A 57,671-nucleotide genomic window follows, 5' to 3' on the forward strand; every position below is an offset into this window, starting at 1 on the left:
TTGCAAGCAATTTTAGAACTTTAAGGGAATATATAGCAGACATAAAGGAGTTATTAATTGCCTATCAGGGTTTAAGGGAGCGTTTGGAGAGGGGGGAGGGGGTTAATGGTGAGATAGGGCATATAAAGGCAATTGAAGAGAAGGTGGATATTGAATTTATTTTAGAAGATATAGAGTCTCTTTTTAAGGATACAATGGATGGTATTGATAGACTTACTGGCATTATTAAAAGTTTAAGGGATTTTTCAAGGATTGATCAATTAGAAGATTATACAGAATATGATATAAATGAAGGGATAAAAAGTACATTAGTTATTACCAAGAATGAATACAAATACTATGCTGAAGTAAAGACAGAATTAGGTGATATTCCTCCTATTTATTGTCATCCAAATAAAATTAATGAAGTTTTTTTAAATCTTATTGTGAATGCTGCTCAGGCGATTGCTGGACAGAATAGGGAGGAAAAAGGGACAATTTTCATAAAGACTTTTAAAGAGGGTGAATTTGTTTATATTCAGATTAGTGATGATGGTCCTGGTATTCCTGATGAAATAAAGGATAAAATATTTGATCCATTTTTTACTACTAAGCCACCAGGGAAAGGGACGGGATTAGGATTAAGTATTTGCTATGATATTGTTGTTAATAAACATAAAGGGCAGATTTGGGTGGAAAGTGAAGTTGGTAAGGGAACTACTTTTACTGTGAAATTACCAATAAAACCTGATTTAGATAAAGAAAATGAGAAAAGAGTAAATAATCATTAATAAAAAATCACTATTTGTACCGAACTTTTTCTCAAAAATGCCGAAAGATAAACAAAGGAAATGGTTATGACAAATGATGAGCAATTGAAATACAAAGTTTTATTTATTGAAGATGATAATATCTGTCAAATATGTTTTAAGCAATTTGTTAAAACTAAAAAATTGCCATATGACTATATCATAGCAGGATCTGTTTCAGAAGCTAAGAAAATTTTAAATTCTGAGAGATTTGATGTTGTGATTATGGATTACTTACTTAATGATGGTACAGCATTTGATATTTTTGATTTAATAACGGATACACCAATCATTTTTGTTACTGGAGCTGGTGATGAAGAAGTTGCAGTTAAAGCTATGAAAAAAGGTGCATATGATTACCTAATAAAAGATCCAGACAGAAATTATCTTAAAATGCTTCCTACAGTTGTGGAAAATGCAATTAAACACAAAAAAGCAGAGCAACGTTCCAGAATTTTATCCCATGCTATTATGTGTATCAATGATAGTGTTTATATCACTGATATGGATGATAAAATTATTTTTGTTAATAAAGCATTTTGTAAAACTTATGGATATAAAGAAAAGGAAATTCTTTCACAACATAGTCGTATTCTTTGGAAGGAGGAATCCGCAAGTAATAATTTAAAAAATATTTCAGCCAAGGAGTTTTGGCATAAAATGAAGGATGGTACTGAATTTCTTGTTTCCCTTTCCCGATCAGTAATTAAAGATGAAAATGGAAATGAAGTTGCTATTGTTGGAGTAACTCGTGATATCACTAAACTTAAAAAAACAGAAGAGGAATTGAGGGCAACAGTAGAGGAGCTAAAAAATACTCAATCATTTTTAGTGCAACAAGGTAAGCTTATGGCTATTGGTCAATTAGCTGCAGGTATTGCTCATGAGATGAATAATCCTTTGGGATTTGTTGCAAGCAATTTTAGAACTTTAAGGGAATATATAGCAGACATAAAGGAGTTATTAATTGCCTATCAGGGTTTAAGGGAGCGTTTGGAGAGGGGGGAGGGGGTTAATGGTGAGATAGGGCATATAAAGGCAATTGAAGAGAAGGTGGATATTGAATTTATTTTAGAAGATATAGAGTCTCTTTTTAAGGATACAATGGATGGTATTGATAGACTTACTGGCATTATTAAAAGTTTAAGGGATTTTTCAAGGATTGATCAATTAGAAGATTATACAGAATATGATATAAATGAAGGGATAAAAAGTACATTAGTTATTACCAAGAATGAATACAAATACTATGCTGAAGTAAAGACAGAATTAGGTGATATTCCTCCTATTTATTGTCATCCAAATAAAATTAATGAAGTTTTTTTAAATCTTATTGTGAATGCTGCTCAGGCGATTGCTGGACAGAATAGGGAGGAAAAAGGGACAATTTTCATAAAGACTTTTAAAGAGGGTGAATTTGTTTATATTCAGATTAGTGATGATGGTCCTGGTATTCCTGATGAAATAAAGGATAAAATATTTGATCCATTTTTTACTACTAAGCCACCAGGGAAAGGGACGGGATTAGGATTAAGTATTTGCTATGATATTGTTGTTAATAAACATAAAGGGCAGATTTGGGTGGAAAGTGAAGTTGGTAAGGGAACTACTTTTACTGTGAAATTACCAATAAAACCTGATTTAGATAAAGAAAATGGAAAGAAAAAAAATTCTTTTCGTAGATGATGAACCCCAAGTTATTCATGCCTTAAAAAGGGATTTTCGAAAATCCCCTTATCAGACTTTTTTTGCCTTAAGTGGCAAAGAAGGGTTAGAAATCTTAGAAAAAGAGGAAATAGACTTGGTAGTAGCTGATATGAAGATGCCTGAAATGGATGGCTATGAATTTCTGCGTCAAGTAAAAATAAAATACCCAGAAATAATTTGTATTATCTTAAGTGGTTATACAGAGAGTGAAGCTGTTTATCAAGCTTTAGTTAATGGGACTGCTCGGGCTTACCTCTGTAAACCCTGGGAGAGAGAAACTCTACAGAATTACATTGACCAGCTTTTTTCCATAAAGAAATCTTTGGAAGACAAACAACTTTTACAGGTTGTTAATTCTGTTTCTTACTTACCTACATTAGGCAAACATTATCAAAGAATACTAAACCTTATTGCTGCTGGCGAGGATTTAGGAAAGATTGCTGAGGTAATAGAAGAGGATCCTGCTTTGACTATTGATGTATTAAAAGTAGCAAATTCTGCTTTTTATGGTCAGAGGATGCCTATTGCTTCTGTAAAAAGGGCAGTGGTATTACTTGGATTAAATGTTATAAAAGATATTGTCCTTTCCCTTGGTATTCTTAATAGTTTTAAAAAATTTGGGAAAGTCCGTATAGAAATTGAAAAATTTTGGGAACATGCAAACTTATGTAATAAAATGATTGGTTTTCTTTATGATACTTTTTTTAATCAAAAATTGCCTGAAGAATTTTCTGCTGTAGGATTATTACATGATATTGGTAAATTATTTATTTTAGCATATTTTCCAGAAAAGTTTTTTCAGATAATAAAAGAGATAAAAAAATATCCTGAAATGAGTCTCAAAATAGAAAAAGAAATTATTGGTGTCCCTCATACATTACTAGGTGGTTATTTGCTTAACTGGTGGAATTTACCATATCCTATTATAGAAGTAGCTATTTTTCATCATGAACCAAATGCTCCAGGTATTACTAATAAAGAAATCAATGCCCTTGTTCATATTGCTGATTTTTATTCTTATAAAATCCTTAATGTCGAACCTTATTGCTATTTAATCCCAGAAGCATTTGATATTCTTGAAATAAAAAAAGAAGAAATTGAAGAAAAAATAGAAGAATTCTCAAATGAAGGGAAGATAAATGCAGCGGCTCCATAATATCCTTGTGGTAGATGATGAAGTGTCTATTCTTACTGCCATAAAAAGGTTATTTAAATCATTTCCTTTAATTAATTGTTTTACTACCACAAGTCCAAAAGAAGCCCTTAAAATAATGGCAAATAAAGAAATAGATCTTATTGTTACTGATCAACGTATGCCTGAAATGACAGGTATAGAACTATTGCGGGAAGTTACGGCAAAATATCCTGATGTAATAAAGATTATACTTACAGCTTATTCAGATATTGATGTAATCCTTAAAGCTATTAACGAAATTGGTATTTATAAATTTATTTTAAAACCCTGGGATAATCAAGACTTACGTTTAACTATAATAAGAGCATTAGAGTGGAAAGAAACATTAGAAGAAAATAAGTCATTGCAACAAGAATTAAAAAAAAGACAAGCTATCCTTTCCTATTGGGAACATAAATATCCTGGTATTAGCAAAGTACAGATTGATGAGGATGGTGAAGTTTATGTGGAGCTGGAGATGGAAGAATGAGTGCTACAGTTTTGTTTGTTGATGATGAAGTAAGAATTTTAGCAGCTATTAAGAGAATGTTGAGGCAAGAAAATTACAAAAAGATATTTGTTTCTAGAGCTATAGAAGCCTTAGAGATTATAGAAAAAGAACCAGTGCAGGTTCTAGTTACAGATTTAAGAATGCCAGAAATGGATGGTTTGGCTCTTATTAGGAAAGTAAAAGAAAAAAAGCCTGAAATTGTATGTATTATTTTAACAGCTTATTCTCAAGTGCCTACTTTATTAGCTGCTATAAACCAGGGAGATGTTTTTCGCTATCTTACAAAGCCTTGGAATTCTGAAGAAGATTTCAAAAAAGTAATTCAAGAGGCTATTGCATGTTATGAACAACAAGAAGAGCAAAAAAATTTAATTAAAAGGCTTACATTACAAACAAGGGCTATGCGTAATACTTTGGAAAGATATGAAAAAAGATTAAAAAATTATCATCAGCAACATAAAATTATCTTGCATCACTTTACTACTTATATTGAACCAGCTTTTAAAAAATTGATTTCTGAAAAAAATCTTAAAGAATATACAGAGATCAAACAACAATTTGAGGAATTTAAACGTCTTTTAACATCGCAGGAATTTTCTCAATAAATAAATTTAAAGCCATTTCTATTTCTTCTTCAGTAGTAAAATAACCTAAACTAAAACGTATTGCTCCTTTCCCTATCTCTGGTGGAACTCCCATTGCCTTTAAAACATGAGACATCTTAATCTCTTGACTATGACATGCAGCTCCTGGTGAAGCACATATTTCAGGTATAAAATTCAATAAATCTTGAGCAGTCAATCCTTTAAAAGAAATATAAAGAGTATTTGGTAAACAATATTTAGGATTACCATGACGTATTACATCAAAATGAGCTTTAAGCCCTTCCCAAAGTTTATCTCTCAATTTAGCTATTTTTAAAATTTCTTTATTCTTCAATTTCTCTTTCAATAAACTACAGGCCTTACCTAAACCAACGCAAAAAGCGACATTTTCTGTACCTGCTCGACGTCCATTTTCTTGACCTGCTCCATGTATAAGTGGAGAAAAGGGGATGCCTTTTCTCACATACAATGCCCCAATGCCCTTTGGGGCATAAAGCTTATGTCCAGCAATAGTAAGTAAATCAACATTTAGAATATTGACATCTACCTCAATTTTTCCCAAACTTTGAGCCGCATCTGTATGAAATAAAATGTCATATTCTTTAGCTATCTTCCCAATTTCTTCTATAGGTTGAATAATTCCAGTTTCATTGTTAGCATGCATAACAGAAATCAAAACAGTATCCTTTCTAATTGCTTTTTTTAAAGTTTCTGGCTCGATTATTCCTTCAGGTGTAGGTAGGATAAATGTTATTTCAAATCCTAATTCTTGCATAAATTGAGCAGGTTTTAAAACAGAAGGATGTTCTATAGCAGTTGTAATAACATGATTTCCTTTTTCTTTTAATGCCCATAAAATTCCCTTAAACACAGTATTATTGGCTTCTGTCCCTCCGCTCATAAAAACAATTTCTTCTGGTTTTGCATTAATAAGATTTGCTACTTCTTCTCGTGCATGTTCTAAGGCTATTTTTGCTTCCTTGCCTAAAGGGTAAAGACAAGATGGATTACCAAAATTTTCTTTCAAAAAAGGCTCTATTTCCTCTTTTACTTCAGGGGCAATAGGGGTAGTAGCGTTATAATCAAGGTAAATCATATTTAAGTTTATACTCTTCTAAGCTATCTTGACAAGAAAAAATTTCACAGTTTATAAGTATCAAAAAGGAGGTTAAGATGCCAGAACTTTCTAAGATTTTTGATAATAAAAAGTATATGTGGGATGGTGAGATTTATGATACAGAAGAGGCTGCCAAAAGTACTGCTCAAAAATATGAACAAGATGGATTTGAGATAAAAATTGTTGAAGAGAATGGAAAATATTTAATTTATAATCGTCGTGAGATAAAAACTTAATTGTCTTTTCCTACTTTTTAAGATTGATTTTTAAAGCTAAGTGCTTATAATGAGTTTTTAGCAAGGAGTTTAAATGTCTTCTTCTGTTTTTGTTGTTTCTTTTAAAACTGATATTTTAAAAACAGTAGGAAAACATCTTTTAGAAAATTGGACATCTTTAGAAAATATTGCTCTTATTTTTCCAACAAAACGTAATAAATTTTATTTTCAACAATATTTACAAGAATTAACAGGAAAAGAGGCTTTTCATTTACCTTATCTTTATGAAGTAAGTGAATTTATAAATGAAGCTACTTTAGTCCCCTATGAAGGAATTTTGCTTAATCGCTGGCAGAGAAATTTACTTTTAAAAGAGGCAATCTTAAAAACAAAACAAGATTTATCTCCACTTTTTGGAAAACAACTTGAAAATTTAAAAGAAGATTTTTTTGGTTTTTTAAGTGTAGGAGATAGACTTTTACGGTTTTATGAAGAGATATTTAGAGAAAAAGTAAGTTTTTCTGATTTAAAAAAAGAAGCACTTTATACGGATTATGAAACACACATAAACATTCTTGAAAATATTTGGTTAACTTATGAAAAACTTTTGAAAGATAATAGACTTATTGATCCACTTTTAAAAGAAATTGCTCTTTTACTTGATGAGGAGTTTTTAAAAAGCTTTAAAGCTATTTATTTGGTTGGGCCTGTTATTATGACTCGTATTGAAACAGAATTTTTTAAACACTTATCAAAAATTGTTCCCTTAATTATATTTTTTCAAACAGAAGATAGACTTTTTTCTCATCAAGAAACAATTTTAAAACGTCTAGAGGTACAAAATGATGACATTTGTTGGTTAAAAGGAAATGATTTTTTATTTCCTACACCACCTGTAATTAAAGCATTTCCAAATGCTACTTCTCAAATCGGTTTTATTTTAAAATCAATAGAGGAATCTTTTTCTTTTACTAAACCACACAAAATTGCAATTGTGTTGCCAGATGATGCCTTTAAATATGTACTTTTAAGCTATATCCATGAAAAAAACCTTAATCTTACAATGGGGCTTGATGTAAAACATACTTTAACTTATAGGTTTTTACATCAATTTTATGAGCTTTTTAAAAGTGAGACTGAATATGGTTATTATTATCGCCCTTTTTTACAACTTTTGACTCATCCATTTTTAAAACAATTTCTAAGAAAAGAATGTAATAAGTGGCAAGAAAAGGTTTTTAGCGAAAATTTAATCTATATCAAAGATAATAAAAAGGATGCTCTTTTTGCTTTTTTGGAAGAGATAAAGTATTCTTTAAGAGCTGAAGATTTAATAAAATTTTCTAAAAAACTAATTGATCTTTTAGAAAAATGGCAGAAAGAAGAATCATTAAAATCATTTTTTTCTCATCATTACGAAATTATTGGTGTTAATAAAATTTTAGAAGCTCTTTTAGAAATCACCACTTTAGAAAACCTTTCTCTCAATTTAGGTAAGGCAGAATTTTTAAAGTGTTTTCAATTTTTGCTTGAACATCTTTCTTCTCTCACTTATCCCTTACCAGGAGGAATAATGGGAAAGGTTCAAGTAATGGAAATGTTAGAAACAAGAAATTTAAGATTTGATGTAGTGATTATGCCAGATATGAATGAAGGAATTTTCCCTGTAAGTAGTGAAAAAGATATGTTTTTAAATACTGCAATAAGGCAAAAAGTTGGATTGCCTACTTATAAGGAAAGAGAAAAACTTTATCGTTATTATTTTATGCGTTTATTAAAAGGTGCAAAACGATGTTACTTTAGCTATGTAGATTCACCCCAAAGAGGAATAAGAAGCAGATTTTTGGAAGAATTGCTTTTTCAACAATGGCAAAAAGACAAAGAAATTGAAAAGAGTGTTAAAAATTATGCTTATTATATTGTTTCTTCTCCAAAAACTTCTATTTTACAAAGTTCTTTTTTAAAAAAAGATATATCAAATAAATTAAATAAATTTAAATTTAGCCCTTCTGCCTTACTTTGTTATCAGGTTTGCCCTTACAAATTTTATCTACGTTATATTTTGGAAATCGAACCTTTACCAAAAGTAATGGAAAGAATCACTGCTAAGGATAAAGGATTAGTGTTTCATAAAGCCTTAAAGGAACTTTATAAGGAGAAAATTTGGGAAAAAGGAGAAGAAATATTTTTACAAAAATTAAAAGAAAAACTCCTTTATCACTTTAATAATCTACCTCAAGTCAAACATCAACTTGCAGCAAGACTTGAAGTAGAGGCTATTTTAGAAAGACTTTGGGGATTTGTAAAAGAAGAATTTGAGACATTTAAAAATGGTTGGCGTCCAGATACAAAACTAATAGAAAAAGAAATAGAGATTACATTAGAGTTTTGCGATTTAAAAGTATGTTTGAAAGGCATTCCAGATAGAGTAGATAGAAGAGAAAATGAGTTTAGAATTATTGATTATAAAACAGGTAATATGTTTTCAAAAAAAGAATGTGAAATATCAGAAAATTTTAGAGGAATACAACTTCCTTTTTATCTTTTTATTTTGCACAAAAAATATGGACTTTCTTATGAAGATTGTGAGAATTTATGTTTTTATGATCTAAAAAATTTTAGGCTTGAGCAAAAGGTCTATCAAAAATTTCTTTTTAACCGCAATGCTTATATGAAACAATTTGAGGAATGGTTAAAAGAAAGAATAAGAGAAATCTTTAATCCAGAAAATCCTTGGTCAAAACAGATAGGAAAAGATTGCAATTATTGTGATTACAAAGATATTTGTGAATGGGAATAAGTATGCTTAGTCTTTATGATCCCAAATATCATATTGCTTTAGAAGCAAGCGCAGGCACAGGCAAAACTTATAATCTTACTTTGCGCCTTTTAAATATTCTTTTAAAGCAGATTTTACCTGATATGCCTCTTTTACCAGAGAGAATACAAGAAGTTGTTGCTCTCACTTTTACAAATAAAGCAGCAGATGAAATGAAAGAAAGGCTGTTTGAATGGCTTAAAGTAGCAATGGAAGCAGAAAAACATCTCAATGATGAAAAATATGCGCTTCTTTTTGCACTTGAGCCAGACTTAAAACTACTTAAAGAAAAAGCAAAAAAACTTTATTTCTTGCTTTTAGAACACTTTTCTTTACTTGAAATCTCAACAATTGATAGCTTTATGCATAGTATTATCAAACTTTTTCCTTTTGAACTTGGTTTAAGGCTTGATGTAGAAATTATAGAAGAAGCAAAAGAAAGGCTGATTTTTGATGAAGCTTTAGATAGAGTTTTGATAGAAATTTTAAATAAGCCTGATTTAAAAGAAGGTCTTTTAGAACTCTATAGACAAGAAGTTATTTCTTATGGTCTAAGAAGATGGCTTGCTAAAACATTTAGAAGTTTTATGGCTTGTCAAAGTCAATTAGAAGATTTTAAAGGTTTTGAAGAAAATATTAATGCTTTTAATTTAAAAGAATTAGAAGTCAAAGCAAAAGAAGCAGTCAAAGAATTTATTAATACTATTAAACCTTATGTAAAGCATAAGACAGGTAAAAAAACAATGGAAGAAATGGAAAATTTTAGGTCTTTAAAAGAAATTATATCAAATTCTCTTTTTACTAAAACTTTATTAAATGAACATAATCATTTTAAAAATCTCCCTTCTTTTTGTGAAGATGCCTTTATCCGAGCTAAATCATGTCTTAAAGAATATGTTTTAAAAACTAATTATTATCAAGCAAAATTGCTTTTTGAGCTTTATAAGAAATTTTATAAACATTATACGGAAATCAAAAATCAAGAAAATGTTATTACTTTTTTTGACCTTTCACTTCTTTGTTATAAGCTTTTGGTAAAAGAGAATTTTTTTGAAGATAAAAGAGATTTTTTTTATTATCGTTTGGATAGAAAAATAAAACATTTGCTTTTAGATGAGTTTCAGGATACAAGTGTCATTCAGTGGCAGGTGTTTGAACCAATAGCAAATGAACTTGTTGCTGGTATTGGAACAAAACAATTACCTGGTAGTTTCTTTTATGTGGGTGATAAAAAACAAGCAATTTATAGATTTAGGGGTGGAGAAGCAAAACTTTTTGATTATGTAAAAGAGAGATTTAAAGGTTATATCAAAGAAGAAACCTTACCCATAAATTATCGCAGTGCAGGTGGCTTAGTAAAATTTGTGAATAAAATAGGAGAATATTTGCAAAAAGAATATGATTTTCCTTTTTCTTTTCAGAAAGCAAAAAGAAATGATGCACCATATTACATTTACTTTTCCCTCATTCCACCAGATGAAGAGGAATTAATACTTGGTAAAGAGGTTTTAGAAAAGATTAAAATGCTACATAAAGCAGGATTCTCCTATAAAGACATTGCTATTTTAGTACGTAGAAGGGAACAGGCAGAGAAAATTTTGCCTGTATTAAAAGAAGCAGATATTCCTATACAAGAGGAAACAGAAGTATTGCTTCTTAAAGCAAAGTCTGTAAAGGCAGTGGTTTCTCTTTTATATTATCTAAATAATCCAAAAGATAAATTAAATCTTATGCATTTTTTAAAAAGCATTAAAAAAGATCTAAAAGATAAAAAAATAGAAAAAATCAAAAAAGAAGTTGATCTTATTCCTTTACCTACACTTTTGGAAAAAATTTACAATGAATTTAATCTTTTCTCAATTTATAATGATAAACTTAATCTTTTACAGCTTATGGAAGTAGCCTATCAGTTTGAGAAAAACTATCCAAGATCTTTAAAAGCTTTTTTGGATTATTTAGAGGAAAATAAAGAAAGTCTTTTACAAGCAAAGGAATCTTTAGATGAAGCTGTACAGATTATGACTGTCCATAAAGCAAAAGGGCTTGAATTTGAGGCAGTAATTCTTTCTGAAACCACATATGATTGTAAAAAAATAGAAGAAGTACTTATATTTTTGCAGGATGAGAATTTTTCTCTAAAAAACATTTATATACGTCCTAAAAGTAGTGAAGCAGAAATTTGTGATGAATTAAAAAAGGCGCTAGAATATGCTAAAAAAAGGCAGCTTCAGGATGAATTAAATCTCCTTTATGTTGCTTTAACGAGAGCAAAAACAGCCTTATATATTCTTGCTCAGCCACAAAAAAGAAATAATGTATTATCTATACCATCTCATTGTTGGGCAAATTTTATTGGTTATGCTTTAGGAATAGATGTAAAAAACATTTTAAAGGAAAATCATTTACCTTTTTGTCTTTATGAAGAAGGAAAAATTCCCTTTTATGAAAAAAGAAAGACTCCCTCAGTTTCAAAATTTTCATTTTCTTATGAATTTTTAAAAAAACCTTTAAATACAGAAAAAGAAAAAATTCCTGAAATAATTTCTCCTAAAAAAGAACAAAAATTTGGAGAGGCATTTCATTATGTAATGTCTTGTTTAAAAACAAAAAGAGATGATTTAAAGAAGGCTATTTTAAAGGCAAAGGCAAATTTTGGACTTTATCTTACTCAAAAAGAATGGGAAGATATAAAAGAAAGGGCAAAAAGAGTTTTAAATCATCCTTTTTTAAAACCTTTCTTTGAATCAAACATAAAAATTCTTAATGAAGCCCCTTTTTTATGGCAGAAAGAAACCCTTAAAGCCTATCGTGCTGATAGAATTGTGTTTTTGGAAGAAAAAATTGTAATTATAGACTATAAAACCAGTTTTTTAGAAGAAGCTGTTTATAAAGAACAAATGAATGAATACAAAGCTCTTTTGAAAAAGATTTATGCTGAAAAAGAAATAGAAGGTTATTTGGTATATGTGCTAAAGGAGAAGGTTGAGGTAAAACAAATATAAGACTTGACGTAAAAAAATAATTCAGATAAAAAATAAATAGGCCGAAGTGGTGGAATTGGCAGACACGCTGTCTTGAGGGGGCAGTGGGCGGTAAGCCCGTGCGGGTTCGAGTCCCGCCTTCGGCACCATTTAATTTAGATAAAAACAAATAGGTATTCTTAAAGTAATAATTTTTTTATTTAATTCTGGTGGAAATGCAGGAAAAGGAGCAGCTCTTTTGATTGTTTTTATAGCTGCTTTGTCTAAAAGAGAATAACCTGATGATTCTTCTATATTGATCTCTTTAAGCTGACCATCTCTTTTTAAAGAAAATACTACAATTACCTTTCCTTCAATCCCATGCCGTCTTGCCCAAAAAGGGTATTCTTTGTGTTTTTCAATCTTCAGGTAAACACTGTTTAAATAGGCTATAAGAAGTTTTTTTTCTAAAGTGTTTGCTTTGGCATTCTTAACTAAAGTTTTAGATGATGCTTTTGATGTTTTGAGCGATTGAGGTTTTGCCTTTTGAGGAGACATTTCCAATTTTATCTTTTTCAAGGGTTTAGATTCAGGTTTAGGCTTTGACTTAAATTTAATTTTAGGTTTTGATACCTTCCTTACCTCAGCTTGAGATTTTTTTTGGGAAGATGATGGTAAAAATTTTAAATCTACTTCAATAGGTATATCTAATTTATACTGAGGTAAAGCAAAGGGAATACTTTTTAATAACAATAAGTGCAAAGCAATTGAAAAGATTAGACATAAACCTAATAGTCTATTCATCTATTTCCTTTTCTGTAGCAATAAAGACCTTTCTTATTCCTGCCAATTTTGCTCGATCCATAACCTTGATTACCCATTCTACTGGTGTTGCTTTATCAGCCTTAATGACAACTGTAGTTTTTTGTTCCTGTTTAACCTTTTCGCAAAAAAAATGATAAATACTTGCCAAGTCCATAGGAATCTGATTTATAAATATCTTTCCATTTGCATTAATAACTAGTGTAATTTCACTAACTTCATTTTGCAAAACAGCGCTTTTAGCTGCTGGTAGATTAATAGGTATACCCTCATTACGTAAAAAATTAGCAGTGAGGAGAAAGAAGATAAGTAAAAGAAGAACCATGTCAATAAGGGGAGTGAGATTAAGACTTGGTTTAATAGTTTTTCTTTTAAAAGAAATCATTTTAAAAATCCATGTTTTTCAAGTAAATTTAAAATTTCATTCAAACAATCTTCAAGTTGAGAGGCATAATCATTTGCCTGACTTATAAAATAATCATAACATATAAGAGTAGGAATAGCGACGCTTAAGCCAAAGGCTGTGGTAAGCATAGCTTCCCAAATACCTCCAGCCAACATAGCTGCACTTACTTTATTACCCATAGACTGTACAACCATAAAAGCCTTAATCATGCCAATAACCGTGCCTAATAGACCTAAAAGAGGAGAAATATTGGCAATGGTTGCCAGTATTGAAAGTCTTGCTTCTGCTTTTCTAACTTCCTTTTGACCAAGATGGGCTAATACCTTTTCTATCACATTGCGGCGAGGATTATTAGCTAAAGAATTGCCTAATTCTTTTATTAGAGGATGTGATGCTAAAGAGGCTTCTTTTTGAGCTGCTTCTAATTTCTGTTGGGCAATTAATGTTTTTATAGAAATCAGTTTTTCAATTGGCCCATGTTTTTTTAAATAAAAAAGGTAAAAAGCCCTTTCCATAATTATCGCTAGAGCTACAATAGAACATAAAAGAATGGGATACATTAAAAGACCACCTTTAACAAAAAGCGTAAACATAAACACTCCTTAATACTTTTTTCCTTTTCTTATCATAAATGAAAATCTTTTGTAAGAATCAGAGCCTTTAATTACCTCTTGACGCCTTTAAAATTACTTTATATTTTTGAAATAGTTATGCGTAAATATCGGCGTAAATATTATGATATTTTTTCTCATTTTTATGACTTTGTCATTCGACTTCATTCTCAAGATAAAAGTTTAATGTTACGCCATTATTTTGCTAAAAGGATCAAGCCAAAGCCAGCAAATAAAGTACTTGATCTCTGTACTGGTACAGGTGCTTTAGCAATTGTTTTATCAGAATATGTTTCAGATGGTATGGTGGTAGGTTTGGATTTTTCTTTTGGTATGCTTAAGAAGGCAAAAGAAAAAATAGAAAAATTAAAAAAGAAAAATATCTATCTTGTAGTAGCAGATGCTGGAGCGCTTCCTTTCAAATCAGATATATTTGATATAATTACTTGTTCTCATGCTATGTATGAGCTTACTGGTAGCACTAGACGTTCAGCTCTTCAGGAAATAAAAAGATGTTTAAAACAAGGTGGTCGTTTTGGCATGATGGAACATGAAGAGCCTAAAAATCCATTTATTAAATTTCTTTATCATCTGCGTTTGCTTTCTATGGGTAAAGAAGGAAGGGAGATAGTTCGTAAGGAGTTAGATGAGTTAAGAGGTATTTTTGTGAATGTAATAAAAGAAGTTACTCCCACGGGTAGGACAAAGTTTATTTGTGGTGAAAAATAATGGCTTCTTTAGCGCAAATTCCTTTTGTAATATTTGATACAGAAACAACAGGGCTTTCTCTTACTGCGCGCATTATTGAAATTGGGGCGGTTAAAGTTTATCGGGGTAAAATAATAAAAGAATTTTGCTCTCTAGCCAATCCTGGATGTCCTATTCCACCAAGAGCTACAGAAATACATGGTATTACTGATGAGATGGTTGCTGATGCCCCTTCTATTCCTTTTGTCTTAAAAAATTTTTCAAATTTTGTAGAAGAATCTATTCTTGTTGCTCACAATGCAGTATTTGACTTACGTATGTTAGCTATTCATTTGGAAAGAGAGAAACTTCCTTTATTACCTAATCCTACTATTGATACCCATCAACTTCTGCGTAAATATTTTCCCAATTTAGGAAAATATAATTTACCCTATCTTATCAATTATTGGCAAAGTCCTTATCAAGGCTATCATCGTGCTTTGCCTGATGCTCGACATACAGCCTTTATTTTCTTTAGGATGTTAGAAAAACAAGGATTAACTCTTCGAAATTCTTTAGAAGAATTTTGGCATTGGGCTGGAGAACCTCTTTATGTAAAAAAATTTCTTCCTTCTTTTGACAAATGCGATTTAACAGATCCCAGAATAAGATTAATTTTTGATGCTATTAGCAAAGAAAAAGATTTAGAAATTATTTATACTAATGGTCGTCTTGCCTTTAAGTCACGGTTAGTTCGTCCTATTTTATGTTTTCGTTCAGGAAAACACCATTATATGGAAGCATTTTGCTATAATGACTTAGTGATAAAAACTTTCCGCGTAGATAGGATTTTAAAAATTTGGATTTCTAGATGATTGATTTTTAATGGCTTTTTATAGATAAAAATTGCCAATCCAAAGAACACTTCAGGGTTTGGTATTCACTTTCTTTAAATATCTCCCATAGTCAGCAAATACATCTATGGTAACCTGCTTTCTAATATATCCCTATGTGGGATAGCTATGGTAGAAAAGGGTTTCATGTTTTCATTTCCCCTTAATTAATTTTCTCAAAGTTTTTACCATTTTGCTTTTTTCTTTTAAATCTTCTATTAGTCTTTCAAATTTATCAATCCTTATGTTTATAATTTTATGTAATTTCTCTGCGTCATTTGGTAAGCCATATTTTTTAATATCAATTTTTGCTTCCTTTGTTGCCCTTAATATCCATTCTTCCAACCTCGGGCATAAAACAAAGAGATAATTATTATTAGAATTATCATACAATACCTTAATTCCATGTGCTGAGAAATTTTCTTCTACTTTCATTTTTTCTACATACTTGGGTTGAGAACTTATAGGGTCTTCATCCACTAATCCCTTGCTATTTTGATTCTTTTTTAATTTTTTACAAACATTACCCTTACCTCCTTCATGAATAATTTCTCTTTTTGAAATATTTGTAATAGATTTCACGAGAACAAAATCTGGATCACACTCAACGTAAATCATTTTTACAGAAATCTTCCAATATTGAAGAAAATATCTATTTCCATATCCATAATTTCTTTTATATCCTCTTCACTTAAATTTTTAACCTTTGTTTGATAATCTTCAAAATAGGTGATGAAAATTCTTACATCATCCTTTGGCGCCTTTTCTAAAATAGAAAGTAATAGATAAGGATTATGGGTTGAAATAAAATATTGATTGCTCTTATCTAAGGCGATTCTTTCAGCAAGAAATTTTGTATAGTAAGGAAACGCATGAGCTTCTGGTTCTTCAAACACAATTATTGAGTTTTTATTTGTTTCAATGGCAAGCAAATGAAAGACAACTCTTTGTAAAGTATCAGAAACTAATGAATATGGGTAAGATATTATTATATCTTCAATTTCTTTTTGTACTTCTATTTTATTTTCTTGTGGTTTAAGTACAATTCTCAAGCCATATTCTTCAAATATATCTTTTACAAATTTTCTTAGTTCTTTACGTGCTATAAGAAGAGCTAAAAGATTATCACCAGATGGAGGAAGTAGAAAATCAAATTCCCTTCTTAGGAACCTTTCCTTTATAGCAAATCTATAAAATTTAAAATGTAATTTTTTAAAATTAGTAGTATAATGTAAAATGTTTATTTTTTTACCTTCGTAATCACATTCTAAAGAGGAAAAAGGAGTCTTACAGTAAAATATTTCTCTATCAAAAACAAAATTGATTTGTAAAATTTCGTTATCTGGTTTTATTTTTATATTTCTCTCTAAGTCTTCATCATAAAATAGATTGCTCATGTTTTCAAATCTAACAAAATCTTTAAGTTCAGTATAATTTACATACTGTCCAAAGGATAAAATCCCTAATGTTTCTAAAATATTAGACTTTCCAGTATTTGGTTTCCCTATGAAGATATTTATCTTTTTACATTCTAATTTTAAGTGCTTTATTGATTTAAAATTATCAATCTCCAGAATTTTTATCATTTAAGCAACCTCATATTTTAGTTTTTAATCCTTTGTTTAATTTCATTCATTATCCTTTCTTTTCTAGAAAGAAAACCATCCAAAAGCTTTTTCTCTTTGCTCTCAAGGGGAAGGGTTTCAGAAATAGCTTGGGCTACACGATAGAATGTATCCTTATAACCAAAACCAGAATCTTTTAAAATTTGCTTCATCTCCTTTCTTTTACCTTTGCTTTTTCCCAATTACCTACTCTCACTGGGTTAGCTACTATCTCTTTCCATGGAATATCAGGATATAAATAAAGTCCTATATCTCTTTTGCTCATAGATAAATCGTTTCTTTAAAAATCTGCTCTTTAATTTCTTTTCTTACAGTATCATAAGGAACAACATCAACCCTTTTAATTCCAAGTTTTTCTTCAAGGAAAATAGCAAGGCCTACAAATTCAAAAAGTGTTGCACCCTTATAAAATTTCACAAACACATCAAGGTCACTTTTTTCCTTTTGTTCGCCTCTTACATAAGAACCAAAAATTCCAATGATTTCTGCCTTGTATCTTTCTTTTATTTCATCCTGAAGATTTATTAAAATTTCCTTTATTTCCTCAAGTGTTTTCATTTCTCACCAATTTCAAATTTAACTTTTTCATTATTAACAAATGGTCTTAAGGCAATCTTTTTATTCCATTCTTCTGCATAACTTGAAGAGGCTAAAGTCTTCTTGCCCACCAGATATACACTCAGTCTCCCCACCATTCAAGAATTTTTTTGAAGTTCTAAAGAGGTATATTTATCTTTATATTCTTTTAATCCTCCTGCCCAGTCTAATTTCAATTTCTTTCCAGTCTTTAAATCTGGGGGTAATTTTTTATTTTTTCCTCTATTGCTTCCATAAATTACCTCCTCGCATTTTATATCATGAGATTTTCAAAATTGTAAAGAAAATCTTGAATAAATTTGGAAGGACTTTAAGAGAAATAATCAATGATATGGTGCCGGGGCCCAGAATCGAACTGGGGACACACGGATTTTCAGTCCGTTGCTCTACCGACTGAGCTACCCCGGCTTAAATTTAGCTTATAAAAAGCCTATTTATTTGTCAAGGGTAATATGTTAAAAATCAAAAATATGAAAAAGGCGTTTTCATGTCAGATGTGTGGTGAGTGTTGTAAAGGTAGAGGTGGTATTTGGGTAACAATTGATGAAATTAAAGCTATAGCTGACTTTTTGAATATGGATGAAAAGACTTTTATTAAAAATTATTGTGAGATGAGATATGGACACTATTATATTAAAGAAAAAGAAGAAAATGGTGAAATGGTTTGTATTTTTTTAGTTGATAAAAGTTGTGCTATTCATTCTTGTAAACCTCTTCCTTGTCGTCTTTGGCCATATTGGCGAAGGATTTTAAGTAGTGAATTGGATTGGCGAATAGTAATGGAGTTTTGTCCAGGCATAAATAGGGAAGTAAGTTTTGCTGATTTTGTTAAAGAAGGAGAAGCCTATAGAAAGAAGATTTTACAAGGAAAAGAGGATGAAAGAAGGCATCTTTAAATGATTGCCCTTTTTTGGGATGGAAGTTATTTTTTTGGACTTTTTGCTTTTTGGCAGTTAAAAAAACTTAATATTCCTTTTTCTTTAGTTACTGCTAAAGAGGTTAAAACTGGTGAATTAAGAAAATACAGACTTTTATTAGTACCTGGCGGTTGGACAGGTCCTAAAAATGAAGCCCTTGGAGAAGAAGGGCGAGAGGAAATAAAAAGATTTGTTAGAGAAGGAGGAAATTATATAGGTATTTGTGGAGGGGCAGGTTTAGGTTTAAGTGAGTCAGATGGTTTATGTTTATTACCTGTTAAAAGAAAAAAATTTAGAGAATTAGCCAATTTTTTTGGAAAAATTAGGCTTAAACAAATTCCTCATCCTTTATGGAGAGGTATTTCTGCTAAAGCATGTTTTAATGTTTGGTGGCCTGGTCTTTTTGAGATAATTGAAAAGGATAATTTAAAAATTTTAGCATTTTATAATGATATTTCTTCTGATTTTTATGTTACTGACTTAAATATCAATGATATCAAAACATATAACAATTTGGGGAAATGGGAAAATTATTATCAAATAAAGATAGATCCAAAATGTCTTAAAGGTGAGCCAGCTATTTTAGAAGGAAAATATGGTGAAGGAAATGTTATATTGAGTTATCCTCATTTAGATACTCCAAATAATCATTGGGAAGCTTTGGCTTTTTTAAACCTTTATAATTTATTTTTTAAAAAACCTTTTTTTGTTAAATGTATTCCATTGCCAAATTATGGTCAGACACCAAAATATGCTTTAAAAATTATTAAAAAATTAAAAATTGCTATTAAAGACTTAATTTCTTTTGGTCAAAGACAGTTTCTTTGGTATTGGGTTACTCCTTGGATGCTCAGATGGAGAAAAGGAGTAAGAGGATTTCATTATCTTACTCTTTATCTTCTTATAAAAGAAATAGAAAGATTGATGAAAAAATTATCTTGTCCAATTCCATCTGATGAGATTATTTATTCTTTAGAAAAAACTTTAAAAATTTGTATCCCATTTTTAGAAAAGGCAAAATATTTGCTTTTAAAAGAACGTTATTTACTTGGAAAACAACCTTTAAATCTTATCTCTGTTGATGATGAAGAAATAGCCGATTTGAGAAAAGAACTTTTTGGACATACCCCTGCCTATGGAGGAGAATTAAAAAGAATTTTGCAATTGATTGATAATATTCTTGTTCCTTATTTAAAAGCAGAAATCATTTCCCAATACAAAACTGACTAAATATTATATCTAATATATCTTCAGGTGTTGTTTCACCAATGATTTCACCTAAAGCATCTAATGTTTCTTGCACATCTACACTTACAAAAACAGGTGGCAATCCCTTAATAATTGCATCTTTTACCCTTTTTCCTGCTTTTAAAGCCCTCTCTAAAGCTTGCTTATGCCTTAAAGTAGGAACAAATTCTGGCACGGCTGCTGTATCTCCAATTAATTGATGATAAATAGCTTCTTCAAGCTTTTCTATTCCCTTTCCATAAAGTGCAGAAATGGAAATAACAGGGAGATTAAATTCTTTTTTAATTTTTTCTTCATCTATTTTTGGAGGAAGGTCAGACTTATTAAGGACAAGAATTATTTTTTTTCCTTTAATTTCCTCATAAATTTCTCTATCATCTTCTTCTAAAGGGCAACTTCTATCTATTACCCAAAGGACAATATCTGATTCAATAATCTTTTCCTTTGCCCTTTTCACACCAATAGTTTCAACAACATCTACTGTTTTTCTTAGACCGGCAGTATCAGCAATCTTTACAGCAATTCCTTTAATATTTAAAATTTCTTCAATTACATCTCGAGTAGTACCAGGAATAGGTGTAACAATTGCTCTTTCTTCTTTTAAAAGACAATTTAAAAGAGAAGACTTCCCTACATTTGGTTTTCCAACAATAGCAAGTATTGCTCCTTCTCTTAATATTCGACTTTCACTATAACATTTAAGTAAATGTTCAATAGGTTTTAAAACTTCATTTTCAATCCGAGGTAACCAAACTTCAGATGGAACAATCTCTACATCCTCTTCTGGAAAATCAATAGCTACCTCTAAATGTGCTTTAAATTCTTTAAGACAATCCCTTATTTTTTTAATTTTCTCCCCTAAATAACCTTGAAGCTGGCGAGTAGCTATTTGTAACTCCTTTTCTGTACGAGCAGAAATTATATCTAATACTGCTTCTGCTTGAGTTAAATCTAAACGTCCATTTAAAAATGCCCTTTTTGTAAATTCACCTGGTTCTGCTAATCTAGCTCCTGCCTTTAAGGTTAATTCAAGTATTTTTTTTAAAATCAAAGGCCCACCATGTGCATGAATTTCAAGTACGTCTTCTCCAGTATAGCTATGTGGGGCTCGCATTAATACAATTAATACTTCATCTACCATTTGCTTTGTTTCAGGATGGATGATTTCTCCATAATAAAAATGGTGTGATTTAAATTCCTTAATAGGTCTTTTGGGGCGGAATAATTTTTTTAAAATTGTTTCTGCTAAAGGGCCACTAACACGTACTATACCTACTCCTCCTATTCCAGGAGGCGTAGCAATAGCAGAGATTGTATCTTTATTATTTTGAAACATAAATTTTTTGCATTATATCATTATTTAAATTTAAATCAAAATTTTTATTTTCTATTGCCTTTTATAAAATTTAGACTTATTCTTACTATAGAATGAAAGAAGAAAGAGAAATTATAGAAGAGGCTGTTAGTCCTTTAAAAGAAGCTGGAGCAAAGGCTCCTGAATTAAAAGGTATACCTACAGGAATAAAAGGTTTAGATGAATTATTTTTTACTACTAAAATGACAAAAAAAGGGGTAAAGAAAGTTCCATTAGGAGGCATTCCTCAATATGCAGTTATGAACCTAACAGGTATCTCTGATACAGGCAAAAGTTTAATAGTAGAACAGTTTGCTATAACTCAAGCTAAATTGGATATACCTACAGCCTTTATTACTGTAGAGACACCAGCTGCCTTTTTAGCAGCAGCTTTAAAAAATAGAGCACAAGCAATGAACATTGATTATAATACTATAGAAAATAACATTATTATTATTGATGCTGCTTCCTATCGTAGCTTAAGAGAAGAATTGCCTACTCTTTTAGATACTTTAGCTTATGCCATTAAACAATATCATATAAAAGCTACAGTTATAGATTCAGTAACAGGATTATTTGAAGCAAAGGAAATGATGGCTAGGTCTATTGTAAGGAGTCTATTTAATTTTATGAAAAAGTGGTATCAGACTGCCCTTTTTGTTTCACAAAAACGTTCAGGACATGAAGAACTTACAGCAGAAGCAGCAGGAGGTTATGCTGTCTCTCATATTGTTGATGGCGCAATGGTGCTTTCTAAAAAGATAATTAATAGTAGTTATGATGAGAGGCTTTATAAAAAGCCTATTGGTGAAATTGTTCGACTTTTTAGAATAGATGGCTGTCGCATGTGTGGGCATGATACAGATACTCATATAATGGAAATAACAGAAACAGGTTTAGTAAAAATTGGTCCTAGTTTAAAAGCATTAAGGGGGTAATTATGCCTGTCATTACTCCACAAGAAATTAAGACTCAGGATATAGATGCTTTAGCAGTAAGAGTATTTTTAAAATCTTTAGAGATGATTGGTGGCCCACGCAAACTTATACTTTATCGAAACCTTACTTGGATTCCAAGCCTTTTAGAGGCAGCTTATAGTGTTGTTTTATCCAATGAATATTTGAAAACAGAGAGTGAGATTGCTGAATTTTTAGGTTTAACTCGCCAGACTGTAAGAAATATTTTGAGGGCAGATCCAGAATTGGTTATGAAAAAACTTGAAGGAGAATTAAAAGAAAAGGATCTTAAGGCACATACTGCTGGAGGATTGGCAAAGTTAGCTTATCAAGAGATTAAGGAAGGTAGAGATCATTTAACTATTTTTGCTGATTTAGTAATCCAAAGCTCAGAGGCATTAGGTATTACTTGGCCTATAGAGGTATTGAGACGTCTTAAAGGGATTGACTTTCCTGTAACAAAGGATGTACTTTTGAAAAAACTTGAAGGAATAAAAATTCAAGACAAATCAATGGAAGAACTTCTTGAAAAATTAAATTATCCTATAAAAAGCCCAGCTCATTTACTTAAAGAAATAAGAATAAATTTAGAAAATGCCTAAAAAAATTGTTCTTATTCCTTTTAATAGTATTTCTTTAGAAATTTTAATTTTTTTAAAAAATAATTTAGAAAAAATTTTTAATCTACCTGTAGAAGAAAAAAATCCTATTTCAATACCTAAAGCCTATGACTCTCATCGTAAACAATATCTTTCTTCACCTTTTATTCAGGTTTTATTAAAAGAAAAAAAGGATAATGAATTTATTTTGGGAATTGTAGAAGCAGATTTGTATGCTCCAGGTCTTAACTTTATCTTTGGTGAAGCAGCTATTTTAGCAGGAGTAGCAGTGATTGCTTTAGCAAGATTGCACACTTCTTTTTATGGTCTTCCAGAGGATAAAAATATTTTTAAAGAACGCGTATTAAAAGAAGCTGTCCATGAATTAGGACATCTTTTTGGTCTCCCTCATTGTTCAAATCCTTATTGTGTGATGCATTTCTCTAATAGTATAATTGATACTGATAAAAAATCTGCTTATTTTTGTAATTCTTGCTATAAAAAGATAAAAGATGAAACAAAAAAATTATGAACGTACCCTGGAAAGAATTGCTAAATTAATGAAATATATTCTTGCCCATCGGCCAGATGAATTTGGTTTAATATTAGATGAACAAGGTTTTGTTTTTTTAAAAGATTTAATTCAGGCTATAAATGAAGAAAAAGATTGGTCATTTGTTCGTATCTCTCATATTATGGATATTGTTAATTTCTTTGAAAGGAAAGAATTTGAGATAAAAGATAATAAAATTAGAGCCATTAATCCACAATATGCACTTTTCCCTGAAAATAATCCACCAAAAATTCTTTATGCAGCAATACGTCGTAAGACATATCCACATATTTTAGAACATGGTTTTATTCCAACAAAATATCCTTTTTTTCCTCTTTCTGTAAATAAAGAGCTTGCTATGCGTGTTGGAAAACGTAGAGATCAAAAGCCTGTTCTTGTTGAAGTTCGAGCAAATAAAGCAGCAAAAGAAGGTATAATATTTTATTGCCTTAATGAGTTCCTTTATTTAGTTAAGGAATTGCCATCAAAATATATTATTGGGCCACCTCTTGAAAAGGTTTCAATAAAAGCTAAAAAAACAATGCCTTCAATACCTATATCTACTCAACCTTTAATTCTTACACCCGAAATGTTTCAATTAGAAAAAATTAAGCGGGCTAAACAATATGCTAGAAAAAAAGCAAGAAGAAAAAAATGATTTTCTTGTTTGCTGTATATGTGGAGGAAGGGCAGAGATTAAAGGTCGCTGAGCTAATGCTAAAGTGGTCTGCCGTGATTGCGGACTTGAACAATCAATAAAGGACTATAAGGAACAAATTGAAGCTATGAAAGAGAGATGGATATGTGAGATTGATTGTCTTGACAGCTTAAAAAAATGAAAGCATAATAGCCAGTTGTGGCAAAAACAAAAGTAAAAATTAAAGATATTTTTTTTAGTCCTACAAAGGGTGAAGTACATCTTGAGGAGATTGCTGAGCTTATTGTCCAAACAGTTATTAATTCAGATGGAGGATGTCGTCTTATAGTAGGTACTGATTCTAAGAAGCATACAGATTATCTCACCTATGTTACAGTTATTATTCTTTATCGTATAGGAAAAGGAGGGGTATATTTTTATCAAAGACAAAGAAGTGAAGTTGGCCGTTATAGCCTTCAAGCAGCTATATATCATGAGACTGCTTTAAGTTTAGCTGTTGCTGCTCGTTTGGATGATCTCTTAAAAAAACATGGTTTAACTGATTTAGAAATAGAAATACACTCTGATGTAGGCAATCATGGAAAGACAAAGGAATTGATTCAAGAAGTAGTATCTTGGATAAATGCCTCTGGTTATACTGCTCAAATTAAGCCAGAGAGTTTTGGTGCTAGTACAGTAGCTGACAAATATACAGATTAATATTTTACTTCTTTTAAAAAAAGTCCTTTAGCCGGTGCATTAATCCCAGCCATACGACGATCACGAGCATCAAGAATGGTTTTTATTTCTTTCCAATGTCTTTTTCTAAGTCCAATTTCAATAAGTACCCCTACAATATTTCTCACCATATGTTTAAGAAAACCATTTGCCTCAACTTCAATTATAATTAAAGGAGAAAATTCTTTTATTTCTAAACGAAAGATTTCACGTACTGTTGACTTTACATCACTTCCTGCTCCCATGAAAGAAGCAAAATCATGTTGTCCTATCAAACAATTGCCTGCTTTTTTCATGGACTCTATGTCTAGATTATGAAGTATTTGCCAGCTATATCTTTCTAAGAAAGGTGAACGTTGTGTTGTATTCAATATAAGATAAATATAAGTCTTTTTTTTGGCTGAAAATTGAGCATCAAATTCACTTATTACATCATCTACATAAATAACTGCTATATCCTTTGGTAAAAGGCTATTTAAACCTCGCCATATTTTTTCTGTTGATAAAGAGGAAGTAGTACGAAAATTTATGACTTGCATTAATGCATGAACACCAGCATCAGTACGGCTAGCTGCCTTTATACGTATAGATTCATTGAGAATACGAGAGAGACAATCTTCTACAATAGCTTGAATAGTAGTTCCTTTAGGTTGTTTTTGCCAACCATGATAAGCAGAACCTCTATATTGAAGAATACACCGAATATTCCTTGTAGGAATTTGTTGTGTATTTACAGTATATTGGTCAGGAAAAGGAAGCTTAGGAAAAAGCCAAGAAAGAATATTAAACATGATTTACTTTTGGCAATGTTTCAATGGCTTGTTTGCCCCAATAAATAAAGACATTTATACCTTCAATGTCTGGTTTTTTATGCCCAAAGGCTACTTGACTTAAATGTATAAGGGTATTTATTTCTCCAATAAGAAAAGAGCCAGTAATAAGTTTTATCTCTCGCCAATCAGGGCTTATGACTACTAAATCACGATAACCTCTTTTTTCTGGAATACCATAAATGTTATAAGGAGGCAGCTGCAATTGTTTTACAACCTCTTCATAACCAAGTATTTCAAATATTATTTCTATCATTTCCTGTATTTCTTCTGGTTTATCTCGCCAATAAGTAGATATGCTTTCCTCAAAAATTTCCCTTATTTCATCTTCATTCATAGAAAGATCAAGCTGTGATAAGGCTGTTTTATAAATATATGAGATTGTTTCATCTCCTCGTAAAAAAAGAATATCTTTATGTGAAAGAATGCGCTTTACTTTAAAAGGGTTAATCATCTCTTTTAAAGTTGGATTTCTTCGCATAGCTACATCTTCAATGGTAGTTGAGCGATATAAAGGTAATTCTGCATCTAAAACTAAAATATTTTCGCCATCAGTGTAAATTTCTAAATCTCTTGTTTCATATTTTTTATAAGAAGCCATGTTTAAAAGCTTTCTTAATAACTCAAAACGTAAATGCTGATTTAAATCTTTTTCTGAAAGTTGGTTAAAAAGACGGTCTAAAACAATTTTGGCTTTGATTTTCTCTTTTAAGCTCATCAATTTTATTGTATCTTATTCTTAAATTAAAGGCAAATTTAATGTTTTTCTTAATACTTCAAAAATAGCGTTGCTTTTTTTAGGTGTGAATTGAAATGAAAGATAAAAAATATTTTTTTCTTTAGTTAGGGCAAGGTGATGAAATGAATCTAATTGAATTAAGTTAAAAAAATTTTTTAATTTTGGAAATGTTTTTTCATAAAATATAAAAAAAGTTTTGTTTTTAAAAGTGATTTTCTTTTTTTTCAATTTTTCTTCATTATAAATCTTAGGCATAAACCATTTTTTTCGCACAATATGGATCTCTTCTGGGATAGAATAAGGTAAATAAAACAGGATTTGTAATTTGTCTTTTCTCCCAAAAAGAAGAATAAAAGGAAGATAAAGCAGGCTTTGTCTTGGAATCAAACGCAAAATTATTTTTATCTTTTTAAAAGGAGGTGCAATATAATCAGCTCTAAATCCAATTACTCCACCTAACCAAGTATATTGTTTATCTTTAGGTTTTAAAATATTCTCTAAATTTTGTGACCAAAAACGGCAAAGAAAAAGATTTTTTCTTTGACCCCAGTGATAAACAGCAATTATACATAAAGTGAAAATAATGAGAAAAATAAAATTAAATATCATCCCATGTTAAATTTAAAATATCTTTAAGATTTTTTAAAAAGGATACTTCTTTTTTAGGTAAATTTTTAAAAAAATTAATTTCTTTTTTTTCTGTAAGTCCAGCTTTGTTCAAAATAACTAAGTTAACAAAAATATTAAATCTATTTAATGTATTCATGATTCTTTTCCCTTCTTTTAAAGAAAGCTCATCTGGATTTATGACCAAAATAAAATAAGATTTTTCTTTATCAGTAAGAAGCTGTATTAAAAAAGAGATCACTTTTTTTTGAAAATTTAATTCATGTAAAACTTTATCTTCTTCTGGTAAAATAGTTGTTTGTTTACCTAAAAAATCTTTTCCTTTTACATGTGCAATTATTTTTCGCCTTTCTAAAATTCTCTCTCGCCATTTTGAAAGTTTTTCTAACCACAATTTTGAAATAAAAGGTAAGCTAAAAATTTTTAACATCAAACCAGTAGGTGGAGTATCAATAATGATATAATCTTTTTCTTGATGCTTTTTAATAATATCTTTTAAAGCAAATAAAGTAGCTGTTTCTTCCATGCCAGGTGTATCTTTAATTAAATCAAATATTTTCTCTAAGTTTATTATCTGAAGGTAAGCATAAAGATGACGCATCTTTTCCTCTATTTCAAATAAAATCCTTTTCAAATAAGCATCAATATCTACTTCTTCTATCCAAAAATAAGGCTTTACTTCTTTTTCTCCTTTAAATGAAGGTAAATTTAAAATATCATAAAGGTTATGTGCAGGATCAATAGAAGCTAAATAGACTTTTTCCCCTTTTTTCCAAAGATAATGAGCAAGGCTTATAGATAAAGTAGATTTACCTACACCACCCTTTCCTAAAAAGAAATAAATTCTTTTCATAATTCTATCATTTCTGCCCACATAGCTAATTTGTCATCTAAATAAATAGATTTAGAAAGCATAATTTTTATTTCTCTTTCTAAATAAGGTAATAAACGTAGGGTTAAAAGAGAGGGTGGCGCAGGTAATCCAATAAGGCTTCCACAGATTAATAAAGCAAAACCATTTTCCATTTCCTCTAATTCTTGCAAAATTTTTTCTATGCTTTTATCTTTAAAACCATCAGCAAAATATGAGCACTTTTTTTTAAATGTTTTCCATAACTTCATTTTTTAAAAAAATCATAAATTAATAAAAAGTTTAAACTAAGCATTATAACGACAATAATGCCTATAACATATGCTTGCAATGTATTTTTTATCATAAAAGCAGGCACAGCTACAAAAAGATACCAAAACATAGCTAAAGTAACAGTTAGCCAAAGAAAAAGAGCAGGTATAAGACAAATTAATCCAGGTCTTTTTTGTACCCGAATAACCCAGGCTGAAACTGTTACTAAAGCAATAGAGGCAAGCATCTGATTAGCTCCACCAAAAGCAGGCCAAATAATTGACCAAGCACCTGTCAAAGCCAATCCGATTCCAATAATAGCTGGGATTAAAGAAGCAATCCAACGATTGGTTATAAATTTAAAAACAGAAGGTAAAATGTCTTTTAAAGGTTCACAAATTTCTGTTAAAGTATAACGTGCTAGACGATTAGTAGTATCTAAAGTTGTCATAGCAAAGCTTGCTACCCACATAGCTGCTAATATAGTAACAAATTCTTTTGGTAATCCTAAAATAGTATGTACAGCTAATCCATATGCTTTAGAAAAAAGCCCAACTGGCCCACCAGCACTATTTATTGCTTTGCTATAATGTTGGGCAAATGTTAGGGCATCAGTTTTAAGAGTAGTTGCAAGATCAGGAGCTAAAACATTAAGACCATAAGCACTGACAACTGCAATAACTAAAGTAGAAAGAAAACCCTCAGTTAGCATAGAGCCATAGCCAATAAAAAGTCCTTCTATTTCTTTAGAAAGTTGTTTAGAGGTAGTGCCAGAGGCTACTAGGGCGTGGAATCCAGATAATGACCCACAGGCAATAATTAAAGGAACTACTGGCCAAAATGGTGTAGGTTTATGAGCAATTAAAGGGGCATTAAAGCTTGTAAAAGCAAATAATGTGATTTTTTTAAAAGAAAACAATATAGCAAAACTACCTAAAATTAATCCTGCTACTAATAACCAGGCATTCAGATAATCCCTTGGTTGTAAAAGCACATGTACAGGTAAAGAGGCAGCTAAGATAATATAAAAGAAAAAAATAAACATCCAAGTTTTATAACTTGCATTGATAGGAAAATACATGCCTAAAACAATAGCTCCAATTAACATGATAATGCCAATTAAAGTGGCTAATAAAAAGGAAATTCTAAGACGATAAAGTAAAAGACCAAGAATTAATGCAGCAACAATTTGTAAAAAATAGGAAGGAGGTACTTGAGGCTTAGCTACAAATATTTTTCCTAATACTGCTCCAAAGGCTGCTACTACTAAAATTAAAACAAACAAAATAAACCAAGCAAATAAATAACCTGTGCGTTTTTTAATAACTTTACTTGCAATCCACTGTATAGAATGACCATCATAACGTACAGAGCTCATTAAAGAAAGATAGTCATGAACTGCTCCAATAAAGATATTACCAAGCCAAACCCAAAGTAATGCTGGTAACCAACCCCAGGCTAAAGCAATGACTGGGCCAACAATAGGTGCTGCCCCAGCAATAGAGGCAAAATGGTGTCCAAAAAGAACATATTTGTTTGCTGGTACAAAGTCTACATCATCACGTAATCGTACAGCTGGTGTTGGGTTTTCACTAGGTTGCACTATCTTTTTTTGTAAATAAAGACCATAAAATCTGTAGCAAAAAAGATAAATTATTATACTACCTATTATGATCAGTGAAACAATCATTTTGTATTTGCTTAAAATGGACAATCAAAAAAGTCAAGCAATTTGTCTTTGACTTTTTTCTTTTTTAGATATAATTATTAAAAACTGTTTGGAAGGGATAAAAATGAAGAAATTTATAATATGTTTTCTTATTGCTTTAATTTCTTTAAATATATCCTGTCTTTATGCAGCTAAAAAAGAAAAGTCTAAAAAACAAGTATATTATATTGCTGAAAAGGATTTACCAAGACGTATTGCTATTTTTCCTCCTTTTTTTGTTAAAAAAATTTCTTCTCAATCCTATGTAAGTCAACTTATTAGGGGAGTTATTCAAAATTATTTAGTAGGTAAAGGTTTTGTTTCATTACCCTTTGCATCTGTAGATGCAAAGTTAGGTAAAGAGATTTCTTTTAAAAAATTTTCTTTAAAAGAAGCTTTTAAAAAATTACCAGAAGCTGATGGAATTGTTACAATCAATGTTTATAAACTTTCACGCGTAAATATTGCCTTTATTGAATACTACAAAGTAGATGCAGAATTATGTTTATATAGTAGAAATAAAAATAAAAAATTAGGATGTTGGCGTGAGACAGCTACACGCAAAAAGGTTGCTTTAGCAGCAGACCCATTAGGGGCTATTGCCACAGTGGTTTCATCAGCTATAACAAGTGCGGGTGATATTCATATCAAAAATGTTATTTTTGAGTGGGCTTTTAAAGTAAGTAGTCTGATTCCTGGTTTTTCAGAAGCTATGAAAAGACCAAAAATATTAAGAGTAGTAACAAATATTACATCTGAGCCTTTTAAATTAGGTGATAAAATTTTAGTAGGCATTGAAGGAGATGCAGGTTTAAATGCCAGTTTTGATTTAGGTGAATTTAAAAAAGGTATAAATATGTCTGAAATAGAGCCTGGTATTTATAAAGGTGTATATGTTGTGCAAGAAGGAGATAATCTTAAAAATGGCATCTTAGTAGTTCATCTCACACGACCAGATGGACAACGCAGGGATTGGATAGAGACCTCTCCTTTTATTACTATTGATGGTTGTCCACCTAAAATACCACGAAATCTAACAGCAGAAATTAGACAAAAATCGATAAAACTTAACTGGCATACAGATGATGCTGAAACTATAGCATTTCTCATATTAAGGAGCAACAACCCATTAACAGATTACAAAGAAATTGCCAGAGTGAAAGAATTTACTTATGAAGATAAAGATATAGAGCCTGGTAAAAATTATTTCTATAGAGTAATTGCACTTGATGATGTAGGCAATCAATCTAAACCTCTTCAATATGGACCAATTAGTTTACCTGTACTTACAGAACAAACATTACCCCAAACACTTTCTGGTACGTATCTTTCTGGCAAATACTTGCTTGAAAAAACAGCAACAGTACCTTTGGGAGTAAATGCAAAAATTGGTCCAGATGTGATTATTACTTGTTCTAAAGAAGCAAGTATTATAGTTGAAGGAGAATTACTTTTAAAGGAAACAATCTTTAAACCACAAACAGATAACTGGATAGGCATTGAAGTTGCTCCAACAGGTAAACTTATTGTTGAAGATTCTACAATAAATGGGGCAAAAAAAGCGCTTTTAATAAAAGGAAAGGCATCTTGTACAAATTTGACGATAGAAAAAGGAAATATAGGTCTAATAGTAGATTCAAATCATAAAGTGGAGGTTAAAAAAAGCTCCTTTATTAATTTACATCCTGCTATTTCTATACAAGAAGGAGAGGTAGAGATTACAGAATGTAAATTTAAAGAAAATGAAGTGGCAATAGAGATTCTTTCAGGTCAACCTCATATTTCAAAAAATAATTTTTGGCAGAATAAGGTTAATATAAAAAGTAACATTCCTTTAACTTTGAAGGCAAATTATTTTGGTACAAAAGAACCAGGCAATTTCCTACTAATAGGCAAAATAGAAGTAAAAAGTTTTCTTAATGCACCCTATCCCCAAGGAGAAGAAAAAGAATTAGATCCTAAAAAATTAGAGAAATTAGCAGAATCTTTAAGGGAAAAAGGTATAAATGCTTTAAATAAAGGAAATTATGGTCAGGCATATGAATTATTGGAAAAATCATTAAAGACATGGCCACAAAAGGATACATATATTTATCTTATCTACACTCTTTCTGCCCTTGGTGAAGATGTAAAATTAAAACAAATTATAGAAGAGGCATTAAATAAATATCCATATGAAACTAAGATATATCAAATTTCAGTAAGATATTATTTACAAACAAATCAAAAGGAAGAAGCAAAAAGACTTTTAAAAAAAGGATTGAAATTAAATCCAAATAATCCTTCACTAGAAGCAATGCTACCTTTAGTACAAGGAAAGGAAGAATGATATTTTTTAAAACTTTAATAACAATTTTAATATGTATATTTTGCATTTGTTGTGTTTCTACATCCACTAAACCTCCGCCTAAAGAAATTTCTGTTGTACCTTTAAACATTGCGCCTGTCCGTGTTGCTATACCTTTTAAGACAATAAGTCCTTCTTATCAATTTTCTTATCTTTCTTATTATTTACCAGATATATTAAAGGGACAATTAGGTGCTTTGGGTATTCCAGTTGTAGCAAGAGAGCAGGAACTTTCTCATATTTTAAAAGAACAGGTGTTTACAATAGAGATGGGTAAAGAGGAAACAGAGATAGTTTCTTTTGCAGGTGCAAAATTTATTGTCATAGGTAGTTGGGAAAAAATTGAAAATATACTTTATTTGCAGGTTGAGATCTATGATACAGAATCTGGGGTAAGCAAAGGTATTAAACGTGTATCTGGCAAAATAGAAGATTTGTATTTTTTAGTTAAAGAAGCTGCTATAAGTGTAGCAGAACTTTTGGGTATAAAACTTAGTACAGAGGCTAAAATAAATTTTTGGGCTGAATTCCCAGAATGTAGAAAAAATAGATTAGAAAAGGTAAAAAAGTGTTTTAAAAAGAAAGCAAAGATAAGTAAAAAAGATTTGGATAAATTTTCTTATAAAATGCCTATTCAGGTAAAAGTGACGCTTTCCAATTACCATCCTTATCCTGGAGATAAATTGGAAATAGATATAGAAACAAATAGACCATGTTTTCCATATATTTTTACTGTATTTTGTAAGGATAAAGTAGGCAGGATATTCCCTGATAACATTACTCCTCTTACATCACCAGTGCGATATTTTCACTATCCTAGCGCAGAAGCTAAAAAAGCAGGTTATATTTTTCAAGTGATACCAGATCCTAATTGTCCTGAAAAGTATCGTTTTAAAGAGAAAATTTTAGTAATCTGTTTGGAGAAAAAGGATCTTCAGCTAGAACAACTTACAGAAGCATTTATTTTTAAAAATTTAAATGATTTTAATCAAGCTAATTCTCTCTCTCTTTTAATTGATTATTTGTCTCATTTGCCTAAAGAAAGTTGGGGTTGGGCAGAAGCAGTTTATAGTTATTCGAATTAAAAAATAATGTTATATTTTGATTTATTTTCTATAAAAGCTTTTCTTACAATTGTTGAATTAGGTAGTTTTTCCAAAGCTGCAGAGAGACTTTTTGTAACTCAGCCAGCTATAAGTGCACGGATAAAAGCATTAGAACAACTTTTAGGAGTAAAGCTTATCAAGAGATCACATGATGGTATAACTTTAACTGAAGCAGGTCGTAAACTTTATTCTTATGCAAAAAAGCTAGAAATAATTAGTGAACAATTAATTAAAGAACTCTCTCATTATCAAATGAATAAAAAGACTATCTTGATAGGTTCTACCGTAATACCAGGAAAGTACTGGTTGCCTAAGATTATATGTACTTTTAGCAAAAAGTACCCTGAGGTTAGTATGAAATTAAAAATTTGTTCAAATAATGAAATTATTAAGCAAGTTCTAAAAAGAAAAATTGATTTAGGAATAACAAGTGTCATACCCTATAGCCATAAAATCCTTTATAAAAAAATTGCTTGTTGTGAGCTTACCTTAATAGCCCCTTCAAATTATCCTAAAAAAGAGATAAGCCTTTCAGAATTAACTAGAGAATTTCTTGTCATGCGCGAAGATGATTCAGGAGTTACTGTTTGTTTTAGAAATTTTTGTAAGAGGCATGGTTTAGATTTAAATAGATTAAAAATTTCTATGATCTTAGATTGTAATGAATCTATCAAATTTGCTGTTAAAGAAGGAAAAGGTATTGGAATTGTACCTAAATGCACAGTTTTGTTAGATGTTAAGGAGGATAGCCTTAAAATGATTAAATTGAAAGAAGGAATCTTAAAGTACGATAGATATTTAATTTATCTCCCGGATAAATTGACTTTTCCGTCTATAAAAAATTTCTGCAAATTCCTCGAACAAAATACACCTCAAGTTATAAAAAATTTTTATAATTGTTAGTCTATATTGTTTTTCTAAATTATTCACAATTTACATAATATTTTTTGATTTGACTTTTTCTTACATAATTATTTTTAATTTGATTTTTTTGTACTTTAGCGCTAGTTAGATAAAAAATTTTATAATTTCACTTTGAGGGTGAAATATGATGAAAAAAAGATGGGTATGGGCAGTAATAGGGGTAAGTTTATTTATTGGGATGTTTGCCTGTAGGAGCTTTTTCTCTCCGATTGTTTGTACACTACCTACCATTGAAGGGGCAAGTTATGTAGGGGCTAAAGTGTGTGCTGATTGTCATGAGGATATCTATAATGAGTTTAAAACAAGCATTCATGGTCGTCTTGCTTCTTTTGAGGCAGTGGGAGTTCAAAAAGGTTGTGAATCCTGCCATGGGCCTGGAAGTCTTCATGCAGAGGAAGGTGATTCTGAAAAGATTTTAAGCTTTTCAAAATTAAATTTTGCTCAAAAATCAGAGATATGTCTTCAGTGTCATGAAAAACCCTATTGGAGAAGCAGTGAGCATGTTTTAAATGGGAATGCCTGCACAGATTGTCATAAACTTCATACTACTAAAGAAAAACTGCTTACAAAACCAGAACCAAAGCTCTGTTATGACTGTCATAAGGACATAAGGATGAAAACTGTTTATCCTTCACATCATCCTATCTGGGAATCAGAAAGGACAGGAAGAAAAAGAATGACTTGTAATGACTGTCATGATGTTCATGGTTCTCCTATTAAGTGTTTAAAGACCGAAGAAAGAATAAATGACCTCTGCTTCAAGTGTCATGCAAAATATCAAGGGCCTTTTATTTATGAGCATCCACCTGTAGTTGAAGATTGCTGTATCTGTCATGAACCTCATGGAACAATAGCAAACAATCTTTTAAGACAAAATGAGCCTTTTATTTGTTTACAATGTCATGAGTTTCATTTTCATGCTGGAAAAGAAAGCGGAGTAGGAGAGTTAAGTAAGTCGACACACAAAAATATTTTAATAGAGAATGCTAATGAGACACCTGTTTATCATGGGGCATTTCCTGCTAATGGCTATAAGATGGCATTTACAACAAAGTGTACTCAATGTCACTCACAAATTCATGGCTCTGATTTCCCATCACAATCTGTGCCTGGAAGAGGAAAGGCATTAACAAGATAAAGGAGGTTTAATTATGATGAAAAAGATAGGCATTATTTTAATGAGTTTTCTTTGTGTAGTATTTCTATCCAATAGTTGGGCTGATAAAGATATTAATATTGAAGTTAAAACAGGAATTCATGGAGTAGGTGTTCATGAATCAAAGGTAAAAGTTGGAGAATATGATGTGTTAAATACAGGAGTACAACCTGATATTAGTTTCTTTCTTAATGGTAAAATAAACGATTTGTATTTTTCAGGGAGTGGAACTTATTATGAAGAAGAAGATCAGCAATACTCTGCTAGTGTGGATATAAAAAGATATCTTACTCAAGAGTTTACTTATTATCGTTTTAAACATTGGCTTGACCATGATCCATTAACAAACCTTTATGCAGCTGCAACTACAGGTACAAATGTAATTCCTCCTTTGGTAACATATACTGATCTTGAATCTGGTAGAGACTATAGTATTGTTCGCTCTGAAAGAGAAAGTAAAACTACACTTAGAATTCCATTAGAATTGCCTTTTGAGTTAAAAACATTCTTCAATTATAGAACAGAAGCAAGATGGGGTGAAAGGCAAGCACTTACTATGAGTAAATGTTCTGCCTGTCACGTAGTAAGTAGATCAAAACGGATAGACGAATATACTGAAGATTATAATCCTGGTTTTATTGCTACATATAGAAGCAAGAAAGCACGTGTAAGTTTCAGTTATGAATATCTAGACAGAGAATTTCGTGAGAATGCAATGGCTCCTGAAAATTATTATGATAGAGCAGTCCACCCTGGTGGGAAAGGATATATTTTTGATGACAGAGTTCAATACCAAAACACAAAATTGCCATATGCTCATTCTCCAAGATCAAGAAAATATTCACATATAGTGAAACTAGATAGTTATGTTCCTTCTTTAAATACAGGTATGTTTATAGGTAGTGTTTATTCAGAAACAGAAAATAAAGAAGAAGACCTTAAATTTAATTTAAAGACAATATTTACTAGATTATCAAGTGCTATGATACCTGGTCTTTCTTTTAATGTCCATTTCAGATATTTAGATTTAGCTAATCAAAGTATTTTTGTAGATACAAACGAACCTGTATCTAGTGCTGGAACTAATGCTGGTCATACTTGGGCAGACCCTTCTCATGGTGGAACTTATAATGCAATAGATCCTGATTTTACAAGAAATTCAGCCATGTCTAGAAGACAATATGAAGTAGGGCTTGATATGGTCTACCTGCTTATGAAAGGAATTACGTTAAGGGGAAGTTATGAATGGAGGGAAATCAAAAGAGACCATTATTATGTAACCTCTAATGATAAAGAAACAAAAGAACACAGGGCAAAATTAGCTATAAATGCAAGGTTTAAACCACCTGTAATTAAAAAACCTATAAGGGCAACACTAACATATAAATATAAAAGTATAGATGCACCTTTTGCTAATGTAGATGCGGCTTTTAATGGAGAAACAAGTATAACTGGTGCCACTAGCGCCGCATTTTATGGTACACAGTATTGGGAACTTCATGAAATGAGAAATCTTACACTAACAAATCTGCCAACATTAACGCACGAAATTAGGTTTGATACTACTGTGCCTGTTTATGATAGACTATCAGTCACTGCCTTTTATCGTTGGATAGAGGAAAAAAATAAAGCAGTTGAGTGGGCAAATAAAACTCATATGCCTTCTTTAAGCATTTGGTATGCCCCATTAGATAAATTAAGTTTTACAGTTTCTTACTTATACAAGTATGGAAAAACAAATAGTTTATTATGTGTGCCTGTCTATGATGGGTGAGCTGGCGGAACACATTCGAGCCTGTATGGCTCGAAAATAGCAAATGGAAGCTATTGGATGGAAGGTCATACTGGCATCTTTGCTATAAATTATTTGTTTTCAAAAAAACTTAATTTTAGTATATCTTCTGCTTATACAGATTCAAAGGCACATATGGAAAAGATTGAACTTGATGGGCCAACAGCTGCAACCCAGATTGATAATGGAACTAATGGGTTTAGCAGAGATTATAATTATGATTTTTCAGAAGTACAGCAATATTCTGACCTACATATAAGGGAATTAGATTTGGCATGCAGTGTCTCATATCAAATAAACAAACATTTTTCTTTAAATGTAGAATATAATTATCTATATTATGGAGATGCAAAGCCATATCTTTATGATGGCACAGGAAGGGCTCATATAGGTATTTTTACTCTTAGCTATTGGCAGTAATAATTAGAAAAATAAAAAATAAAAAATAAATTAAAGCCCCTAAAAGGGGCTTTATTTTTTTTTTAAAAAATGTGCCAATATGTCACAATTGTAGAGAATAGCATACATGTGAGATTTATAATATATTTTAAACTCTTTTCTTAGTGTAGAAAAATCCATTCAATAAAGATTAAAATTAGAAGAAAAATTCGTTAAATTATTTTGGCACAGATTTTGCTCATCAACAAAATAAAAAAGAAGGAGAAGATTATGTATAGCAATTTAGTTCAAAGTGTAAGAAAAAGAAAAAATCATGTGGTAGTTAGTTTTGGTTCTTATTTATTGACAGGTAACTGTGGTGACTCTACCATTTCTATTATTAATAAAATTACTTCTAAAGTGGAAGATGTTATATTTGTTGGAGATGATCTACGTGAGATTATTTTAGGACCTGATGGTCGATTTGCTTTTGTGGTTAATAATCATGGTAAAGTTGTTTTAATTATTGATACATTAAATTTTAAAACAATGAGGTAATTTGGATGAGAGTATTAGTAGTAGATGACAATGTAGAGATAAGGGAAATTTTAACAAAAATGCTTGCTTTTTTAGGCTATAAGACAAATGGTGCTAAAGATAGCTTTGAAGCAATAAGAATCTTAGAAAATGATCATTATGATGTTGTTATTACTGATGGAGAAATGCCCAAAATGACAGGTTTTGAATTGGCTCGATTTATAAAGAAAAAATATCCTCATATCTTTATTGTAGGTTTAAGTGGCTCACCAGAGTGTGAAAAGTTTAAGTTTGCGGGGGCTGATGTATATTTTAATAAACCAGTGGATTTACCTAAATTACATATGGCAATAAAAAATAAAAAGCTTAGGGTAACCACAAATACATAAATTCCAAACCTATTAAATTTTTGATCGAATAAATATTGCTTTTATAAGTAGGAGGACGATGATAGATAATAATCTTTGCTTCTAAAATGCCTGCTTTCTTTTTAACTAATTCAATTGCATCTTCTAAATAGCCTATTTTATCAATTAATTTTAAATTTAATGCCTGTTTTGCTGTATATATTCTTCCATCAGCTAATTTTTTTATTTGTCCTATTGTTAACATCTTTCTATTTTCTGCAATTGTTTTTATGAATCTTTCATGTAATTCATTTATTATTTCTTGCAATATTTTTCTTTCTTCTTCAGTACAAGGTCTAAATGGCGACCAAAGGTCTTTTTTCTTTCCAGATTTTATGCTTTCATCTTTAATGCCAATTTTTTTAAGCAATTCTTCTATATTAAACTTAAGTGCAATAACGCCAATTCCACCTGTTATAGAAGTTGGATGAGCCATAATGATGTCAGATGCAAGTGAAATATAATATGCTCCAGATGTTGCAATATCCATCATATATGCCACAACAGGAATATGTCTTTTTTGTTTAAATTTTTTAATCTCATGATAAATAATATCACTAGCAGTTACAGTACCACCTGGGCTGTTAATTCTAAGAACTATACCTTTAATTTTTTTATCAGAATTTGCTTTTTTTAATTCTTCTTTTATTCTAGAAACAATACTTTCTTCTTTTAAAAGGAAAAATTTATGTCTTTTTTTAGTTGAGATAATACCAGAAATATCTATAAGCAAAATTTTATTTTTCCCTTTTCCAGAAATAACTGTTTCTTTAAGAGGTCTAGTTTTCCCTATAAAATAAAATGCACAATTATTTAAAAAGAAAATTATGATAAATAATAGCAAAAATTTTCTCATTTTATGGACATTGAGCAAGTGAAATATTGAGATTTCCTCGAACAACAGGATGTTGATGCTGACTAGCAAATTTCAATGCATAACTATTAGTAAATTCCTCTAATTTTTTAGCTATTTCTTTTACTTCAAGCCATCCATTCTTATTTTCATCAAGCACTGGCCCATATTTAGCCATCATTTCATAAAGGGCATAAGTAAAAGTAGAAATACCTTTATCTTTAATATATGTGCTAATTTCATTTTCTTCAGAAGAAAGCAATATTGTTGTGTATTCAATTTTTGGGGTAATCTTTTTTATGCCAATAAATGGCTTACCAGCAGGAAGAATACTTTTTCCTTTTCCAGAAAAGCAAGCATCTATAATAACTACTTTTTCTCCTTTTACTTCTCCTAAAAGTTTTTCTACTTCAGCCAAAGCTAAAGCTGTTGTAGGAATATCTTCTGGGTCTGCCTCTATAGGCAATAGATATCCTTCTCCCTTACCTTCTTTTTCTGTATAGGTTGTGCCATGACCAGAAAAATAAAATATGACTTTAGGATTTTTATAATTGTTTGCCAAACGAGTGATTTTTTTAATATGAACAATGATTTCTGCTTTAGTAGGATTTTTAATCACATAAAGATTTTTCTTTTTTACACCCATTATTTTTGTAACCACTTCTTTCATCAACTCAATATCTTTTTCAGGATAAGGTAAATGAGCAATATTTTTATAATGAGAGACACCTACAATAAGGGCAATATAGTTATCATATTGAGGAAGTTGGGGAAGGGTTGAAATAGTAAGTTCAGTTTGTTTTTTCTCTTCAGATATTTTTTCAGATTCTTCCTTTTGTTTAAGGATTGTCTTAGGTAAAACAACCTTCTTTTTTACAAATTCAATCAGATTCAATCTTACTGGGGTTACCAAAATGCCTTTTGGATATAGCAGATATTCTACTCGGCACATAAAAAACAATTTTTTTCTTTTTGGCTTAGGAAATAGAAAAGAAAAATGATGTCTTTTGCCTAACTTTGTTTTAAAAGCTACTTTAGGTGGTGCTGGCAATAATGGTCGGTAATTGTTTCCGTATTTATCTATTAATCTTGGATATAAAATCCTTACTCCTTTAAGCATTTGATGTTTGGGGAAAAGAGTAAAATGAACACGAATACCAAGTTTTATAATTTCTATTGCTTCAATTTCTAAACGAAAATATTTATTTTCAAAAAAAGAATGTTGTGGAAAAGATTGAGCAAAAACATTTCCTGTTAATACAATAAGAATTAATAATAACTTTTTCATTCTGTTCCATCTCAATACATTAAACTAAAAAATTTGTCAATTCTATAATAATTGTTGACAAAAAAAAGGAATCAAAGTGTACACTTAAAGTACTTAATAAAGTCTTTTTGGAGATAATTATGGATTTTGTTACAGTAAAGGAATTAAGGCAAAAGACAAAAGCAATTTTGCAAAGGGTAAAAGAAGGAGAGCAGATTATAGTTACTCATCGTGGGAAACCTATAGCTATTGTTAGCCCTTTTAATGTTGAAAGTTTAAAAAATGAAAGCCTAAGGCCCTTTGAAGAGGCATGGAAAGATATATCTTCTACTTTAGAAAAGAAAGAACCTCAATTTTCAAATTGGCAAAAAGCAATAGACTATTCAAGAAAGAAAATATGATTTTTATTGATTCAGATGTCTTTTTAATTGACCTAAGATATAGGCGTGATCCAAAGTTTAATGATAACCAGATATTTTTGCAAAATATAAAGAATTTAGGTAATGGAGTGACTACAATTTTTAATCTTCTTGAAATCTGTGGGATTCTTTCTTTAATTTAAATGACCAACAACTTAAAGAATTTTTTTATTACTTCCCACTACATTATAATTTAAAAATTCTACCGACATTTAAAGTAACTGACAAATTGCCAGTTTTTACTATTAAGCAAATTATTCAAGTCATTTTTCGTAAAGTAGCTTTTGGGAAAATTTCTTTGCCTGCAATAACTCCATCAGAAATGCTGAAAAGGGGGGATTTAGTGAATGTTTAATTTAGCTCTAATGTATGGATATGTTTCTACAAAGAAGTTTATATCTCGCTGAGAAAGAACCATAGGATGAAATAGTAATAAATGCAACAAAAATATTCTATGGACACTGAGCAAGAGAAATATCAAGATAACCTCTAATTACTGGATGCTGATGTTTATTTGCAAAACGAATAGCATAATCATCTGTAAAATCTATTAATTTTTTAGCTATTTCTTTTACTTCAAGCCATCCATTCTTATTTTCATCAAGCACTGGCCCATATTTAGCCATCATTTCATAAAGGGCATAAGTAAAAGTAGAAATACCTTTATCTTTAATATATGTGCTAATTTCATTTTCTTCAGAAGAAAGCAATATTGTTGTGTATTCAATTTTTGGGGTAATCTTTTTTATGCCAATAAATGGCTTACCAGCAGGAAGAATACTTTTTCCTTTTCCAGAAAAGCAAGCATCTATAATAACTACTTTTTCTCCTTTTACTTCTCCTAAAAGTTTTTCTACTTCAGCCAAAGCTAAAGCTGTTGTAGGAATATCTTCTGGGTCTGCCTCTATAGGCAATAGATATCCTTCTCCCTTACCTTCTTTTTCTGTATAGGTTGTGCCATGACCAGAAAAATAAAATATGACTTTAGGATTTTTATAATTGTTTGCCAAACGAGTGATTTTTTTAATATGAACAATGATTTCTGCTTTAGTAGGATTTTTAATCACATAAAGATTTTTCTTTTTTACACCCATTATTTTTGTAACCACTTCTTTCATCAACTCAATATCTTTTTCAGGATAAGGTAAATGAGCAATGTTTTTATAATGAGAGACACCTACAATAAGGGCAATATAGTTATCATATTGAGGAAGTTGGGGAAGGGTTGAAATAGGTTTTCTTTCAATGGTTCTGTTTTGTTCCAGAAGTGAAGATCCATAACCAATAGCTAAAGATTCTTTTTTATGAACAGTGACTCTTTTAGTTTGACCAATCTGTCTTATTTTTGCAGAATGAAAAAGCGTATTTACAAATTCATTAGCGACTTGATAAGCTGCGTCCCAAACAGCTTTAGGTATAGTTTTTCCATCAAATGTACTTTGTGTTGTACTTGTCAAATTAGCCATTTCCACAATATTACCTCTTTGATCCCGAAATATAGCATTAGTTTCTAAATAAAATATCGCACTGTTTCCTGTGTATTCTAATCTTGCTACAGGAACATTGACTTCAATTTCACAAAATTGCCCAATTTGTTTTTCAGGTTTAACAAATGAATTATAAATAACATCTTGAAATACTTTTTCTAAAATTAATTTCAGTGAATATTGATAAATTGTTGAAGTAGGGAGAGGAACAAGTTCTTTTTGTCTGGCAGGCAAGCTATTAGGTGCCCGAATGTCTATCAAAACAGGGATAGGCAAAAATTTTTTTTCAATTTGCTCATTTACATAAGATGGTTGTGCACCCAACTTTAATGTTATCATTTTGGGTGCACAACCTAAAAGAATAAAAATAATTAAAAAAAATAATAAATTTTTCACATTATCTTCTAGCACCACCTTTTTGGATTTTAACAGCTGTACCATTTACCTTCGTTTGATATATGGTGACAAACCATAAGAAAAACATGCGCGATTCCATAGTTGTATTAATTAATGCATCACCTCCAGAAGATGTTAAAGCTCTTTCTACTGCCTTTTTGGCTGGAGAGAGTTCACCTACAGGAATACCTAAAATATTAACTCCCCATGCGCTCCCAGAAGCAGGGCCTATTTCTGTGTATGAGTCATTTGCCGTGATAGGATGGGTAGAGCCAGTTAAACCAGCAGGCATAGCCATACATCCTAGCAAACCAACAGTTGCTATCAATACCAATGCCACTAATTTTACTACTGTTTTTTCCATTATTTCACCTCCTTTTTATAAAAAATATAAAAAAATAAGAATTATATTCGGATTCTATGTTAGTTAAAATCAGGATAAATGTCAAGAAAAATATTTTTCCTAAATCCGTAATAACTTTAAAAGAAAACCTACAAATGTATTAAAATAAAGCAAATTTTTAAACAACAAACATTAAAAATGCTTTACTGACTTAAAATTTTACCACACCATTAAGCCCAAAGTGGCTTGAGGGAAAGAGCGAGCAGAGGTGGAATTTTATCCAAATATCAATCGCGGATTTTGAGTTATCAAAAGGTGTATAAAATAGAGTTTTAAACTGACTTTAAAATAAAAAAGGCCGGATTTCTCCGGCCTTTAAGTTTTATTTTCTATTTTGTTTCTTTATATTCTGCATCTATGACATCTTCACCCTCTTTTCCTTTAGCAGCACCAGGAGGTGGTGGAGCAGTAGGTCCGGTTTGTTGATATGCCTTAGAGCTTAAGTCATAAGCAGCCTGCTGTAAATCATTCATCAACTGTTTAATTTTATCAATAGGAGCATTCTCTTTTATAGCCTGTTTTAGTTCTTGGACAAGTTGTTCGCAACGACCTTTTTCTACAGTTGGCACCTTATCACCCAATTCACGCAATGTCTTTTCTACTTGATATACAAGATTATCAGCTTGATTTCTAATTTCTGCCTCTTCCTTGCGCCGTCTGTCTTGTTCAGCATACATTTCTGCCTCTTTTATCAATCTTTCCACTTCACTCCTATCAAGGGTTGAAGCTCCAGTAATAGTGATTTTTTGTTCTTTACCTGTATCTAAATCTTTTGCTGTTACATGTAAAATTCCATTGACATCAATATCAAAAGTAACTTCAATCCGAGGCACACCTCTTGGTGCAGGTCTAATACCTTCTAAACGGAATTGACCAAGGATGCGGTTATCTCTAGCCATAGGTCTTTCACCCTGACAGACAACAATGTCTACCGCACTCTGGTTATCTTCAGCAGTAGTAAAAATCTGGCTCCTTCTTACAGGAATAGTTGTATTCCTTTCAATAATTTTTGTCATCACACCACCAAGGGTTTCAACACCAAGAGAAAGTGGTGTGACATCTAACAATACTACCTCTTTTACTTCACCCTGAATGATACCTGCTTGAATAGCTGCTCCTAAAGCTACTGCTTCATCTGGATTAACACTTTTGTTTGGCTCTTTACCAAAGAAGTCTTTAATAAGTTGTTGTACTGCTGGAATACGAGTGCTACCACCTACTAATAAAATTTCATCAATATCTTGAGGTGAAAGTTTAGCATCTGCTAATGCTTGTTTCATTGGGCCAAGACATCTTTTAATCAAATCATCTACTAGTTGTTCGAATTTTGCTCTTGTGAGTTTCATTTGCAAATGTTTTGGGCCAGTTGCATCTGCAGTAATAAATGGCAAATTAATTTCTGTTTCTAATGTAGAAGACAATTCACACTTTGCCTTTTCTGCTGCCTCATAAAGACGTTGTAAAGCCTGTCTATCTTGCCTCAAATCAATTCCATATTCTTTTTTAAATTCATCTGCCATCCAATCTACAATTCTTTTATCAAAATCATCACCACCAAGATGAGTATCACCAGATGTGGCTAAAACTTCACATACACCTTCTCCTACTTCCAAAATAGAAACATCAAAGGTTCCACCACCTAAGTCAAAAACCAAAATTTTTTCTGCTTTGCCTTTTTCCACACCATAAGCTAAAGCAGCAGCTGTAGGCTCATTAATGATTCTAAGTACATTCAAACCGGCAATTGTACCTGCATCTTTTGTCGCCTGCCTTTGAGCATCATTAAAATAGGCAGGTACAGTAATTACTACATCTTTTACTCTTTCTCCCAAATAAGCAGAGGCATCATCTACCAATTTTCTCAATACCATTGCAGAGATTTCTTCTGGTGCATAAAGCTTACCATCAATTTCAAAACGCACTGTATCATTTGGTCCACGTACAACTTTATAAGAAACTATTTTGCTTTCTTCATCTACTTCTCCCCATCGACGGCCAATAAATCTTTTAGCTGAATAGATTGTGCGGTCTGGATTTAAAATTGATTGTCGTTTTGCTACTTGTCCTACTAATCTCTGGCCGTCTTTAGTAAAGGCTACTACCGAAGGAGTAAGTCTTGATCCTTCAGCATTAGTTATGATTTTAGGTTTACCTCCCTCAATTACAGCGATGACAGAGTTTGTTGTTCCTAAGTCAATCCCTATTGCTTTTGCCATTATACTTCCCCCCTTAACAATTAATTTAGAGCTTTATTTTTTAATAAGCATGTTTAACAGTATTGGCAAGGGGAGCTTTTTAAATATCAAAATAAAGAGCAAATTCCCAAGGATGTGGTCTTAATTTGACTTCTGTAGCTTCCTGTTTTTTACATTCAATCCATTTTTCAATCACATCTTCAGTAAATACATTTCCTTTAAGTAAAAATTCATGGTCTTCTTCCAAAGCTTGAATTGCTTCTTCTAAAGAGCTAGGTGTAAAAGGTATACCTTTTAATTCTTCTGGGCTAAGTGAATAGATGTCTTTATCTAATGGTTCTCCAGGATGAATTTTATTTTCAATACCATCCAATCCTGCCATTAACATAGCAGCAAAGGCAAGATATCCATTACAAGAAGGATCAGGAAAACGCACTTCAATCCGTTTTTGTTTAGGAGAAGGTGAATACATGGGGATACGTACACCTGCACTTCTATTTCTACTGCTATAGGCTAAGTTTACAGGTGCTTCAAATCCTGGAACAAGCCTTTTATAAGAATTTGTTGTTGGATTGGTAAATGCACAAAGAGCACGTGCATGTTTTAGGATTCCTCCAATATAATAAAATGCTAATTCGCTCAACCCACCATATCTATCACCAGCAAAAAGGTTTTGCCCTTCTTTCCAAAGACTTTGATGTACATGCATACCAGAACCATTGTCATTAAAAATGGGTTTTGGCATAAAAGTAGCTGTAAAACCATTTTTTATAGCTACATTCTTTACGACATATTTATATTTCATTAAATTGTCACCCATTTTTACTAAAGGTGCGAAACGTATACCAATTTCTGCTTGACCTGCTGTTGCTACTTCATGATGATGACATTCTGTTTCTACACCTATTTCCTGCATCTTTAAAACCATCTCTGTTCTTAAGTCTTGAAATTTATCCATAGGTGGGACAGGTAAATAACCTTCTTTATATCTTGGCTTATAATTTAAATTTGGATTTTCTTCTCTACCAGAATTCCAGCGTCCTTCAATTGAGTCAATAAAATAATAGCCACAATGTTCATTTTGATCAAAACGTATATCATTAAAGATAAAAAATTCAGCTTCAGGCCCAAAATAAGCAGTATCAGCAATACCAGTAGATTTTAAATAAATTTCAGCCTTTTGCGCAATATACCTTGGATCACGAGAATAAGGTTCTCTTGTGATAGGATCAACTACATTACAAATAAAACTAACTGTAGGTTCTTCATAAAATGGATCCATAAAAACTGTTTTAGAATCTGGTATTACTAGCATATCACTAAGATGAATAGCTTGCCAAGCACGAATACTAGAACCATCAAAGCCCACTCCCTCTTCAAAAGTGCTTTCATCAAAAAAAGAGATAGAAATGGAAAAATGTTGCCATGTACCTAATAAATCACAAAATTTCAAATCAACAATCTTTGCTCCATGTTTCTTAGCAAACTCTAATGCCTCCTTTGGTGTCATAGTTTCCTCCTTTTGTTTTTATTTAAAATCCATTATAGCAGTAAGACAATAAGTAATTTAATAAATAAGCAATACCTATGCCAGGGAAATTTTCAATAAAAATGGGAATAAGATATAAATTTTTAAACAAAAATGTAAAATAATTTTACAAAAATGTTAAATTGCATTATTTATTTCTTGCATAATATCGACAAATTTGTTAATTTAAATTGCAAAGGAGGAAATAATGAATCAGATTGCTTGTCTGTATGAAATCAGTCAGGCATTAAGCAATTTAGATTTAAAAAATTCTTTAAAAAAAGTATTAAATATTTTAGGCAATTATATGAATATTCGCAGAGGCGCTATTTCCATTTTTGATCCACAAACAGCTGAGATTCATATAGAAGTAGCATATGGACTTTCAGCAGAGGCAAGGCGTAGAGGACGTTATCGTTTAGGTGAAGGCATTACTGGCGAAGTAGTAGCTACTGGTAGACCAATAGTTGTACCGATTATCAGTCAGGAACCAAGATTTTTAAATCGTACTCTTTCTCGTAGTGAAACAGAAAAAAAACAAACTTCTTTTTTCTGTGTGCCTATCAAAGCTAGTGAGCAAGTGCTTGGAACATTAAGTATAGATAAAAAGTTTGAAGGAGAAAATACTTTAGAAGAGGATTTAAAATTTTTAACAGTTGTTGCTGCACTTGTTGCTCAAACTGTTCGTAATCTTCTTTTATTTGAAGCGGAGAAGAAACGGCTTGAAGAGGAAAATATAAAATTAAAGGAAAAACTTCAAGAAAAATTTAAATTTTCTTCTAATATTATTGTAGGACGTAGTAAAGTGATGGAGGATGTTTTTCGACTTATCTATCAAGCAGCCAAAAGTGATGCTACTGTTTTAATAAGAGGAGAAAGTGGGACAGGTAAAGAGTTGGTAGCTAATGCTATTCATTATAATAGTGCTCGTGCAAGTGGGCCTTTTATTAAAATAAACTGTGCTGCCTTGCCAGAAACATTGATAGAAAGTGAACTTTTTGGACATGAAAAGGGAGCATTTAGTGGGGCTTATACAACCAAAAAAGGACAATTTGAACTTGCTGATGGAGGAACTATATTTTTAGATGAAATATCTGAGTTAAATTTACATTTGCAGGCAAAACTTTTGAGAGTGCTTCAAGAAGGAGAATTTTATCGTGTGGGAGGAACAAAGCCAATAAGAGTAAATATAAGGATTATTGCTGCTACTAATCAAAATCTAGAAGAAGCAATGAAAAAAAATGCCTTTCGTGAAGATCTATATTATCGTCTTAATGTATTTCCTATTTATCTTCCACCATTAAGAGAAAGACGAACAGATATTTTGCTTTTAGCTGAACATTTTCTTGAAGAGTTTAACAAAAAATATAATAAACAAATTAGGCGTATTTCTACTCCTGCTATTGATCTTTTAGTTAAATATCATTGGCCAGGAAATGTGAGAGAATTAAAAAATTGTATAGAAAGGGCAGTAATTATTTGTGATGAAAATGTCATTCGTTGTTATCACCTTCCACCTACTTTACAAACAGCTGAAAGTACTCAGACTCAAAAAGGAAATTCTTTAAAACTTGCAGTAGAAAATCTTGAAAGAGAAATGATTATTGAAGCACTCAAAGTAACTAAAGGTAATTGTTCTCAGGCAGCCAAACGATTAGATACAACCTTACGTATTTTAAATTACAAAATAAAAAAATATGGCATTGATCCTTCCATGTTTAAAATAAAAATTTAATGCTTGTTTGACTTGAAAACAAAATATCCAGCCAATCAATTTCAATCTAAAATATTTTACAAAATTGTAAACCAAATTTTAAATTTAACAATTTTGTTTTTATGCTATCCAGCAAAAATCTCTAAATAAATTTCTAATTTATCTAGCTATCTTTAAAATTAACAGGTAAAATCACAGATTAGGATTAAGGACATGGAAAAAAATAAACAAAAAGGAGCACAAATGTTAGTTCCTACTATTATTATGGCCTTTTTGACTTTGGTGTTAATTTACATTGGCTACCGCAAAGGAGATGGGGAATATATTTTAGGCTTGAAAGCAGGTTTTAATCTTATGATTGAAGTTTTACCTCTTTTATTTTTTTCTTTTTTAGTTGCAGGTTTAATTCAAGTAGTCATTCCTGAGACAGTTATTTCTAAGTGGATTGGAGAAGAAGCTGGTATTAAAGGTATACTTCTAGCAGCCTTAGCTGGGTTTCTTATTCCTGGAGGCCCCTATCTGGTATTACCTATTTTAGCAGGTTTGTTGTATCAAGGATTAAGTATAGGCAGTGCTATGGCCTTTTACACAGCCAAATTTTTGTGTGGTTTTTCACGATTGCCTATAGAAATAGCTATTCTAGGTTGGAAATTTATCCTTGTACGCATTGTTATTACTTCTTTTTTTCCTATTTTAGCAGGAATAATGACGAATATATTATTTGGAAGATTTTTCAAGTAGGGTGTTTATGTTAGTTATAAATTGACAAAAATGTAAAATAATTTTAAAAGGGGTTGCCAGAATTAAAGAAAGTGATATGATTGCAAGCCGATATGAAATCGAAAAATAGTCATCAAAATTCCGCCAAGCAGAAAGAAAAAAATTATAAACTGCGTTTTCCTGATTTTCTTATCTATAGGGATGAATTAAGGTGTAATAATTGTAAGCTTTGTATAAAGGAATGCTCTTATGGTGTTCATTATTATGATAAGAAATTAAAGAGGGTGCTTTCGGATGAGATGAAGTGTGTTGGATGTAAGCGCTGTGAAGCGATGTGTCCTAATAATGCATTGATTATTCGGAGGAATTCTTTTTCTTTTAGGGAGAATGCACTTTGGACAGAGACATATATAAAAAACATATACAAGCAAGCTGAGACAGGTGGGGTATTGCTTACTGGTGCAGGTAATCCTTTACCTTATCCGATTTATTGGGACAAGATGCTTTTAGATGCCTGTCAGGTGACAAATCCTTCAATTGACCCATTAAGGGAGCCGATGGAGATAAGGACATTTTTGGGGAGGAAGCCAGATGCATTAGAGGTGGATAAAGAGGGGGATAGATACTCTTTAAAGACGACATTATCTCCTCAAATTGTAATTGATTATCCTATTTTATTTGCTGCCATGTCATATGGTGCATTGAATTTGAATGTTCATCGTGCTTTAGCTAGGGCGGCGGAGGAACTAAACACACTTTACAACACAGGTGAAGGGGGTTTACATCCTGAGCTTTACAAATATGGAAAGCATACGATTGTGCAATGTGCTTCTGGCAGATTTGGTGTTCATCCTAGGTATTTGAAAGCTGGAGTAGCGATAGAAATAAAGATTGGTCAGGGTGCGAAGCCAGGTATTGGAGGTCATTTACCAGGGGAGAAGGTGGATGAAGAGATTTCTATGACAAGGATGATACCAGTAGGTACAGATGCACTTTCACCAGCGCCTCATCATGACATATACTCTATAGAGGATTTAAAGCAGCTTATATATGCTTTAAAGGAAGCAACAAATTATGAAAAATTAGTGTTTGTCAAGATTGCTGCTGTGCACAATGTAGCGGCGATTGCCAGTGGGATTGTGAGGGCAGGTGCGGATGTTATTGTGATTGATGGGTTTAGGGGTGGTACTGGAGCTGCTCCGACGATGATAAGGGATCATGTAGGGATTCCTGTTGAGTTAGCATTAGCGGCTGTAGATGAGAGATTGAGGAAGGAGGGGATAAGGAATCAGATTTCTATAATTGTTTCTGGAGGTATTAGGTGTAGTGCTGATGTTGTGAAGGCAATTGCTTTGGGTGCGGATGCTGTTTATATTGGGACGGCTGCTTTAATTGCGCTTGGTTGTACATTATGTCAGCATTGTTATACAGGGAAATGTCCTTGGGGTATAGCTACAAATGATCCTAAATTAAGGAAGAGGATAAAACCTGAGGAGGCAGCTAAAAGATTAGTAAATTTAGTTAAGGCATGGGGTCATGAGATTAAGGAGATGTTAGGTGCGATGGGGATAAATGCATTAGAAAGTCTTAGGGGAAATAGGGAGAGGCTTAGAGGGATTGGTCTTAATGAAAAGGAACTTTCTATTTTAGGAATAAAACATGCAGGTGAGTAAAGAAATTTCTGGTTGTGGATTAACTGGTTTTTTACATAAAAAAGGAAAAAAAATTTCAGGGGATTTGATTGTAACTTCCATTGCCAATATGCATGAAAGAGGAAGTGGTCTTGGAGGTGGGTTTGCTGCTTATGGTATTTATCCTGAATATAGCGATTATTATGCTTTGCATATTATGTATGAAGATAATCTGGCAAAAAAGGAAACAGAATCACTTTTAAAGGAAAATTTATATATTGCTTATGAAGAGGTCATTCCACAAAGGAAAAATCGTTTTGTTTCAAATCCTCCTGTTCTTAAAAGATACTTTGTTAAATCAAAATCTTCATCCTCTCCTGATGATGAAATTGTTAAAGAGGTAATGAAAATAAATTTATATATTAAAGGAGCCTTTGTATTTTCTAGTGGAAAAAATATGGGAGTGTTTAAAGGTGTAGGATTTGCTGAAGATATAGCTGATTTTTTTAAAATAGATGAATATAAAGGTTATATCTGGATTGCTCATACTAGGTTTCCTACTAATACCCCAGGCTGGTGGGGTGGTGCTCATCCTTTTTCTCTTTTAGATTGGGCTATTGTGCACAATGGTGAGCTTTCTTCTTATGGGATAAATAAAAGATATATAGAAATGTTTGGCTATCATTGCTGTCTTTTAACTGATACTGAAGTTGTAGCCTATCTTTTAGATTTACTTATAAGAAGACATAAATTGCCTTTAGAAATAGCTTGTAAGATTTTAGCTCCTCCTTTTTGGGATGAAATTGAACGTATGCCAGAAGAAGAGAAAAAATTATATACAACTTTACGTGTAGTTTATGGAAGTGCCCTTTTAAATGGGCCTTTTGCTATTCTTTTTTCTTTTAAAGATGGATTAGTTGGTTTAAATGATAGGATAAAATTACGCCCGCTTGTTTGTGCAGAAACAGAAGATATGGTTTTTATGGCTTCAGAAGAGTGTGCCATAAGAGCTATTTGTAAAGAAGAAGCTAATATTTATGTTCCTAAAGCCGGAGAAGCAGTTATAGCGAGATTGGGAAATGCTTGAGGTTGATGCAAAGGGTTTTGATTATAAAGATTTAAACAGACTTATTAGAAAAAAGGTAGCAGAAGGAGAGAGACATTTTATTTTAAGACATGTAAATGGTCAAAGGTATGTAGGTGCAGGTATAGAGGAGAAGATAAAGATTGAGATATACGGTACACCTGGTCAGGATTTAGGTACATTTATGCAAGGCCCAGAGATTGTGGTTTATGGTAATGCACAGGATGGTGTAGGCAACACTATGGATGATGGGAAGATTATTGTTCATGGTTTAGCTGGTGATATTGTTGGATATGCTATGAGGGGTGGCAGGATTCATATATTAGGAGATGTCGGATATCGTGCAGGGATACACATGAAGGGTTTTGATAAGAAAAATCCTGTTATTATTATTGGTGGTTGTGCTGGAGGTTTTTTAGGTGAGTATATGGCTGGTGGGATAATTATTGTTTTGGGTTTTAATAAGAAGGGGTCGATTGCTGGGATGTGTCTTGGTACGGGTATGCATGGTGGAGTAATTTATGTTCGTGGTAAGGTTGATACTTTTTATTTAGGGGAGGGTGCTGTTTTAAAGGATATAGAAGAAAAGGATTATAAGTTACTTAGAAAATTGCTTAAGGAATATTGTGAAGATTTTTCTTTTGAATTAGAAAAGATTTTTGATCATCCATTTCAAAAGATTGTTCCTGCTTCTTCCCGTCCTTATGGACAGCTTTACACGACTTAAAAATCTTTTATTGGGCCTATAAGACTTAATACATAGCCTTTTTTAGCAAGATATTTTTTTATCACCTTTATAATATCTTCTTTTGTTACTCTTTTTATGTTTTCTATGTAAAGCTCATCATAATTATATCCTAGACCATAACGCTCATTTAAAGCCATAGAAATAGCTTGTTGACTATTAGTTTGTAAGCCAATTAAAAATTGACCAAGTACGTATTCTTTAGCATTTTCTACTTCTTCTTTTTTAATTCCATCTTTTATTAATTTTTCAAGTTCATTTTTTACTCCATTTATAGCTTTCTTAAGAGTATCAGGGCTAGTAGCCATATAAATACCCCAAATACCAGGTTCTATCCCTTCTCTATGAACAAAAGAAAGAGCATAAGCAAGCCCTTTTTTATCTCTTAAATTGATAAATAATCTACCACCTTGTCCAGAGAGTAAGGCATCTAAAACTGCCATAGCATATCTATCTTGACTATATAGTGTAGTAGCTAAGTTTCCTAATACAAAATGTACTTGTTCTTTAGGTAAATATTTTTTCACTATTACATCTTGTGAAGGTGGAAGAGGTGTAGGTGGTTTAAATAAATTGATTTCTTTCTTAGGCCAATTACCAAAAAGTTTTTCTACTGTAGCTAGTACTTTTTCAGTATGGACATCTCCTACTACTGCTAATACTAAATTGTTAGGAATGACATATTTTTGATAAAAATTAATTAAATCATCTCTATTGATTTTTGAGATAGTTTCCTCTGTGCCTAAGACATCCATTCCATAAGGATGATTTTGATAAAGAGCTTGATAGAAATAATAAAAAGCTAAGGAAGAAGGTCTATCTTCTTTCTGTTTGATAGCAGCAAGTAATAAAGGACGCAATTTTTCTATCTCTTCTGGATCAAAAGAGGGTTCGCATAAAATTTCTTTTATAATTGACATAGCCTCTTTAAAATAGCGAGAAAGAAAGTGAGCATTAAGACCAAAAGTATTCCATCCAGAAAATGTATCAATTTCTCCTGCCATACTTTCAATTAAATTAGCCAATTCAACAGCAGAATGTATTTTTGTGCCCCTCATTAACATTTTAGCAACAAAATTACAAATACCATTTGTTTTCTTTGTTTCTGCCCTTAATCCTCCCATAAAAACAGCAGAGATTGCAAATGTAGGTAAACGATGATTTTCTTTTATAAGCAAAGTGAGCCCATTTTTAAGAACAAACTTATGTACTTTTTTTTGAGAAATTTTTTCTTTTTCTATATACTTTGGCCAAAGCTTATATATTTCTTCTTTTTTAAGATTTAATTTTGCCTCTTCAGGTAAAACTAATACAAGGGATAGATGTTCTGGTATAAGAAATTTTTTGGTTACTTCTTTTATTTCCTCAACAGTAACATTTTTAATATCAAAAAGATATTCTTCACATTTTCTTGCGTCCCCTTCTACTACTTCAAATACCCCAAGGGTTCTAGCCCATCCTTCCATAGTTTCTTGATCAAAAATAAAATCTGCTTCTACATTCAGTTTTGCTTTTGCTAATTCTTCATTTAAAACACCTTCATGTTTTATCTTTTCAATTTGATAAAAAATCTCTTTTAGAGCTTCTTTTACATTTTTTTCATCTAATACAGCATAAATAATAAACAATCCAGGCCCCTTAGGAGTAAAAGAATGAGTAGAAATAGAATGCACAATAGGTTTTTTTAATTTTAAAGCTACTGTAAGACGAGAGCTTTCACCACCTCCCAAAATCTCTGAAAGTATATCTAAAGCATGGGCTTCTGGTGTACCACATTTTGGTATAGGAAAAGCTAGTCCTAAATAAGTTTCTTTAAAAGGTTTTTTTAAAATTTTTAAACGCATTTCACTTTGAGGTGGTTCTGTTTTTGGTTGAAAATGAACAGGTGAATGAATTTCAGGAAATGCTTTATTTAAAACCTCTTTTACCTTTTCTTCTTCTACATTGCCAACAACTACTATAACTATATTTGAAGGTTTATACCAATAATGATAATAATTTAAAAGATTTTCTCTTTTAATTGCATTTACTGTTTCTATCCATCCGATTACTGGACGACGATAGGGATGAATTTTATAAGCAGTAGAAAAAAGAGTATTAGAAAGGATGAAAAAAGGAGAATCATGGTCTTTGCGAATTTCCTCTAATATTACTTTTCTTTCTTGTTCTAATTCATTTTCTTCAAAAGTGGCATTTTTTACCATGTCTATTAATATATTTAAACCTATTTGCCATTTTTCAGATGGCATTACAACATGATAAACAGTGTAATCAAAACTTGTATATGCATTAATACTACCACCATGTCCTTCAATAATTTTAGCAATTTCGCCAGGTTGATAATGTTTTGTACCTTTAAAAACCATATGCTCAATAAAATGGCTAATTCCAGCCTCTCTTTCATCTTCATAAGCACTACCTGTTTTTACCCATATTTGAATAGCTACTACTTTAGCTGAATCATTCTTTTGAAATATTAATTTGAGACCAGAAGGTAAATTAAAAACCTTCATTGTTTTTAATAAAGATAATTCTGCTTGTGCAATTTTGACCATTATTACCTCCATGAAGAGAATCAAGAAGATATATTTTATTAATTTCATTGTGAGAGATTTTTAGATTTTTTAAAATGGTAATTAATTGCTTGTTTTATAAAATTTTTAGCCCATTCTTCTGTTCCCAAAGCATGTAAATGGGTATAAGCAGCGAGCACATTTTTATAGCAAAATCCATCATGTTTTCCATCAATACCATAGCCTTTTTTAACAGAAAAAGCAAAGTAACCTTTCTTTTGTGTCCATTTAAGGACGTAAGAATAGTGGAATTCATGTCCTTTCAATATATGACCTGTTTTGAAAAATGGATTTTTAGAAATTACTTCAATTATTGTATAACCATGTCCTTTAGGTTTCTTACTTACTCCTAATATTATAGGTAATATTCCTACCATAGGATAAGTTTTTTCTTGCCAAATAAGTTTTTCACTTAAATACATAAGGCCGCCACATTCAGCATAAATAGGAAGTCCTGCTTCAGCTGCTTCTTTAATAGCATGTCTTAAAGAAAGATTAGAAGAGAGCATTTCAGCATGAGTTTCTGGAAATCCACCACCTATATAAAGGGCATCTAAATCATCTGGTAATGTATCTTTAAGGGCACTAAATTCAATTATCTCTGCTCCGGCTTTTTTTAATACCTCAAGATTTTCTGGATAATAAAAATGAAAAGCTGCATCCTTAATAACACCAATTTTTATATTAATCCCTTTTATTAAAGAAGGTATATTTTTTTCTATAAAAGATAATGATGGTGTTTGATTTGCAATTTGCCAGATTGTTTCTATATCAAGATATTTTTTTACTATTTCAGCTACAGACTGTATTGCTTCTTCAGCCTTTGGATGTTCTTGAGGAGGAATAAGTCCTAAATGTCTATCTGGGAAAGTAATATTTTCAAGTCGAGGAATAGCACCAAGTATAGGCAATTTACAATATTTTTTAATACTGGCTTTAATTATGTTCTCATGTCGTGCATGTGCTAATTTATTAAGAATCACTCCTTTAATTGATACTTTAGGATCAAAATATTGACAGCCTAATACTAAAGCGGCAATTGTGCGAGTTACCTTTGTACAATCAACAATAAGAATTACTGGGGCATTAAGAAGTTTCGCTAATTCAGCTGTGCTTACTGTGCCTTCTACATCTAATCCATCAAAAAGTCCTCTATTTCCTTCAATAACAGCTATATCTGCATACTTTGTATGTAAACAGAAAGAAAAGATTATTTGTTCTTTTGTCATAAAAAAAAGATCTAAATTATAGCAAGGATGATTAGCACCTAAACTGAGCCAGCCCATATCTATATAATCTGGCCCTTTTTTAAAAGGTACCACTTTATAATTTTTTTGTTGCCATGCCCGACATAAACCTACACTTATAGCTGTTTTTCCAGTATCGCCACTAAGGCCAGCAAGTACAATTCTAGGACAGCTCATTTTTCAGGGCCAGGGACACTTAAAGTGCCACAGGTACCACTACTACATTGACGAAATTGGGTTGTGGGTCCTCCACTTTTCTCTTTTACCATACCTATTTTACTTAAAACTCTCTCAATTTTTGAAGAACCACATTCAGGACATTTCATTTCTACCATATCATCTTCTGTTTTAATTTTTAAAAGTTCAAAAATTTCTCCACATCTTAAACAGCGAAATTCATATATAGGCATAAAAACACCTCCTTTTTTCAAAATCTTACAGCGAAAATGGGCTTTGTCAATACTCATCTCCCTTTACATTGACAAGCAAGAGGAAATAAATTATATTTTAAACATGCGGGCATAACTCAGTGGTAGAGTGCGAGCTTCCCAAGCTCGTGGTCGCGGGTTCGAATCCCGTTGCCCGCTCCATAGAGAAAGGAAAGTGGGCATTTGCCCACTTTTTTATTAGGAGAGAATATGAGTTTATATACTGAAAAAGTAATTAGTATTGTAGAAAAGCTTGTTACACCCATTGTTGAAAGTGAAGGGCTTGAATTGGTGGATATAGAATTTCAGAGAGAAGGTAGAGGTTGGGTATTGAGGGTTTATATTGATAAAGCTGGAGGAGTTACATTAAATGATTGTACAATAGTAAGTCAACAATTAAGTGCTCTTTTAGATATTGAGGATCCTATTGATACAGCTTATACTTTAGAGGTATCGTCGCCTGGACTTACTCGTCCTCTTAAAAAGGAAGAAGATTATAAAAAATATGAAGGACATCTTGTACAGATAAAGACATATCAGCCAATAAATGGTCAAAAAATATTTCGAGGTACATTATTAGGGATAGAAGAAGGCATAGTAAAGGTTGAGATTAAAGGGAAAATATATGAGATTCCCCTTGATTCTATTGCAAAAGCAAATCTTGATTTTGAAATTTAAGGAGAAATTTATGGCAGCAGAACTAAAACGGATTATCGAACAAGTGACAAAGGATAAAGGTATTGAGAAGAGTTTTCTTATAAAAACAGTT

General features: G+C 31.4%; 58 protein-coding genes and 3 tRNA genes (2 of these 61 only partly in view). 36 read left to right on the forward strand and 25 right to left on the reverse strand.

Features of this window, described 5'->3' with window-relative positions; translation table 11 throughout:
• The 5 genes from LWW95_04165 to LWW95_04185 form a co-directional block, all read left to right on the forward strand.
• Positions 1-770 carry the 3' portion of an ATP-binding protein gene (locus LWW95_04165; GenBank protein ID MDL1956235.1) on the forward strand. It extends 931 nt beyond the left edge of the window, so 770 of the gene's 1,701 nt are visible here — the last part of the coding sequence; the start codon falls outside the window, past its left edge; the stop codon is at positions 768-770.
• A 66-nt stretch (positions 771-836) separates the two neighbouring features.
• A complete protein-coding gene (locus LWW95_04170) occupies positions 837-2,474 on the forward strand; it encodes an ATP-binding protein (protein ID MDL1956236.1) in 1,638 nt (545 codons plus the stop codon).
• Positions 2,443-3,651, forward strand: a complete 1,209-nt coding sequence (locus tag LWW95_04175; protein ID MDL1956237.1) for an HDOD domain-containing protein — start codon at positions 2,443-2,445, stop codon at positions 3,649-3,651. The genes LWW95_04170 and LWW95_04175 overlap by 32 nt, the downstream gene beginning before the upstream one ends.
• Positions 3,635-4,159 carry a response regulator gene (locus LWW95_04180; GenBank protein ID MDL1956238.1) on the forward strand — a complete coding sequence of 175 codons (525 nt, stop codon included), beginning with the start codon at positions 3,635-3,637 and terminating at the stop codon, positions 4,157-4,159. The genes LWW95_04175 and LWW95_04180 overlap by 17 nt, the downstream gene beginning before the upstream one ends.
• Positions 4,156-4,785, forward strand: a complete 630-nt coding sequence (locus LWW95_04185) for a response regulator (GenBank protein MDL1956239.1) — start codon at positions 4,156-4,158, stop codon at positions 4,783-4,785. Before LWW95_04180 ends, LWW95_04185 begins: the two co-directional genes overlap by 4 nt.
• On the opposite strand, the gene LWW95_04190 is transcribed toward LWW95_04185, so the two are convergent.
• A complete protein-coding gene (locus tag LWW95_04190) occupies positions 4,748-5,881 on the reverse strand; it encodes a cysteine desulfurase (GenBank protein MDL1956240.1) in 1,134 nt (377 codons plus the stop codon). The genes LWW95_04185 and LWW95_04190 overlap by 38 nt on opposite strands.
• A gap of 77 nt (positions 5,882-5,958) precedes the next feature.
• Between LWW95_04190 and LWW95_04195 the strand changes: the two genes are divergently transcribed.
• The 4 genes from LWW95_04195 to LWW95_04210 all read left to right on the forward strand — a co-directional run bounded on the left by LWW95_04195 (position 5,959) and on the right by LWW95_04210 (position 12,065).
• On the forward strand, positions 5,959-6,138 hold the full coding sequence (locus tag LWW95_04195; protein ID MDL1956241.1) for a hypothetical protein: 180 nt from the start codon (positions 5,959-5,961) through the stop codon (positions 6,136-6,138).
• A 73-nt stretch (positions 6,139-6,211) separates the two neighbouring features.
• Positions 6,212-8,917 carry a PD-(D/E)XK nuclease family protein gene (locus LWW95_04200; GenBank protein MDL1956242.1) on the forward strand — a complete coding sequence of 902 codons (2,706 nt, stop codon included), beginning with the start codon at positions 6,212-6,214 and terminating at the stop codon, positions 8,915-8,917.
• Positions 8,918-8,919: 2 nt separating this feature from the next.
• On the forward strand, positions 8,920-11,937 hold the full coding sequence (locus LWW95_04205) for a UvrD-helicase domain-containing protein (GenBank protein ID MDL1956243.1): 3,018 nt from the start codon (positions 8,920-8,922) through the stop codon (positions 11,935-11,937).
• Between the two features lie 40 nt (positions 11,938-11,977).
• Positions 11,978-12,065, forward strand: a tRNA-Leu gene (locus LWW95_04210).
• Between the two features lies 1 nt (position 12,066).
• On the opposite strand, the gene LWW95_04215 is transcribed toward LWW95_04210, so the two are convergent.
• The 3 genes from LWW95_04215 to LWW95_04225 are packed head-to-tail and all read right to left on the reverse strand — an operon-like array spanning position 12,067 to position 13,716.
• Positions 12,067-12,699 carry an energy transducer TonB gene (locus LWW95_04215; protein MDL1956244.1) on the reverse strand — a complete coding sequence of 211 codons (633 nt, stop codon included), beginning with the start codon at positions 12,697-12,699 and terminating at the stop codon, positions 12,067-12,069.
• Positions 12,692-13,102 (reverse strand): biopolymer transporter ExbD, encoded by a 411-nt coding sequence (locus tag LWW95_04220; protein ID MDL1956245.1) that lies wholly within the window; start codon positions 13,100-13,102, stop codon positions 12,692-12,694. The genes LWW95_04215 and LWW95_04220 overlap by 8 nt, the downstream gene beginning before the upstream one ends.
• Positions 13,099-13,716, reverse strand: a complete 618-nt coding sequence (locus LWW95_04225; GenBank protein ID MDL1956246.1) for a MotA/TolQ/ExbB proton channel family protein — start codon at positions 13,714-13,716, stop codon at positions 13,099-13,101. The genes LWW95_04220 and LWW95_04225 overlap by 4 nt, the downstream gene beginning before the upstream one ends.
• Before the next feature lie 117 nt (positions 13,717-13,833).
• Between LWW95_04225 and LWW95_04230 the strand changes: the two genes are divergently transcribed.
• Positions 13,834-14,463 (forward strand): class I SAM-dependent methyltransferase, encoded by a 630-nt coding sequence (locus LWW95_04230; protein ID MDL1956247.1) that lies wholly within the window; start codon positions 13,834-13,836, stop codon positions 14,461-14,463.
• The gene (locus LWW95_04235) at positions 14,463-15,296 is read left to right on the forward strand and encodes a 3'-5' exoribonuclease (protein ID MDL1956248.1); all 834 of its coding nucleotides are present in this window, start codon (positions 14,463-14,465) and stop codon (positions 15,294-15,296) included. Before LWW95_04230 ends, LWW95_04235 begins: the two co-directional genes overlap by 1 nt.
• A gap of 171 nt (positions 15,297-15,467) precedes the next feature.
• Here the strand turns inward: LWW95_04235 and LWW95_04240 are convergent, their stop codons facing one another.
• From LWW95_04240 to LWW95_04260, 5 genes are all read right to left on the reverse strand, one after another.
• Positions 15,468-15,932: a hypothetical protein gene (locus LWW95_04240; GenBank protein MDL1956249.1), complete on the reverse strand. Its 465-nt coding sequence runs from the start codon at positions 15,930-15,932 to the stop codon at positions 15,468-15,470.
• 2 nt (positions 15,933-15,934) lie between these two features.
• Entirely contained in the window at positions 15,935-16,900 is a 966-nt protein-coding gene (locus LWW95_04245) for an AAA family ATPase (protein ID MDL1956250.1), read from the reverse strand.
• A gap of 17 nt (positions 16,901-16,917) precedes the next feature.
• Positions 16,918-17,091, reverse strand: coding sequence for a hypothetical protein (locus LWW95_04250; protein MDL1956251.1), 174 nt, complete (start codon positions 17,089-17,091; stop codon positions 16,918-16,920).
• 109 nt (positions 17,092-17,200) lie between these two features.
• The gene (locus LWW95_04255) at positions 17,201-17,497 is read right to left on the reverse strand and encodes a nucleotidyltransferase family protein (protein ID MDL1956252.1); all 297 of its coding nucleotides are present in this window, start codon (positions 17,495-17,497) and stop codon (positions 17,201-17,203) included.
• 371 nt (positions 17,498-17,868) lie between these two features.
• A tRNA-Phe gene (locus LWW95_04260) sits at positions 17,869-17,944 on the reverse strand.
• 62 nt (positions 17,945-18,006) lie between these two features.
• Here LWW95_04260 and LWW95_04265 point away from each other — a divergent pair.
• Together LWW95_04265 and LWW95_04270 are read left to right on the forward strand one after the other, a co-directional pair.
• On the forward strand, positions 18,007-18,432 hold the full coding sequence (locus LWW95_04265; protein MDL1956253.1) for a YkgJ family cysteine cluster protein: 426 nt from the start codon (positions 18,007-18,009) through the stop codon (positions 18,430-18,432).
• Positions 18,433-19,683 carry a BPL-N domain-containing protein gene (locus tag LWW95_04270; protein MDL1956254.1) on the forward strand — a complete coding sequence of 417 codons (1,251 nt, stop codon included), beginning with the start codon at positions 18,433-18,435 and terminating at the stop codon, positions 19,681-19,683.
• Here LWW95_04270 and mnmE read toward each other — a convergent pair.
• Positions 19,658-21,037: a tRNA uridine-5-carboxymethylaminomethyl(34) synthesis GTPase MnmE gene (gene mnmE / locus LWW95_04275; GenBank protein ID MDL1956255.1), complete on the reverse strand. Its 1,380-nt coding sequence runs from the start codon at positions 21,035-21,037 to the stop codon at positions 19,658-19,660. The genes LWW95_04270 and mnmE overlap by 26 nt on opposite strands.
• A 92-nt stretch (positions 21,038-21,129) precedes the next feature.
• On the opposite strand from mnmE, the gene LWW95_04280 reads away from it, so the two are divergent.
• The 5 genes from LWW95_04280 (at position 21,130) to LWW95_04300 (ending at position 24,520) form a co-directional block, all read left to right on the forward strand.
• Positions 21,130-21,993: a KaiC domain-containing protein gene (locus LWW95_04280; protein MDL1956256.1), complete on the forward strand. Its 864-nt coding sequence runs from the start codon at positions 21,130-21,132 to the stop codon at positions 21,991-21,993.
• A gap of 2 nt (positions 21,994-21,995) precedes the next feature.
• A complete protein-coding gene (locus tag LWW95_04285) occupies positions 21,996-22,613 on the forward strand; it encodes a bacterio-opsin activator (protein ID MDL1956257.1) in 618 nt (205 codons plus the stop codon).
• Positions 22,606-23,142 carry an archaemetzincin family Zn-dependent metalloprotease gene (locus tag LWW95_04290; protein ID MDL1956258.1) on the forward strand — a complete coding sequence of 179 codons (537 nt, stop codon included), beginning with the start codon at positions 22,606-22,608 and terminating at the stop codon, positions 23,140-23,142. The genes LWW95_04285 and LWW95_04290 overlap by 8 nt, the downstream gene beginning before the upstream one ends.
• Complete coding sequence (locus LWW95_04295; GenBank protein ID MDL1956259.1) at positions 23,123-23,821, forward strand: RNA 2'-phosphotransferase; 699 nt, start codon at positions 23,123-23,125, stop codon at positions 23,819-23,821. The genes LWW95_04290 and LWW95_04295 overlap by 20 nt, the downstream gene beginning before the upstream one ends.
• 198 nt (positions 23,822-24,019) lie before the next feature.
• Positions 24,020-24,520 carry a ribonuclease H-like YkuK family protein gene (locus LWW95_04300; GenBank protein MDL1956260.1) on the forward strand — a complete coding sequence of 167 codons (501 nt, stop codon included), beginning with the start codon at positions 24,020-24,022 and terminating at the stop codon, positions 24,518-24,520.
• Here LWW95_04300 and truA read toward each other — a convergent pair.
• Genes truA through LWW95_04330 form a run of 6 tightly spaced genes read right to left on the reverse strand, consistent with a single transcriptional unit; the run spans position 24,517 to position 29,547 of the window.
• A complete protein-coding gene (gene truA, locus LWW95_04305; GenBank protein MDL1956261.1) occupies positions 24,517-25,329 on the reverse strand; it encodes a tRNA pseudouridine(38-40) synthase TruA in 813 nt (270 codons plus the stop codon). The genes LWW95_04300 and truA overlap by 4 nt on opposite strands.
• Positions 25,322-26,086 (reverse strand): hypothetical protein, encoded by a 765-nt coding sequence (locus LWW95_04310; protein ID MDL1956262.1) that lies wholly within the window; start codon positions 26,084-26,086, stop codon positions 25,322-25,324. The genes truA and LWW95_04310 overlap by 8 nt, the downstream gene beginning before the upstream one ends.
• A 21-nt stretch (positions 26,087-26,107) precedes the next feature.
• Positions 26,108-26,716 carry a hypothetical protein gene (locus LWW95_04315; GenBank protein MDL1956263.1) on the reverse strand — a complete coding sequence of 203 codons (609 nt, stop codon included), beginning with the start codon at positions 26,714-26,716 and terminating at the stop codon, positions 26,108-26,110.
• Entirely contained in the window at positions 26,706-27,587 is an 882-nt protein-coding gene (locus LWW95_04320) for an ArsA family ATPase (GenBank protein MDL1956264.1), read from the reverse strand. The genes LWW95_04315 and LWW95_04320 overlap by 11 nt, the downstream gene beginning before the upstream one ends.
• Positions 27,584-27,856 (reverse strand): hypothetical protein, encoded by a 273-nt coding sequence (locus LWW95_04325; GenBank protein ID MDL1956265.1) that lies wholly within the window; start codon positions 27,854-27,856, stop codon positions 27,584-27,586. Before LWW95_04325 ends, LWW95_04320 begins: the two co-directional genes overlap by 4 nt.
• Positions 27,853-29,547, reverse strand: coding sequence for a carbon starvation protein A (locus LWW95_04330; GenBank protein MDL1956266.1), 1,695 nt, complete (start codon positions 29,545-29,547; stop codon positions 27,853-27,855). The genes LWW95_04325 and LWW95_04330 overlap by 4 nt, the downstream gene beginning before the upstream one ends.
• A gap of 103 nt (positions 29,548-29,650) precedes the next feature.
• Here LWW95_04330 and LWW95_04335 point away from each other — a divergent pair, with 103 nt between their 5' ends.
• The 8 genes from LWW95_04335 (at position 29,651) to LWW95_04370 (ending at position 38,194) form a co-directional block, all read left to right on the forward strand.
• Positions 29,651-31,894, forward strand: coding sequence for a hypothetical protein (locus LWW95_04335; GenBank protein MDL1956267.1), 2,244 nt, complete (start codon positions 29,651-29,653; stop codon positions 31,892-31,894).
• Entirely contained in the window at positions 31,891-32,997 is a 1,107-nt protein-coding gene (locus tag LWW95_04340; protein ID MDL1956268.1) for a hypothetical protein, read from the forward strand. Before LWW95_04335 ends, LWW95_04340 begins: the two co-directional genes overlap by 4 nt.
• Positions 32,998-33,003: 6 nt before the next feature.
• Positions 33,004-33,921 (forward strand): LysR family transcriptional regulator, encoded by a 918-nt coding sequence (locus LWW95_04345; GenBank protein ID MDL1956269.1) that lies wholly within the window; start codon positions 33,004-33,006, stop codon positions 33,919-33,921.
• A gap of 145 nt (positions 33,922-34,066) precedes the next feature.
• Positions 34,067-35,080, forward strand: a complete 1,014-nt coding sequence (locus tag LWW95_04350; protein ID MDL1956270.1) for a DmsE family decaheme c-type cytochrome — start codon at positions 34,067-34,069, stop codon at positions 35,078-35,080.
• Between the two features lie 13 nt (positions 35,081-35,093).
• On the forward strand, positions 35,094-36,872 hold the full coding sequence (locus tag LWW95_04355; protein MDL1956271.1) for an MtrB/PioB family outer membrane beta-barrel protein: 1,779 nt from the start codon (positions 35,094-35,096) through the stop codon (positions 36,870-36,872).
• Positions 36,873-36,929: 57 nt separating this feature from the next.
• Positions 36,930-37,310, forward strand: coding sequence for a hypothetical protein (locus LWW95_04360; GenBank protein MDL1956272.1), 381 nt, complete (start codon positions 36,930-36,932; stop codon positions 37,308-37,310).
• A gap of 249 nt (positions 37,311-37,559) precedes the next feature.
• Positions 37,560-37,826, forward strand: coding sequence for a hypothetical protein (locus LWW95_04365; GenBank protein MDL1956273.1), 267 nt, complete (start codon positions 37,560-37,562; stop codon positions 37,824-37,826).
• Positions 37,827-37,831: 5 nt separating this feature from the next.
• The gene (locus LWW95_04370; GenBank protein ID MDL1956274.1) at positions 37,832-38,194 is read left to right on the forward strand and encodes a response regulator; all 363 of its coding nucleotides are present in this window, start codon (positions 37,832-37,834) and stop codon (positions 38,192-38,194) included.
• Here the strand turns inward: LWW95_04370 and sppA are convergent.
• Positions 38,172-39,068, reverse strand: coding sequence for a signal peptide peptidase SppA (gene sppA, locus LWW95_04375; GenBank protein ID MDL1956275.1), 897 nt, complete (start codon positions 39,066-39,068; stop codon positions 38,172-38,174). The two genes, LWW95_04370 and sppA, sit on opposite strands and share 23 nt — an antisense overlap.
• Before the next feature lies 1 nt (position 39,069).
• Positions 39,070-40,353 carry a caspase family protein gene (locus LWW95_04380; protein MDL1956276.1) on the reverse strand — a complete coding sequence of 428 codons (1,284 nt, stop codon included), beginning with the start codon at positions 40,351-40,353 and terminating at the stop codon, positions 39,070-39,072.
• A gap of 119 nt (positions 40,354-40,472) precedes the next feature.
• Between LWW95_04380 and LWW95_04385 the strand changes: the two genes are divergently transcribed.
• Both LWW95_04385 and LWW95_04390 read left to right on the forward strand, forming a co-directional pair.
• Positions 40,473-40,733 (forward strand): type II toxin-antitoxin system prevent-host-death family antitoxin, encoded by a 261-nt coding sequence (locus LWW95_04385; GenBank protein ID MDL1956277.1) that lies wholly within the window; start codon positions 40,473-40,475, stop codon positions 40,731-40,733.
• Complete coding sequence (locus tag LWW95_04390) at positions 40,730-40,894, forward strand: hypothetical protein (protein MDL1956278.1); 165 nt, start codon at positions 40,730-40,732, stop codon at positions 40,892-40,894. The genes LWW95_04385 and LWW95_04390 overlap by 4 nt, the downstream gene beginning before the upstream one ends.
• Positions 40,895-41,203: 309 nt before the next feature.
• On the opposite strand, the gene LWW95_04395 is transcribed toward LWW95_04390, so the two are convergent.
• The 4 genes from LWW95_04395 to glnA all read right to left on the reverse strand — a co-directional run bounded on the left by LWW95_04395 (position 41,204) and on the right by glnA (position 46,742).
• Complete coding sequence (locus tag LWW95_04395; GenBank protein ID MDL1956279.1) at positions 41,204-42,634, reverse strand: caspase family protein; 1,431 nt, start codon at positions 42,632-42,634, stop codon at positions 41,204-41,206.
• A gap of 1 nt (position 42,635) precedes the next feature.
• Positions 42,636-42,998, reverse strand: a complete 363-nt coding sequence (locus tag LWW95_04400; protein MDL1956280.1) for a hypothetical protein — start codon at positions 42,996-42,998, stop codon at positions 42,636-42,638.
• Between the two features lie 368 nt (positions 42,999-43,366).
• Positions 43,367-45,253 (reverse strand): molecular chaperone DnaK, encoded by a 1,887-nt coding sequence (gene dnaK / locus LWW95_04405; protein ID MDL1956281.1) that lies wholly within the window; start codon positions 45,251-45,253, stop codon positions 43,367-43,369.
• A 79-nt stretch (positions 45,254-45,332) separates the two neighbouring features.
• Positions 45,333-46,742 carry a type I glutamate--ammonia ligase gene (gene glnA / locus LWW95_04410; GenBank protein ID MDL1956282.1) on the reverse strand — a complete coding sequence of 470 codons (1,410 nt, stop codon included), beginning with the start codon at positions 46,740-46,742 and terminating at the stop codon, positions 45,333-45,335.
• 226 nt (positions 46,743-46,968) lie between these two features.
• On the opposite strand from glnA, the gene nifA reads away from it, so the two are divergent.
• The 5 genes from nifA (at position 46,969) to LWW95_04435 (ending at position 52,636) form a co-directional block, all read left to right on the forward strand.
• Complete coding sequence (gene nifA, locus LWW95_04415; GenBank protein MDL1956283.1) at positions 46,969-48,495, forward strand: nif-specific transcriptional activator NifA; 1,527 nt, start codon at positions 46,969-46,971, stop codon at positions 48,493-48,495.
• Between the two features lie 222 nt (positions 48,496-48,717).
• On the forward strand, positions 48,718-49,215 hold the full coding sequence (locus tag LWW95_04420) for a permease (protein ID MDL1956284.1): 498 nt from the start codon (positions 48,718-48,720) through the stop codon (positions 49,213-49,215).
• A gap of 92 nt (positions 49,216-49,307) precedes the next feature.
• The gene (locus LWW95_04425) at positions 49,308-50,867 is read left to right on the forward strand and encodes an alpha-hydroxy-acid oxidizing protein (protein MDL1956285.1); all 1,560 of its coding nucleotides are present in this window, start codon (positions 49,308-49,310) and stop codon (positions 50,865-50,867) included.
• A complete protein-coding gene (locus tag LWW95_04430; protein ID MDL1956286.1) occupies positions 50,854-51,912 on the forward strand; it encodes a glutamine amidotransferase family protein in 1,059 nt (352 codons plus the stop codon). The genes LWW95_04425 and LWW95_04430 overlap by 14 nt, the downstream gene beginning before the upstream one ends.
• Positions 51,905-52,636, forward strand: a complete 732-nt coding sequence (locus LWW95_04435; GenBank protein ID MDL1956287.1) for a hypothetical protein — start codon at positions 51,905-51,907, stop codon at positions 52,634-52,636. Before LWW95_04430 ends, LWW95_04435 begins: the two co-directional genes overlap by 8 nt.
• Here the strand turns inward: LWW95_04435 and LWW95_04440 are convergent.
• The 3 genes from LWW95_04440 to LWW95_04450 are packed head-to-tail and all read right to left on the reverse strand — an operon-like array spanning position 52,633 to position 56,884.
• A complete protein-coding gene (locus LWW95_04440) occupies positions 52,633-55,209 on the reverse strand; it encodes an insulinase family protein (protein ID MDL1956288.1) in 2,577 nt (858 codons plus the stop codon). The two genes, LWW95_04435 and LWW95_04440, sit on opposite strands and share 4 nt — an antisense overlap.
• 44 nt (positions 55,210-55,253) lie before the next feature.
• On the reverse strand, positions 55,254-56,651 hold the full coding sequence (cobB, locus tag LWW95_04445) for a hydrogenobyrinic acid a,c-diamide synthase (glutamine-hydrolyzing) (protein MDL1956289.1): 1,398 nt from the start codon (positions 56,649-56,651) through the stop codon (positions 55,254-55,256).
• A complete protein-coding gene (locus LWW95_04450) occupies positions 56,648-56,884 on the reverse strand; it encodes a zinc ribbon domain-containing protein (GenBank protein MDL1956290.1) in 237 nt (78 codons plus the stop codon). Before LWW95_04450 ends, cobB begins: the two co-directional genes overlap by 4 nt.
• A gap of 105 nt (positions 56,885-56,989) precedes the next feature.
• On the opposite strand from LWW95_04450, the gene LWW95_04455 reads away from it, so the two are divergent.
• The 3 genes from LWW95_04455 to nusA all read left to right on the forward strand — a co-directional run.
• A tRNA-Gly gene (locus tag LWW95_04455) sits at positions 56,990-57,064 on the forward strand.
• Between the two features lie 48 nt (positions 57,065-57,112).
• Positions 57,113-57,580 carry a ribosome maturation factor RimP gene (gene rimP, locus LWW95_04460; GenBank protein ID MDL1956291.1) on the forward strand — a complete coding sequence of 156 codons (468 nt, stop codon included), beginning with the start codon at positions 57,113-57,115 and terminating at the stop codon, positions 57,578-57,580.
• Between the two features lie 10 nt (positions 57,581-57,590).
• Positions 57,591-57,671 carry the start of a transcription termination factor NusA gene (nusA, locus tag LWW95_04465; protein MDL1956292.1) on the forward strand. It continues 1,185 nt past the right edge of the window, so only the first 81 of its 1,266 coding nucleotides appear in the window; it begins with the start codon at positions 57,591-57,593; the stop codon falls past the right edge of the window.

The sequence above is a fragment of the Candidatus Desulfofervidus auxilii genome (assembly GCA_030262725.1).
Taxonomy (GTDB): Bacteria; Desulfobacterota; Desulfofervidia; order Desulfofervidales; family Desulfofervidaceae; genus JAJSZS01.

What these genes read in the sequence shown, in the direction of transcription:
- LWW95_04390 (MDL1956278.1), top strand. Translation starts at nt 40,730, where the DNA reads ATGATTTTTATTGATTCAGATGTCTTTTTAATTGACCTAAGATATAGG.
- LWW95_04280 (MDL1956256.1), top strand. Translation starts at nt 21,130, where the DNA reads ATGAAAGAAGAAAGAGAAATTATAGAAGAGGCTGTTAGTCCTTTAAAA.
- LWW95_04180 (MDL1956238.1), top strand. Translation starts at nt 3,635, where the DNA reads ATGCAGCGGCTCCATAATATCCTTGTGGTAGATGATGAAGTGTCTATT.
- cobB (MDL1956289.1), bottom strand. Translation starts at nt 56,651, where the DNA reads ATGAGCTGTCCTAGAATTGTACTTGCTGGCCTTAGTGGCGATACTGGA.
- truA (MDL1956261.1), bottom strand. Translation starts at nt 25,329, where the DNA reads ATGTTTAATATTCTTTCTTGGCTTTTTCCTAAGCTTCCTTTTCCTGAC.
- mnmE (MDL1956255.1), bottom strand. Translation starts at nt 21,037, where the DNA reads ATGTTTCAAAATAATAAAGATACAATCTCTGCTATTGCTACGCCTCCT.
- LWW95_04285 (MDL1956257.1), top strand. Translation starts at nt 21,996, where the DNA reads ATGCCTGTCATTACTCCACAAGAAATTAAGACTCAGGATATAGATGCT.
- rimP (MDL1956291.1), top strand. Translation starts at nt 57,113, where the DNA reads ATGAGTTTATATACTGAAAAAGTAATTAGTATTGTAGAAAAGCTTGTT.
- LWW95_04205 (MDL1956243.1), top strand. Translation starts at nt 8,920, where the DNA reads ATGCTTAGTCTTTATGATCCCAAATATCATATTGCTTTAGAAGCAAGC.
- LWW95_04225 (MDL1956246.1), bottom strand. Translation starts at nt 13,716, where the DNA reads ATGTTTACGCTTTTTGTTAAAGGTGGTCTTTTAATGTATCCCATTCTT.
- LWW95_04245 (MDL1956250.1), bottom strand. Translation starts at nt 16,900, where the DNA reads ATGATAAAAATTCTGGAGATTGATAATTTTAAATCAATAAAGCACTTA.
- LWW95_04195 (MDL1956241.1), top strand. Translation starts at nt 5,959, where the DNA reads ATGCCAGAACTTTCTAAGATTTTTGATAATAAAAAGTATATGTGGGAT.
- LWW95_04425 (MDL1956285.1), top strand. Translation starts at nt 49,308, where the DNA reads ATGAAATCGAAAAATAGTCATCAAAATTCCGCCAAGCAGAAAGAAAAA.
- LWW95_04250 (MDL1956251.1), bottom strand. Translation starts at nt 17,091, where the DNA reads ATGAAGCAAATTTTAAAAGATTCTGGTTTTGGTTATAAGGATACATTC.
- LWW95_04330 (MDL1956266.1), bottom strand. Translation starts at nt 29,547, where the DNA reads ATGATTGTTTCACTGATCATAATAGGTAGTATAATAATTTATCTTTTT.
- LWW95_04175 (MDL1956237.1), top strand. Translation starts at nt 2,443, where the DNA reads ATGGAAAGAAAAAAAATTCTTTTCGTAGATGATGAACCCCAAGTTATT.
- LWW95_04325 (MDL1956265.1), bottom strand. Translation starts at nt 27,856, where the DNA reads ATGAAGTTATGGAAAACATTTAAAAAAAAGTGCTCATATTTTGCTGAT.
- sppA (MDL1956275.1), bottom strand. Translation starts at nt 39,068, where the DNA reads ATGAGAAAATTTTTGCTATTATTTATCATAATTTTCTTTTTAAATAAT.
- LWW95_04215 (MDL1956244.1), bottom strand. Translation starts at nt 12,699, where the DNA reads ATGAATAGACTATTAGGTTTATGTCTAATCTTTTCAATTGCTTTGCAC.
- LWW95_04350 (MDL1956270.1), top strand. Translation starts at nt 34,067, where the DNA reads ATGATGAAAAAAAGATGGGTATGGGCAGTAATAGGGGTAAGTTTATTT.
- LWW95_04200 (MDL1956242.1), top strand. Translation starts at nt 6,212, where the DNA reads ATGTCTTCTTCTGTTTTTGTTGTTTCTTTTAAAACTGATATTTTAAAA.
- LWW95_04400 (MDL1956280.1), bottom strand. Translation starts at nt 42,998, where the DNA reads ATGGAAAAAACAGTAGTAAAATTAGTGGCATTGGTATTGATAGCAACT.
- LWW95_04355 (MDL1956271.1), top strand. Translation starts at nt 35,094, where the DNA reads ATGATGAAAAAGATAGGCATTATTTTAATGAGTTTTCTTTGTGTAGTA.
- dnaK (MDL1956281.1), bottom strand. Translation starts at nt 45,253, where the DNA reads ATGGCAAAAGCAATAGGGATTGACTTAGGAACAACAAACTCTGTCATC.
- LWW95_04310 (MDL1956262.1), bottom strand. Translation starts at nt 26,086, where the DNA reads ATGAGCTTAAAAGAGAAAATCAAAGCCAAAATTGTTTTAGACCGTCTT.
- LWW95_04335 (MDL1956267.1), top strand. Translation starts at nt 29,651, where the DNA reads ATGAAGAAATTTATAATATGTTTTCTTATTGCTTTAATTTCTTTAAAT.
- LWW95_04230 (MDL1956247.1), top strand. Translation starts at nt 13,834, where the DNA reads ATGCGTAAATATCGGCGTAAATATTATGATATTTTTTCTCATTTTTAT.
- LWW95_04265 (MDL1956253.1), top strand. Translation starts at nt 18,007, where the DNA reads ATGAAAAAGGCGTTTTCATGTCAGATGTGTGGTGAGTGTTGTAAAGGT.
- LWW95_04360 (MDL1956272.1), top strand. Translation starts at nt 36,930, where the DNA reads ATGGAAGGTCATACTGGCATCTTTGCTATAAATTATTTGTTTTCAAAA.
- LWW95_04320 (MDL1956264.1), bottom strand. Translation starts at nt 27,587, where the DNA reads ATGAAAAGAATTTATTTCTTTTTAGGAAAGGGTGGTGTAGGTAAATCT.
- LWW95_04385 (MDL1956277.1), top strand. Translation starts at nt 40,473, where the DNA reads ATGGATTTTGTTACAGTAAAGGAATTAAGGCAAAAGACAAAAGCAATT.
- LWW95_04420 (MDL1956284.1), top strand. Translation starts at nt 48,718, where the DNA reads ATGTTAGTTCCTACTATTATTATGGCCTTTTTGACTTTGGTGTTAATT.
- LWW95_04290 (MDL1956258.1), top strand. Translation starts at nt 22,606, where the DNA reads ATGCCTAAAAAAATTGTTCTTATTCCTTTTAATAGTATTTCTTTAGAA.
- LWW95_04440 (MDL1956288.1), bottom strand. Translation starts at nt 55,209, where the DNA reads ATGGTCAAAATTGCACAAGCAGAATTATCTTTATTAAAAACAATGAAG.
- LWW95_04220 (MDL1956245.1), bottom strand. Translation starts at nt 13,102, where the DNA reads ATGATTTCTTTTAAAAGAAAAACTATTAAACCAAGTCTTAATCTCACT.
- LWW95_04235 (MDL1956248.1), top strand. Translation starts at nt 14,463, where the DNA reads ATGGCTTCTTTAGCGCAAATTCCTTTTGTAATATTTGATACAGAAACA.
- nifA (MDL1956283.1), top strand. Translation starts at nt 46,969, where the DNA reads ATGAATCAGATTGCTTGTCTGTATGAAATCAGTCAGGCATTAAGCAAT.
- LWW95_04190 (MDL1956240.1), bottom strand. Translation starts at nt 5,881, where the DNA reads ATGATTTACCTTGATTATAACGCTACTACCCCTATTGCCCCTGAAGTA.
- LWW95_04295 (MDL1956259.1), top strand. Translation starts at nt 23,123, where the DNA reads ATGAAACAAAAAAATTATGAACGTACCCTGGAAAGAATTGCTAAATTA.
- LWW95_04270 (MDL1956254.1), top strand. Translation starts at nt 18,433, where the DNA reads ATGATTGCCCTTTTTTGGGATGGAAGTTATTTTTTTGGACTTTTTGCT.
- LWW95_04315 (MDL1956263.1), bottom strand. Translation starts at nt 26,716, where the DNA reads ATGATATTTAATTTTATTTTTCTCATTATTTTCACTTTATGTATAATT.
- LWW95_04240 (MDL1956249.1), bottom strand. Translation starts at nt 15,932, where the DNA reads ATGATTTACGTTGAGTGTGATCCAGATTTTGTTCTCGTGAAATCTATT.
- LWW95_04185 (MDL1956239.1), top strand. Translation starts at nt 4,156, where the DNA reads ATGAGTGCTACAGTTTTGTTTGTTGATGATGAAGTAAGAATTTTAGCA.
- LWW95_04255 (MDL1956252.1), bottom strand. Translation starts at nt 17,497, where the DNA reads ATGAAAACACTTGAGGAAATAAAGGAAATTTTAATAAATCTTCAGGAT.
- glnA (MDL1956282.1), bottom strand. Translation starts at nt 46,742, where the DNA reads ATGACACCAAAGGAGGCATTAGAGTTTGCTAAGAAACATGGAGCAAAG.
- LWW95_04340 (MDL1956268.1), top strand. Translation starts at nt 31,891, where the DNA reads ATGATATTTTTTAAAACTTTAATAACAATTTTAATATGTATATTTTGC.
- LWW95_04170 (MDL1956236.1), top strand. Translation starts at nt 837, where the DNA reads ATGACAAATGATGAGCAATTGAAATACAAAGTTTTATTTATTGAAGAT.
- LWW95_04450 (MDL1956290.1), bottom strand. Translation starts at nt 56,884, where the DNA reads ATGCCTATATATGAATTTCGCTGTTTAAGATGTGGAGAAATTTTTGAA.
- LWW95_04345 (MDL1956269.1), top strand. Translation starts at nt 33,004, where the DNA reads ATGTTATATTTTGATTTATTTTCTATAAAAGCTTTTCTTACAATTGTT.
- LWW95_04430 (MDL1956286.1), top strand. Translation starts at nt 50,854, where the DNA reads ATGCAGGTGAGTAAAGAAATTTCTGGTTGTGGATTAACTGGTTTTTTA.
- LWW95_04365 (MDL1956273.1), top strand. Translation starts at nt 37,560, where the DNA reads ATGTATAGCAATTTAGTTCAAAGTGTAAGAAAAAGAAAAAATCATGTG.
- LWW95_04380 (MDL1956276.1), bottom strand. Translation starts at nt 40,353, where the DNA reads ATGAAAAAGTTATTATTAATTCTTATTGTATTAACAGGAAATGTTTTT.
- LWW95_04435 (MDL1956287.1), top strand. Translation starts at nt 51,905, where the DNA reads ATGCTTGAGGTTGATGCAAAGGGTTTTGATTATAAAGATTTAAACAGA.
- LWW95_04370 (MDL1956274.1), top strand. Translation starts at nt 37,832, where the DNA reads ATGAGAGTATTAGTAGTAGATGACAATGTAGAGATAAGGGAAATTTTA.